The sequence below is a fragment of the Acinetobacter sp. TTH0-4 genome (assembly GCF_015602665.1).
Lineage (GTDB): Bacteria > Pseudomonadota > Gammaproteobacteria > Pseudomonadales > Moraxellaceae > Acinetobacter > Acinetobacter albensis.
Genome location: NZ_CP059079.1, coordinates 2766657 through 2824327 on the forward strand (window position 1 = coordinate 2766657; position 57671 = coordinate 2824327).

A 57671-nucleotide genomic window follows, 5' to 3' on the forward strand; every position below is an offset into this window, starting at 1 on the left:
AATAAGAACATCTTTCCATGATTTCCAATATTTTTTCTCAGGAGTATTTATTTGCTGCTGAATATAAGAAATCACATGTTCTGGCGCCACCAAAGGAATATTCATGCTTTTGGTAGAGGACAGATTATACACAGCATAATCAACCAACGTGACATATATCAAAGTTTCTAGATCTATTTTTTTATTTCTTCGAGAGCAGTTGAGTTTATCATTGGTTAATCCCCAGCCCGCATAAAAAGGCAAACCATAGCAATATACTTTAAGCCCCCTTAATAAAGCTTCAAACCCACTTAACGAAGTAATAGTATGAACCTCATCACAGATTTCAAAACATTCTAAAATCGAGGAATCTAATTCAATTTGATTTGCAAATTTTAAAACTAATTGCTCTTCAATTTTACCTGTTCTTAGTCCTGCATAAACATCAGGATGTGGTTTGTAAATAATATAAGCATCCGTGTTATTTGCTCTAACTTCTTTTATCAACTCCAGATTGGTTTTTATGCCTACCCCACCTAATTGAATCGACATATCATCCTCAACTTGACCAATGACCAGCAAAACTTTTTTATCTGTTTCGGGTCGACTCAACTTATCAACTTTACCTACATTGTATTTTGATATATTAAGCTCAACTAATGAATTACGTAGTTTCTGAGCACGTACATACTGTGAAGATGTTAATTCTGTCGTCTTTAATAAATTTTCTATTTTTGACGGCTTGGTTGCATCATAATAAATACCAATCTCATCGAACACGAGTGAACATGGCCGAATGAGAGAAGCGCCCAATCCAATGGAGCGAATAAAACCATCTTCGACTGTAATCACATTTTTATAGCCTTGGTCTTTTAATAATTTTGCCTTTTTCCCCCATGCCAATATATGGTCTGATTTTTGAGGTTTAAAAAATTTTTTAAATTTTAATTCTATTTTAGGAAAATTTAAGAAATCTCGAATGAAGTGTTTTTTCCATGGACTAAATCCATAGGCAATAATTGAATTAGAAAGTTTTTTTTGAAGCTCTACATTAGGAATTAAAACTTCTAGAATATCCTCCAGTTCACAACGCTTTTGAGTTACCGGTGAAACATAGCGCGAATATTTTAAATAAGCACATACAAAAAGATGTTCTAAAGATCGGTTAATACCCCTACGGCCGTCTAAAATATCAAGTGATGCATAATGATCATTTGTTAAGCCCCAGCCTGCATACCAAGGCACCCCAAAACAATGTACTTTTTTTCCACATATCAATGCCTCAAAGCCCAATTGAGAACTTACCACATAGACTTCCTGCATTAAGTTAATAATATCAAAAGGATGATAATTTTCTTTTAACACTTTGACATTAGAATGAGTTAAATCACTTGATAAAAAGTGCCCTTGTGATTTCCCTGCAATAACATCAGGATGAATCTTTACCCAGATTGTTGAAGATGGGTGATCTTTTATTGCCTGCTGAAGCATATTTCTGAAACTTTCAGTAGAGGCACCCGAGTATTTAATGGACTGATCACCCAAGGTTTGATCGACTACTAAAATATTTTTACAGGATTGAAATAAGTTCTCATCAATTTGAAGAATCTTTTGATTATATTTTGTAATGCTAAATGCTTTAATTTTATTAATATTCACTCGAGCACGTTCATTAAACTCTAGAGATTCTTGAGCTTGAATCAATTGCTCTAAATCAGATGTTTGGAAGGCATCGAAATAAATACCGTGAGTATCAACTACTAAAGATAAAGGTAAGAAACCATCTTTTCCTAAGCCTAGAGAACGTATAAAGCCATCTTCTAAACAATAAAGTGGAATATCAAATTTGCTAGATATATTTTGTGCTCTAAAAAAACTAGGCTTTCTCCCCCAGCCCATTGCACCCTCTTCTAATTCAAAGTTACGTAAATAAGAATAGAATAGTTTTTTTAATTTTTTAGAACCGAAATATCTCATACAATAATTTATAACATAAAAATTTAGAAACAAGCTGTAGAATACACAATTAGATAAAGTTATACATTTTTATATTTTGGTAGACTATTAGTATTTATGAAGAAATTACGTATATTAACTATATTGGATGAGTTCACACATACTAATCTAAAATTTGAAAAAGATATTGAATTAATTCAGAATAAACCCATTTGGTATCGAAAAAGTAATAAGATTGATTTTTTGTTGGTTGAATCTTCATGGCGCGGTAAGTATCAACTAAAAAGTAAACATGTATTCATTACCAAAACCCTTTGAAATCTGCCCAACCCAACGCTCTATTTGATCTGCCTTCATCACCTTAAAATCCCGCCAGTTATACTTCATCTGCTTCCAAACCATCTCAATTCTATTCAACTCAGGACTATACGCAGGTAGAAAATACAAAGTCGTTGAATACTCTTGTACAAGAAGCTTGCGCCAATCTACCATCTGTTTGCTGCGATGAATCGAGGCATTGTCAACAATCAACACCAAAGGAACTTGATAGCTGCGTTTCACCTGTGCTGCTACACCCATCAAATAGGCATAAAACCAGCGACTGTTAACGGATTCCTGTAGGCAACTGGTGATCAGATGACCCGTTGACAGTAGACAACCCATCACATTGACTCGCTTTAGTCTTACAGCATCAACCGCATGGACATCGCCTATCTTTGTCCATGCATAACGGTTGTCAGGCGTAGCCGAAAACCCTGTTTCGTCGACATAGCCCAATATAATTTCACCTCGTGCCGCTTGCTCACGTAATGCTTCAATCTGCTGTTGCGCTTGTCCAAATGCGATCGGGTCTCTTTTTTTTCAAGCTGTGACGGGTGCGTTTGAAGACCATGCCTGAATCTCGCAAAAACTTGCGAAGAGTTTCAACAGACACGGACACACCGTATTTTTCATGCAGTTTGACTCGGATTTGTTCTGCATTGAGTGGGCTTGTGTTGACCCACTCTAAGATTTGAGCCTGATAGTCTGCGGTCAGTGTATTGGGTCGGCCTGAGCGACGGCCTTCTTGAATCGATTCAAACCGATGTAGCTCCCAATGTCGGCGTTGTAGCCTTATGGTTTCTGGGATACGCTCTTGTAACCTAGCAACTTCGGCAACAGTTTTACCTTCGGAAAGCCAGAGAATGGTTTGGGCACGTTGTCTTTCACGCCAATGTGCTGCGTGCTTGGTCAGAAGAATCAGTTGTTCACGCTCTTCTAAGCTGAGTGGGACGGTAACAATCCGTGGCATGTGCAAACATCGTTTAACCAAAAATGTCTTTTCGCATGTTTAGTTATTTTTGTCAACTTAACCATGATCAATGGCGCCACAAAGTAGCAAATTATCCGCTACATTCTAAAAGAAGTATCAATGATTTACATAAGCTAGTTTCTTGGTGTAAAGACAAAAATATTCCTACTATTTTTTGGAACAAAGAAGATCCATATCATTATGATCAGTTTATAGATGCAGCTCAGCTATTTGACTTTATTCTGACCACAGATGAGTTAAGTATTCCTCGCTACTTAAAAGATGCACCTAGTGCAAAATGTCATAGCATGACATTTTTTATTCAGCCTCAGATTCATTATCGAAAAATCCATGCTCCCCTCAAACGCTCTCTTTTTATGGGAACGTATCAACACAATATGCATGAGGTACGTACCGCTTGGCAAAATCTTATTTTTGCAGCTGCAGCACCCTACGGTTTAGATCTTTACAACAGGCACCCTAATGAAAATAATTACAAATTTCCCAAATTCGATGGAGATGTAAAATATTTTCTCCCTATTCAATACAGCCAAGTTAATGATATATATAGAAACTATCAGCAAATTTTAAACGTAAACACAATTACAAATTCTCCCACCATGTTTTCTCGCCGCTTAATTGAAATTATGGCTTGTGGTAAATTAGCCATTAGCAATCCGAGCCTCTCGATTGAAACTCGTTTTAAAGACATGTGTATTGAACTAGATCAAGCTGATCATGCACAAGTGCTATTCGAACAATTGCAATCTGGCTATACTGCTCAACAGCAGGACATGGTGAATTATGCACATGACCATATACATCAAAATTATACTGCACGTCAGTGGTTAAAACAGATTCTTAAAATCTGCAATATTGATCATCCTTATCTTTATAGCTGAGAAATAAGCTTGTTAAATTTAGATTTATCTATTGTGATTCCAATTGATTTGCACCGTAGAACAAGAGATATTTATAATCGGATCAAAAATTATGTTCGTATCTTTTCTGGTTCAAAAATAAAAATTATTTTCGGTTGTAACAGTGAGCCGCGTTATTGGGTCAATAAGGTCAAGAATTTAATTGCACCACATACTAATTTTGAATTGTGTCTTGTTAATGCAGATGCAAGCTCTCTAGCTAAACTTAGAAATACTGCTTTAGACGCAGTAAAAACAGAATTTGTTTTATTTCTAGATATTGATATTTGGCCAGATCTAGACATTATTCATAAAACCTATCAGCAGGTTATAAATCATCCCAGTCAGTTAGGCATGTTTCCCTGTTTATATTTAAGTAAAAATGGCAGTAAAAAAATTGGGAAATGGTCAACATCAGATTTTATTCATGCTTATTATGATTTCCGTCGTGACCTGATTCAACATTTGGCTTTTCCTTCATCTATTGTTTTAACGGATATAGAGTCGGTTAAATATATAGCCGGTTTTGATGAGGCGTATGTGGGTCATGGCTATGAAGATTTTGATTTTATGCTGCGCTTATTTAAATATAAAAATTTAATCGAGTTCAGCCAAGATATTGTAGTGGATGAGCCTTATTTAGCACCCCTCATGAGTGTAGGGTTACGTGCCCTATTGGCAAAGCCTTTTCTACAGACATTGTTGAGTACACATTATTTTCTTCATCTGTTTCACAGCAAAGATCAAGCAGAAGACTATTATCAAAAGCATCATATTAACCAAGATATTTTCATGAAAAAATATCATTCTTGCATTGAGAATGATAAAAAATTAGACAAATTAGATGTATTGCAGACTTTCTTCAACTATCCAGCAGTGCAGAAAAACAGCCCCAAATACGCTGTACTTTGGGCTGAATTGAAGGGTCATCAATTTAGATAAATTTTGATAAGTGTTTAATATGCACTAATGTTAGCGTCTTAGAGCGATCAAAATTTATAAGCTACTAATTTTTTAAGTAATAGGTGAGATTTATAGCGCCATCTGGTAATACTAATGGATTCAATGTTAACTCCTTCAGGCAAATTTAAATTCATAGTAAATGAATTTTTTAGACCCTGAGCGCCTACGTATCTAAAAAAACCAATTTCAGGATCTAATGATTTAGACAACCCTTTTAGGCTTTCTATATCTTTATTCAGTTTAAAGCTAATGAGAGCAACTTTGAGTGGATCAATAATGTGTTCTACATCCCTCAATTCAAATTCAACCTGTATAAAAACCCATGAGCCAGTGACTTTTAATGGAATGGGATAGAGCTCTCGACTTGATAACACTTTATTCAGTATGATCTCCTCCTTTAATTTATTAAAAGGCCTAAAATTAATCATTGGAAATTTAGCAACAATGTCTTCAGTTATCTCTATGTTATTAAAATCATTAAAATTATTTAATATAATTCTCAATTGACGATCTGGATTATTAAATGAATTACTACTATCTTGATTAAAGTGTCTTACCCATAAATACATCACTTCTCTACTATCAATAATGGTGGGTGAATACTTATCAACTAATGCATGGTTAGCACTCTCAGGTAGAGATAGGTCACGATTGTTAATGACACCTATTTTCATAAGGCCAATATTAATTTTAGGTTTATAAGACTCTCTAAATTCAATAACATCGCTACCTTGCATCAAAGCCGTTATGCCATATCCAAAAGATAAATAATGATTTTGAAATTTTTTATTTAAATATTTAATGCTTTTATCAAAAAAATCGACTGCAAGTAAATCATCATCATCTAAATTAAACACGCCAATTATTTTTTTAACAGCATTCAGTGAGATATTACTTTTGATGAGATTAAATAAAGAGATATTACTATTTCCCTCGACATCAATTTCCTGAATTTTTAAGAAAGCATATTCGTGTGACAAATGATAAATTTTTTCTTTATAAATGGCTGGCAATTGATCTGAAATTTGTAATACATGGATATATTGATAATTTTTCTTCATCACCTTTAAACTAGGAAGAGAAATATTAAAAAAAATATCGATACGCTCATCTAAACGCATGGGGTCAAATAATTTATTTCTATATTCTTGGATTGATTCAAGATCTTTTGCATTTTTTGATAAATGCCATCCTGTTGAACTTGGCGTAAATAAACTAAAACGTGTTATTCCTACAAACATAAGGCTTCTCTTTAATATTGTTGCTAATTAAAAATATGATCAACAAACGAATACTATATAGAATTTCATGTGAAAATTTAATTATTGTTTAAAATAACTTTTTACATAATATGACTACAAAAGGTAAAAAATGAATTCTTATCAAAGGCATCAAATGAGTCACATTTTTTTAGATCGCGGATTAAAATACTGTACTTATGCAAAAATGGCTTTGTTGCGTAAACCTATCAATCAAAGCTTATTCAGCAATATAATTCTAAGATGAATAAGCTTACACCTAAAATTTATCACACAACTAATCGACCACCTTACAATCGCGCTTTGATTAATCGTGGAAAGTCAGCCTTTGGTTTGATTCTAAAACTCAATGGTATGCGAACCTAAAGGTAAACAAGGAAGAAAGCAAATATATTTCGATATAGCCATTCTGAACCGTACCGGGTTTGTCGGAGACCAACTTTCCTGAGAGAATGCCCCGATGAAAAAAGTAAAATATACCCCTGAAATCAGAGATAGAGCGGTTCAACTTGTGATTGAATCCGAAAAAGATTATCCATCGAATTGGGCTGCAATCACAGCAATTGCACCCAAGATAGGTTGTACTCCTGAAACACTACGTGTTTGGTATTTAAAACATCTCGATCAACAAAATCCAGTTAAAGTACAGCAACTTTCAGATCAAGAACGGATTAAACAACTCGAACGTGAAAATAAAGAACTGCAACGTGCTAACGAAATTCTACGTAAAGCAGCTGCTTTTTTCGCCCAGGCGGAGCTCGACCGCCCACACAAATAATGGTGGATTTTATCCATCATAATAAAGAGCTGTACGGAGTCGAGGCGATTTGTAGAATTTTACCTATCGCACCTTCAACCTATTACCGGACTTTAGATCTCTGTGAAAATCCAGAACATCGAGCGAAACGAGATCTACATGATGTGCATCATGCTGAGCAAATCAAACGAATTTGGAAAGAAAGTTCAGGTCGATATGGTGTACGTAAAGTCTGGCAAAAGTTGAAACGTGAAGGCTATATTATTGCGCGCTGTACAGTTGCTCGATTGATGAAAAAGCTAGGTATACAAGGTGTTTGGCGTGGTAAGAATAAACAAACCACCCGTAGCCGAGATGATCAAAAAAGAGCAGATGATTTAGTGAAACGGGATTTTAGTGCAGATCAGCCTGACCAGCTATGGGTCGCAGACTTTACGTATATTCAAACAAATTCAGGCTGGGTATATACCGCCTTTATTATTGATGTGTTCTCACGAGCAATTGTTGGATGGAAAGTATCTACACGGATGAATACAGATATGGTACTCGATGCACTTGAGCAAGCTTTACATGCTCGAGACATGCCAAAGAACGTGATTCACCATATGAGGAGCACTGCTCCGCAAGAGGCGTACAGTATCTTTCCATTCGCTATACCAATCGTTTAGAAGCAGCAAATTTACGAGCATCAGTCGGTACGACTGGTGATTCATACGATAATGCTTTGGCTGAAACAGTGAATGGCTTATACAAAACAGAGGTGATTAAATATTTAAAAGCAGATTGGCAAGGTTTAGCGGATGTACAACTTGCGACACTAAACTGGGTAGATTGGTTCAATAAAGAGCGTGTACATAGTGCACTAGGTTATGTGTCACCTTTTGATTTTGAAGCAATGTACTATGATAAAATTAATCCGTTAGGTCAGGTGGCCTAACTTAAATAAAAAGTCTCCGACAAACCCGGTACGGTTCATTCAATGTTGCTTGATGATCAAATCCTTATTTCGACTTTCTTTACACATGGTCACCGAGTAAAGCGATTAGGCAGGGCCATTTGGAAAAAATGGTCGGGTTATCATTATCGAAGTTTGGTTGAAACCAAAATGCACTGTATTAAATCATTAGGCGATAGTCTTACTTCAAGAAACTTTCAAAGTCAGGTCAATGAAATCCATTCTCGGATGCAGTATTAAATAAATTCACTGGACCAGATAAACCTCATACGAGAATAGCTTCAATCAAATTACGTAAATTTGATTTGTGGTGAATAGATAAATTACGCAGAATAACTTTCAACTTTTGCCAGTGTTAATCTGTCAGCATGGTACGAGGCATAGCAAATAGTAAAATTGGGTTTGGCGATTTGATTTTACGACTTCGCTATTTTTAAGCTAAAAGTGTCAACACACCCTAAAAAATTAGACGTGATGATCAATTTTTTTTGATTGAATAATATGAAATAAAGCCCAAAATACGTAACACCTTCGGACACATTAAAAACTTCAATTTAAGTCAATATTTTAGCTAAAAATATGTTGTACAAGATACTTATAGTAATCATCAATAAAATGAAAAGGAGAAACTCCCCATTGATGATCAGCTTTGATTAACAACAACTCAGATGGTATAGAGATAAATTGCTCAGGAGATAAATATTTTTCTAAATATATATACATATGATCGAGCTTTACATTTTCCTTTCTAATAACATCATCTGTATATGTCTCTATTTTCAGACCATTATCTAAATTATTGGACCAATATGCTCTCTGGATACGAACCTTGTCTAACATGTTCTTGGACTTTAAGCGTTCAAAAAATAAATCAATACCCTGAGTCCAAAATTTCATAAACTGTTCTGTATGGCTATTCAAAACAGAACCTGGTTTAAGATTAGTTTTTAAAAATTCATTAGATCGAGTGACACGATATTTAGTTTCAAAAATTGCGAGGTGGAATCTTTCGTCAATCAAATCCATCAATAAAACATCAAATTCTAAATTTTCTAAACTTTTTAATAGATTATGATTGAAATCATATTCAACAACACGTTTTTGAAAAGCTGAAGGAATAACACTTAAAGAATTAAAATAATTCTTAGGCAAAATATCAGAAGAAAGTACTGCAAATGAACTTCTAGCATATAGCCAACAAGATGATAATCATCATGTTTTAGAAAAGATAAAGCATCTCTTGATACGCAACTACCAGAAATCAAAATTTTGTTACTCATAAGTACCTTCTAACAATAAAAGTTCTCATAACATGGATAATATCTAATAAATTTTTATAAAAAATGAGCTTAAAAGCTATATCCTACCATTTATTCTCCAATTTTTAATCTTCAAATAATGTGGTTCAAAAACTGTCTTGACAGTCTCGTAAACGGATATATTTTGAATATGTCCTTTCACTAAAGGCATAGTCACACTATAAGCAAATCCCTTTTGATCACATACTTGGATAAAAGGTAAAAATGTTGTCGCACATAATTGGGGCGATCAATCGTATTCTGAGATAGAAATAGAACTGGCGATTTTGATACTGGTTTTCCTACAATAACCTTCGCTAAGTCCATATGAATATCATCGGGATCACTCAACAAATGGCCATAATACTTGTGATTAATGCCATCAGCATACATTGTACCAGATAACTTTAACTGCAAAATATGTGCATATATAGCAAATGCTTTTAGAGTGAATCCATGTAGGATAGCACCGTAGCCTCCCATGGAGGATCCCCAAAAATACAAACTACTAAATTTAAAATAGTCGCTTAACAGGGTGATAACATTCTGTAACAAATGATAGGTTTTATAGTCACCATTTTCACCTAACCACCATTAACCTAAATTCTCTGTACCAAACTCATTTAAAGGAATAATAACATTCCAATTTTCGTCATAAAACTTTGAGTAAGATTTATTAGAGCCATGTCCGTGTAAAATAATAAGTGTTCTGGCATTAAATCCATTAATTTTATCTTGATGATCAAGATACTTAACAGAAGAAACCATATATAAAATCCAATTAGCTAAAACTAAAGTTCATTATTAATGAGATACGAGAAGAACTAATTTCCAATAATCCGATTTCAACAATTTTAGTTGGAATCAAAGCATTATTACTATCAGACAACCAGCCTTTTACATCAGACTTATGGGCAGTATAAGTATCAATATGTAGTTCTTGATGAGTATCGATAGAAATGGTCAACGTTTTATTTTTACCTTTGACATAAATTGTGTTACTGACTACTTCTATTTCTTTGTCATGAGGGAAAAACAATCGGCTCGTACCATCAACTAAATTTTCACTTTGACTGGAACAGGTGTCTTTAATGATTATTTCCTGATTGATGACATGAATTTCACGCGATGTTATATAGCCTTCATACATCGCTGTAGTGCCAAGAACATGAAAGGTATCAGAATTCATGTCATTCATTTTTTGTAATTCGACGAGGTGTCGTCCAGATTTACTTCTTAACGCTTTCACATTATTGGGGCTGAATAAGTTATGTGATAAATGTGAACGAATATAGCGTCGATGAGGATTACGTTCATCGTACTTATAGATACCGCCATCTATTAGCCAATCTTCACCATAAGCATATAAGGTTATGGATAAATCATCGTCATGTCGATGATAATTACTATGAAAACTTGCTTTAAAAGTTAAGTAGACAGCATCTGTAAAATTATCTTTTTCCCAAGTACTCCGATAATAGGCATAACCCGTTTCAGGTAGCACTAGATAATTCATTGCCGGCTGATCACCTTTTTTACCTGCTGTGACAGCATATTTAAAATAAGGATAATTCTGACAATGATAACCATTAAATAGATCAAGTACTTTATACTTAGATGTATCACCTATCAGCGGCAAATAACCATCGGGCTTTATCGTAAATAATAAAGCCATCGTTGATCTATCCAACATTTCATTTAAATTATCCAACTTTCCACCAAAGTCTTGATGGTAATGCTTGGCCATTTCAAGCACCATTAAACATTGCTTAATACCAAAATTTAAATATGCTGGACTATTTTCTTTATGACCACCATCTGGACAAAAAGCATAGTTAATTTCATCTAATATTCGTTGTTGGGCTAATACTTTAATAGTTTCAAGTTCAGGTATTAAATATTCAAATTCCAAACATGCATAATATAAAAAGAGTGATTGATCAAAACCGTGGTTCGTAAATTTAGAATAAAACTCATCTTTACTTAAGAACACGATATGTTCATAAATTAAGTTAATTAGCAGTTTATATTGCACACTATCAACTAATAGCATCCCACTCTTAGATAACACTGAAAATGAAACAGCCAAATTTCTCAACCGTAATGCAGATGCATGATCATGCCAAAGCATTAAATCATTGTCAGAATCGCTAGATCGCTTATAATCATTCCAACAAGAAATATAATCAAACATATCCTTTAAAATGAGTTCATTTTTTTCATCATCTAGATGATAATAACTAAAAAGGTATTGAATATGGTCTAATTGGTGCAAATACCATCGCCACGTCCTATTTGAGAAAGGATCTAGTGAATAAATTGCTTTTGAAGAAACTGAGGACTTTGCAAAGGTTGGAAACTCTAAAATTTGTTCATTAAACAAACTGAAACCGCGACCAAAATTTAATTTATTTGAAAGTCTTCCGATCAAATGCTGATGATAGGTAGATTCAACAAATATAAAACCAAGACTAATCCTCTTATTTTTTACAACATTTTCAGTTTTATCTTTGACATAAATTTTAATATCCAAATGAGCACTTTTATCTAAATGAAAGTTAAAATCACCAGTATTGTTATAATTTGTTTTATGTATTACCTTATTTCCAACAAGAAAATAGCACGCAAAATATAAGGATTTATTGTTATAGGTGTTTGCAATTTTTATATTAATACGTCCATTATTGATAATCACCAATCCTGAGAAACCAAAATCCAACTGCTGTATTGAAAACTCTTTAAACATTTTAAATCCGAATAGTCTTTTCAAATATATAAATACTCCCAATTTCATAGAAGAAATATAGGAGTATTTAAATCAATTCACTAATAATCTAACTTGGCCCAGATATTAGTTCAGTAATTCCAACTCTTTACTCAAAGTTTGAGCATAACCACTTTGTTTTCTTACCCGAGCCGCAGCATTAGAGCTCAATTTTTTAAAAAGTTTAATCGAGTTGGAAATTTTTAATAAAGCATTTGCCATTCCAATTGCATCTTCAGACTCAACTAAAAGACCAGATTCTTCATCAACAAATTCTGGAATAGCTGCAACCTTGTTCGTGATCACAACCAATCCTGAACTCATAGCTTCATCTCTAGAAACACCTTGGCTATCAACTCTTGTTGGAACCAGAAAAACGCCATGCTCTTTATGTAATTCTGAAATTTCAGACTGGCTTAAGAAGCCTTGTCGTAAATTAATATTCTTAAATGCTCTTAAGGGCTGAACTGTTTCTTCAAATAACTCGCCATCACCACACAAGGTGAACTCAAATTTATTAAACTGAGGATTCTTTGATAAATCTAAAATAGCTTCCACAGTTAAGTCGTTCGCATAGCCCAAATTTGCATAGGGTCTAATCGACAACACTTTAAAACGTTGTTTAGATTCTTTAGGCACATAATTAAATAAGGTATTGTCAATGAAGTTGTGAATAACATGTGTCTGATGTTTAGGGAAATTAATACCTAAATCTTTTTCACATTCATTTAAAAAATAATTTGACACGAATATCAACTGAGTATTTTGACTTAACTCATTATTGACTAAATTATTCCAAAATACTTTACGTTGTAAACTTAATTTATGTTGTCGATTTGATTCCACTTCGCCTAAGCGTTGTTTCTCGTAACTTCTTCTTGACCAAGATCGAATTTCAGCACCATGTACCCAAATCAACACTTGTACGGTATCTTGATATTTCTTAACGACCTCCCATATCTTATTATCAATAAGATGTATACAAATCTTTTTATAGATTCCTGAAGCCAATAATTTATCCAGCATATCATGATTGTGTGTTAGTACATCCACACCCTCAAATTCTGAGAAACCAGAATTTTTGGCCTCAGTGCTTAACTTAAACATATCAACTAATGTATTCGCCTCTTTATACGTTTTCACTCGTGAATGTAAAAAGCCATATTTATATAAATCTGAATAAGATGGATACTGTTTTGCGACAACCAATACATCAGATTTTGGAATAAAATTATTAATCGGATTTTTAACAATACCTAAGCTTAACTTATCTATAGACGTTATCCCCTTACCTACAATTTTTAAACCAATACGCACATACTTACACTCCATAGGAATGGCTAAAGCATGCCCACCTACGATTGAGTTCATCGAGTGTGAAATTTTTTGATGCTGATCATCTTGGAATTCAAAAACAATTTTGACATCTTCAGCTGTGCTGTCTGCAAGTAATTCAAATTCACTGTTTAAAAATAAATTTAATTCCTCACGTGTATACACATGACTTAGATACATGTATGCATGCTTAGTTGGCGCCAACGTCGTTTTAATTAAAAATTGCTGACCATTACGGGCAAATTGAATTTGCTTAGATGAGCCTTTAACCAAATATTTCTCAAATACATCAGCATTGAGATAGACTAAACTCTCATCGTTCAATTTAACCTTTTTAGTCGCATGAACAATATAATCAATTTGCTTAAGATGAATTTCTCCCTCACCTTTTAATCTTAATGAAAGATTAAAATATTCAGTTTGAGCAGGAATATTTGTTCTATGCATTTTATTAATGGCAAAGATTTCTGATGCAATTTTTACTTGGTTATTATCGTAGAACTCAATTGCACCTTGGCTATTGAGATTACCCTCTACATCTAACAAGACACTGATTTCACCAGTTTTTTGCTCAATCTGTTTTAGTAGCGCAACATACTTATGTTCTGATTTTGCAAGTTTAGAACAAATCTTGAAACACTCATCAATACTTTCAATTTGTATGGTTTTATATGCAGTAGATACGTTATTTACTAAATACTCATATGCAAATGACTGAATTTGATCTGTATCAGGGCTCATTGCAGTAATACTTTCTGCATATGGGAGGAGTTTATCTAATAACTCAACCCCATTGTCTAGATGACTGAGACATGGATTAACTGTTGCAATCACATCACTTGCAGCTTGATGACCATGTTCAATAAAACTAAAACGGTCAATCGACATTGAATGACACTGGTATTCACAATCTTGCTGATCTAAATAATGAGATGTTAAGGCCATAATCTGATTCAAATCATGCAGAATGAAAATTGAACGATCTAGTTTAGCAACATCGACAAGTTGATACTCTTGTCCATCCTTTAACGTTAATTCATGATCAATACGATAATAAGCATCTTTAGTGACACAGTTAATCTCAGTATATTTTAGATATTTAAAACTGAGCATCATGTCGAATAAATAGTCTTGGGTATACACGTTCTCTGTAGCAAAAAATCCAATGTGCGTGATACCACATTTTTCGATATTTTTCTCTAGTTCTTGAAGATCACTCGTGATGAAAACCTTCGCCTTGTTCTCCAGTATTAACTGGTTAGGGTTATAAATAAACAGGTTTTTTTGCTCATATGATTGGATCTCATATGAAGAGATAATACTTTCAAATTCTTGTATTGTATTTACTCGTGCAATAACACCTAGATTAACTTTCTCGAGCGTATTATCAATATTCAACTTCTCTAAAATATAATTTAAACGATCTTCATACGTATGTTCAGATAAGACTTTTCGCAAACCTTGTAGTCTGAATTTATCTAACGTATCTTTATCATGTACAATTTTGCTGAGTTTATTTTGTAATTCTATTGGATTATCAGAACATAGCACGAGATCTCCAAAGAAGTTACGAACACCCCTTGAATAATTACTGAGGACAATCGTATTGGAAGCGAGCATTTCAAACACTCGTCTTGCAAACATAGACTGAGATTGCTTAATGGTATTCATATTGATACCGTAAATATAGCCTTTATAAGCCTTATCAATCTCATGCGGCTCGAGTCTACCTAAAATATACCTCTGATATTGCTCAGGAAAAGTATAATGCGGATGTGGCTTATTATAATTACGATCGTATATTTCTAGATCGCGAAATTTAGTTGCTACATCAGTTAAATTTACAAAATCGCGTTGTCTTTCTGGGTATTTTAAGTAAAACGAACCAGCAAAGTTAAATGCATCTTTGCGTTGGTATTTTTCAATGGGATTATGGGTCTTGGGCTGCGCAGCAAATGGCATTAGATACACTTTATCATGCCCAACATAGGCTTTATATCGACCAATACAATCAATATCTGTGGTAAATACGACATCAACTTGCTTGGCAACGTCAATAAACGTACCGAAATGCACTGGATCTTCTTTATTCCAAAACATTGTTTTAATCGAATTCATTTTACAGAATTTAATCAAACTTACCGTTTCGACAGAATTTTGACTGACTTTACTTTTCCATAAACTCTCTTTACCTTGCCAAGCAGACTCGATAAACAGTAGATCAGGTTTAAATGCATTGACTTCTTCTAACCAATTTTCTGGTGATAATTGGAGTAATGTCGCTTCAGGTGAGAAACAGAAAAAAGTAAATTCATCCATAATACATGCAATTTTTAAATCACTCGCATGTTTCGCCGTTCTTTTAAGTTCAGTATGAATTGCATGCTTGAATACTTGCTGTGCTGTCACTGTGGTGGCATTATCACGCGGCAAAGTAGTCGCATCAAATAAAACTTGTTTTCCACCATTTAATAAATTGTTATTTATTTCTCTAAAGGCACCTTCAACGTGTGATCCTTTTTCTTTTGTAATTAACTTTGCTGATAATGTATCCAAAATTGCAGCTGCTGCTGCCTTTAAATCTTTGTGCTGTAGCGCAGATTGAAAATCAAGTAAAACGGATGCTTTCTTTTGAAAATTTGTTAATTCATCTTTATCTTTTCTGGCAATGGCTTCCAAACACAACTTCAGGCTAATGGACGGAAAGTGTGCAATAGACTTTTTTCCAGTTAATATTTCAATTAAGTTTTTGCCTAACTGATATGCAATCGTCTGATGTTCTTTACACGAAAATTTTGAACTTATTTGTTGGCGAACTAGATTATTTTCTTTAAGCAAATCATTAATTTCTTTTTGCAATTCCATTAAATTGCTTTTTTCAACATACTCAGACTTAATTAGGTCTTGAATGCCATGAAGAAATTCCCGTTGCTCTTGTTCATCTAAGTTTTTCAGCTGCTCTAAAATTTTCTCGACACTCATTACTAGGCTCAATTCTATGGTAATAATAAAAAAGCTGAAAACACTACAAGATCAATAGTCATAGTGTTTCCATTATTCGTTAGATGTTTGAAACAAAATTTAAAACCTTAGTGGTTTCGCCAATATTTTTAATCTCTTTAAACTCTTTATGACCCACTAAAATAGCAACAACATCAGCTAATTTCAGTGCATCTTCAACTGCAGTTAGAACACCTGCCTTCTCAAGTTTTTTAGGAAGTACATCAACATTTGGCTCGACAAGCAACAAATCATATTGTGATTTATCCGCGATAAGCTTTGCAATTTCAATCGCTGGACTTTCACGTAAATCGTCAATATCTGGTTTAAAAGCCAAACCTAATAAGGCAACTTTTGGCTTACGCCCTAAGTCACCTAATTTCGTAACGTTTTGTTCAATTTTCTCTACAACCCATTTTGGTTTGTAGTCATTCACTTCACGTGCTGTAGCAACCATACGTGCAAGATCAGGTGTTTTATTCACGATAAACCACGGATCAACAGCGATACAATGACCGCCAACGCCTGCACCTGGACTCAAAATATTGACACGTGGGTGGCGATTTGCAAGTTCAATCAGTTCCCAAACATCAATGTCTAGGCGATCACCAATTAAAGAAAGTTCGTTTGCAAATGCAATATTTACATCACGAAAGGCATTTTCAGTTAATTTGGTCATTTCTGCCGTGCGTGCATTGGTAATCACCAATTCACCTTTCACAAAAATCGCATACACTTCTGCAGCTTTTTTAGCAGACTCAGGTGTAATTCCCCCAATGGTACGGTCATTTTCAACCAGTTCACGAATAACTTGGCCTGGAAGTACACGTTCAGGACAATATGCAACATATATATCACTAGCAACATCTGTAGTAGTTCGTGGAAATCTTAAATCTGGACGTAATTCAGATAACCATTCCACCATTTGCTCTGTCGCACCTACGGGTGAAGTGGATTCCAAAATCACCACATTGCCTTTTTCCAATACTGGTGCAATAGTTTTCACTGCTGCTTCAATATAGGAAAGATCTGGTGTGTAATCTTCACCTTTAAACGGCGTCGGTACTGCAATTAAAAATGCATCAGCAGGTTCCGCAATTAAAGAAGCTTTTAAATGACCCGATTCAACAACTTTTTTTACAATTTCTTCTAAACCGGGTTCTACAATATGAATTTTACCTTGGTTAATCGTTTCAATCGCGTGTTGATTAACATCTAATCCAATGACATGTGCACCATAATGAGCAAACATAGTTGCTGTTGGTAAACCGATATAGCCTAAACCACTAACAGATATTTTATTAATTGACATAAGAACTTACTTTTCACTCTGATATTTGAAACAAAATACTTTTATTAATCGACTAAAGATTCTTTAACTTTTGATTGTTCCAAAGTTACATTTAAGCCATAAGACTGTTTAATAATATTCACAATCCGTTGGCATGATTGACCATCACCATATGGATTATGGGCTTGGCTCATTTGATCATGTAATGATTCATTATCTAACAGTTCAGAAACATGATGAACAATAGACTCTTCTAAAGCGCCTATTAGCTTGACTGTACCCGCTTCAACCGCTTCAGGACGCTCTGTTGTATCACGCATTACCAATACGGGAATTCCTAGAGAAGGTGCTTCTTCCTGTATACCACCTGAGTCAGTTAAAATGAGATGACTATGCTGCATTAACCATATGAAAGGTAAATATTCCTGTGGTTCAATAAGTTTGATATTTTCAATACCATCCAAATAGTCATATACAGGTTTCATCACATTTGGATTCATATGTACAGGGTAAATAAACTCAATATCAGAGTATTTTAAAGCAAGCTTTTTTAATGCCTTACAGATATTTTCAAAACCTTCACCAAAGTTTTCACGACGATGTCCAGTAATTAATATCCATTTTTTCTTTAAATCTAACATACTAAATTTTTCTTGCATTTCTAAATTTAGATGTGCACTTTCATCTAGCTTATTTTTAATAAAGAATAATGCATCAATAACAGTATTGCCGGTAATATGAATTTTTTCTGACTGTTTATTTTCTTGTTGTAAATAGTGAGCAGCTGTTGCAGTTGGAGCAAAATGAAACTTCGTTAGTGTACCTGTTAACTGACGGTTAGCTTCTTCTGGCCAAGGTGAATATAAATTATAAGTTCGAAGACCAGCCTCTACATGCCCAATATCAATTTTTTGATAAAATGCTGCCAATGCAGCACTCAGTGTTGTACTTGTATCCCCATGTACTAACACCAAATTGGGTTTAAACTCTTGATATACTTCTGTCAAGCCTAACTGCATACGTGTCGTTAGCTCAATTAATGTTTGGTTAGGCTTCATGATATTTAAATCATAATCTGCCTTGATATTAAACAGAGTCATGACTGAGTCTAACATTTGACGGTGCTGGGCAGTCACACAAACACGAGCATCGATTAAATGATCTGCTTGTAATGCATGTACTAAAGGAGCCATTTTAATCGCTTCTGGACGTGTACCAAAAACTAATAAAACTTTTAACATAATTTATCTCATTTATTCTTAAAGAATTTCAAGTTTTAGTTAGGTTCTTACCTCCATTTTAATAATGTAGATAAGTTCATAAAATTGATCTTTTAAAGTCTTAAATTTCTTACTTACAAATCTAAAGCTACTTTAGCTGCGACAGCCAGTTGATATAAAATTTGGGTAATACCACGCGTTAACTCAATACTCTTGGTCTGCGCTTTCGGTAAAACTAAAATTTCATCCCCTTGCTGAATTTTTTGTCCTTTGCGTACCAGTTCGGCTTTACCATTTTGGCTCATTACAATGACTTTAGACTTGTTAGATTTTTGGCTAAATCCGCCCACTTTTTCTATATAGTCTTTCGCCGTCTGGTTTTTCTGGAATTCTACCCCGTTTGGAAAAGCGACTTCCCCATGAACCATCACCACCGAAGTTCGCTCAGGAATACGTAAAATATCCCCTTGTTCCAGAATTAAATCTGCAAAAGTATCCGGATTGAGTACCACTTGCCCTGTGGGTTTTACCTGTCTGGCCTTAGCAATAAACTGTTTAACCAGTTCAGCATCTTTAACGCGTAAATTTGCTTCTTCTTGCGTACTGGAACGGGCATTAAAAGTTGCTTCTTCCAATTTATTTAAAGAAATATCTAGCATTTCTTTTTGTCGTTTAGCGACTGATGGGCGGAATAACTGCAATGCCTCAACTTCAGCCAGACTATTTGGATTGAGCTGAGTTAATACGTCTGATAACTTTGCCCCGTAAGGCAACACTATGGCATGCGCACCATTATGTGCACCCTCCACGCGCACCTGTATCGTGCCTGCATAACGGTCTGCCGTGACCGTTAAAACGTCACCATCTTGAATATATACATTTTGCGCTTGTGCTAAAGGGTAATATTCACTTCTATATTCCGTACCTTGACGACGCATAATGCTGACATTGGTCGCCCCCGGCTTAAGTTTTGCTACCGACAAGGCCTGTGCAACAGTAACTTCAGGTCGGTCAAACTCAAAGTCATAAGCATTGTACACTTCACCAGAAATGTTAAAGGTGTGCGTTCTCGCTCCCACTACAATGACATCGCCATCACGAAATGAAAAAGGTCGAATTTTACCCTGAACCAAAAACTCATATAGGTCTAGGTTCTGTAGAAGTTTTCCATTCCGCATAATCTGAATATTAACGTAACTGCCCCGTTCCGGATCTACCCCACCAGCCCGGTCCAAATAGGCAAGTGCCGTATCATTGGCTAAACCACCATAATTACCCGGCTGATTGACAAAACCAGTGACCAGAACTTTAACCGGTTGAGCCTGCTCTAATGATGCATAGACTCCCACATTCGCCACATATACTCGGCGTACCTGCGACTCAATTAAAGACTGTAACTGTCCATTGCTGACCCCTGAAACTTTTACCGGGCCAATATTTGGAATAAAAATATTTCCCTGTGGATCAACTGTTTGACTACCAGCAAACTGATATGCGCCCCAAAAGCGCAAGTTGATATTGTCACCCGGGTTAATTTTATAACTATTATTAAATGTAGAACCTGCAGAGGTAGCAAATGCACCTTTAAACAGTTGTGAACCAAACATTTTATTATTGGTCTGATATTTCATTGAACTGCTGGGTGATAAATCCACAATCGATTGACTCGGCAATATCGATTGATCAGTACTTTGCGGCACATTTTGATTAGATGTAGCTATATTTCCTGCCAATTCCTGCGGCAACATGTTATTGCTATCAAATGCATGGCTTACCGAAGCACTCATCATAGGTATAATTGAAAGTAATAAATATTTTTTCACAACTTATTCCCTGTGCTCACGAACGATAGAATGAATTAACATGCCAATACCAAACAAAATATTGAGTAAAATAAATGAGGTAATACTGAGATAAATTTTGCGCGGATATAATGCATCTTGTGCTAAACGGGGTGTTGAAATGACCACCAATTTTTTTAACTTGCGAGAGGCTTCCAGTCTTGCCTTCTCAAGTGAAGTTAAAGACAATTTATACAGATCTGTTGCAAAACTCACTTGGGCTTTAAGCTCTTCGAAATCGGCAACGTTTTTGTTTAATTTCGCATTACTTGGTGAGGTCAATTTGGCACTTTCAGTTTCAATTTGCTTTTCAACAGATTCAATCTGACTTTGCAAAGCAATCACTTGAGGTGCTTCCTGTGTCAAATAAGTCAGTAAAGTTCTTTCTTCAGTTTTTAATTGAGCCAAATTGGCCTGTAAACCTGAAATCAAGGTAGCAACTGCTTTAGCTTGTAATTCAGGATCAAAAATTTCGTTTTTATTTTGATAATCGAGCAATGTATCCCGTGCCTGCTTTAACTGAATAGTTGAATCTATTAGTTGTTTTTCTGCAAACTTCTGTTGTTCCATGGCAATATTTTGAGAGATATCGTTAATAAACGCATCACTTTGTTTTAAAAGTGCCTGATTCAGTTTTAAAGAAAATTCTGGGCTAAAACCCTGAGAAGAAACCTGCAACATCATGGTTTTTTCGTCCAAATCGATTTTAACCACCTTGTTAAAATATTCGACCAGTTCTTCAATCGTTGCATCTTTATTTAAAGCAAATATAGGGTCTTTAGCGACATTAAATTCTTTACGAAGATTCAAACTATGATCTAGTTTTTCAACCATATCACGCGAAATAATATATTCTTTTAGAATATGTGAATCTTCCGTACTTGTATTGGGCACCCCCAATAAAGCAGTTAAACCATTAGTATCAGGAAGTGTCGAATCACTGACTTGTTTAACTAAAAGTACTGAAGATGATTCATATCGGTCTTTAGCAAATAATGTTAAATAGAGAATAATTACTAACAGTGGAATAAGTACAAAGCTGCTATATGCAATGAATAAGCGCTTGTTTATTTTACTTTGCATAAGCTTTATATACCTCTACTGCTTCTTGCACATCTTCAAAATACTCTGCTTTACCATCACGAACCAAGAAAGCAACATCGCAATTTTGTGTTAAATCTTTTAAATCATGTGAAACCATAATGAGGTTCGAACTTTTTTTTAACTCATTCAGGAGATTTTGACTTTTTTTACGAAATGATGCATCACCGACTGCACCTGCTTCATCTAATAAATAATAGTCAAAGTTAAAGGCCATACTTAGACCAAAACCTATTCGACTACGCATACCACTTGAATAGCTCTTTATTGGCATATCATAATATTTTCCAATTTCAGCAAACTCTTCAACGAAACGTACGACATAGTCTACTTGCTCTTCAGTATCAACATATAAACGTGCAACAAAGCGTACGTTTTGACGAGCAGTTAAACTGCCTTGAAAGCCACCCGACAATGCAACTGGCCAAGAAATTGATTTATTGGTAATCACTTGGCCTGTATCTGCAAAATCAATTCCACCAATAATTCTTAATAAGGTACTTTTACCGGCTCCATTCTTCCCCAGTAATGCAACACTTTTATTTTCAGGCAAGATGGCATTTAAATCTTTGAATACATAATGACGGCCTTTCGGTGTGACAAATGATTTGGTCAATTCTTTTAATTCAATCATTTGGACTTCACCATACGACGCTCAAAACGCTTATAAAGCACTAAACCTATAAACATGGTTCCAATAATCCAAAGAATGAAATAGGTTAAATTAATCCCCGATACCAATTCATAATTTGGAGCAACTGCATGTCTCATTAATTCAATAATATGAATTAAAGGATTCCACAATAAATACTCCCGATACTGTACCGGAACCATATGTATTGAATAAATAATACCGGAAAGAAGATAAAGAATTAAAAAGGCAACAGAAAGAAATTTACTTATTTCTTGAGAAAAATCTCCAATGACCATAAAGATCAAACTAAATGCCACCATAAAAACAAATAAAAGTCCCCAATAAAAAAGCAATTCGGGAATATGTTCAAAGCTAATCGCATAGCTAAGCCATAAAAAGACTAAAGAGAAGAATATATAGGCAATAAATTTAAGCAAAAATTCTAAAAAATTTCTTGCTAGTAACGCATCTATAGGCTTAACCGGGCGATAGCTAAATAAACCTTTATTCGCTTGAGTTGCATTTAGTGCTTGAGTTACACCTGAGCGAAACATAAAAAAAGGCAAAATGCCATTTAACAGGAAAATTTCATACTCTATTCCTGGCAATGTTCTTTGCATTATTGTACCGAACAAAAAGAGTAATATCCCAATCGTCAATAAAGGTTCTAAAAGAACCCATACATACCCTAACCGGTATTGGCCAAACCGAGTTTGTAACTCACGTAACAATAGTGCCCGAATTGCAGCACGCATTACACTTAGCCCGCCACGTGGCTTAAGTCGAGGTAACTTTTTAAGTTTTGATTGTGATGGCAAGTCCATATAGGCTTTTGTAAGTGAATTATATAGTTAAAGGTGGACGATATCATAGTCTTATCTTTAATCTTTAGAAAGCATATTATTAATCAGAATTAATGGATAAACCTATTTAATTAATTACTACATTTATTTTTAATAATATAATTACAAACTAATAAATAATTATAAAATTCAGATACTTTAATACCTTATACCAGTTAATCCAAATTTTTCATTTTAACAGTCAGGGAGGGTTAATATTTCATATTGTAATTAATTTGTTACACAAATATTTACAAATTGAATTTCCATCTTGCTACCCAAATTTAAGATACAACTCAAGTATAAAATCTGCTTAATTTACTGCTGTAATTTGTGCATGAACTTAATCAACCTAACTTAAAAAGTGTCTTGATATTAATTTATCACCTAGTAGTTCGATGCAGTACATCTTAGTTTCAACAAAAACTTCATCGATGATAACCCGACCATTTTTTCTATATTGTCCTGTCTAAATGCTTTACTGTTTTAAGCAATTCATGCGATCAAGGGATCTCACTCTATTTCCAACAAACTCGGTACGGTTCAATATCAGCCGTGAATTAAAAAGCAGATTAAAAGATCAAGGTATTTATGTGATTACCTATCATCGAAAGAACATGAAGTCTGTTCAATTACCCGCATCAGATGAATATCGCTTAAAACAATGCAATAAAATAGAAACGTTATTCAGCCTATTGAAAGGGCAATACAATTTAGTGACGAGTAAAGCGCGTACTATTACTGGCTTTTTAAGTGGGATCTATGCATCGTTATGTGCATATCAATTAAGCCATCGAAGGAAGCCAGCAATTCGGATTATGGAGTCATTGGCTTAAACAGGATCGAGATTACTAGTAAATTTATTCATGATATTTGGATAAAGCCAAAATATTTTTATGATTTAGTTAATGAAAATATTTACATTTAGCGGGTATATTACTCAATATTGTATAATTATAAGAAAAATAAAGTTTTTTGGAATCAAAAATTATTAATTGTGATTCCAATAGTTGCGATTCCATATCGTCTATTTAAATATGGAGCTGTAAATGTATTATATAAAAAGGGTATGTGGCCGACAAAGTTATGTTGATAAAGTTCACCTTTAATGAAAGCTGTTATTTTGGGTGTGAAATCGTAACTAAACTTCCCGCCTAAACTATGGTTATCCCTAATAGTTTGATTGCTGAAGTTGCTTATACGATCATCGATGTCATTACGCCATAAATATTGATATTGATAGGCAAGTTGACTTTCAAAATTTAGGTAACGCCAGTTCCATGAGCCTCCAACGCTTGCATAGTAACTATCATAGTTGAAATCTTTTTGAATATTCATTCCGTATTCATTAGCATTTCCAGAAACATTAAATTGAGTAATCAACATATTACCAATAGAACATGGGATAGCCAAATCTCCTGTAAACTGATTACTTGAATCAACAGTTATATCAATTAAGCAGTTATTGAATTTAGCTTTAATATCTAAATTTTTTACCTTGACTTGACTATATCCTAGAGAAGTAAATATATTAATTTGATTCATTTGGCTGATTTTATGTGAAAAAATGGAATCTATTTGAAATTTTAGATCCTGTGGCCCATGAATATTTATTTGTTCAAAAGTTCTTTCATTTAATTTTGTTCGTGTCAATTTACTTAATTCATCAGCTTCATTTTTTCCGATACTGGCTCTAAAGGATAGTTTGTTATTCTTATCAATTTCAAGACTCGGAGAATAATGAATACCTAATAGTAAGCTATTAATGATATTAGTACTTTGATAATAATTAATTTCTCTATACCAGTAAGCTCCCTCTAATTTCCATTCAGGATTAAATTGATATTCAGCTGCAAGATGTGCACCACGATAATCCCCTGTGTTATTATCTTTTAAACTGTTAGTTTTGCGTATATCAAAAATATCAATTTTTTCGTCTACGGCATCTAAGCCAAGTGTTAATTGAAAAGAGGATAAAGTATTTTTTGTAAAATCTTTAGCTTGTAGAAAGAGGTCTTCAGGTGCTGCATATACTGAAGATCCATATAATAATCCTAAATATAATAACAAGATGTTAAATTTCATAATATTTTATCACGAGAAGAATTTTATTATATAAATAATGGAATTTTTCTATTAATTATTTTTATATGATAAGTATCAACTAAAAAGTAAACATGTATTCATTACCAAAACCCTTTGAAATCTGCCCAACCCAACGCTCTATTTGATCTGCCTTCATCACCTTAAAATCCCGCCAGTTATACTTCATCTGCTTCCAAACCATCTCAATTCTATTCAACTCAGGACTATACGCAGGTAGAAAATACAAAGTCGTTGAATACTCTTGTACAAGAAGCTTGCGCCAATCTACCATCTGTTTGCTGCGATGAATCGAGGCATTGTCAACAATCAACACCAAAGGAACTTGATAGCTGCGTTTCACCTGTGCTGCTACACCCATCAAATAGGCATAAAACCAGCGACTGTTAACGGATTCCTGTAGGCAACTGGTGATCAGATGACCCGTTGACAGTAGACAACCCATCACATTGACTCGCTTTAGTCTTACAGCATCAACCGCATGGACATCGCCTATCTTTGTCCATGCATAACGGTTGTCAGGCGTAGCCGAAAACCCTGTTTCGTCGACATAGCCCAATATAATTTCACCTCGTGCCGCTTGCTCACGTAATGCTTCAATCTGCTGTTGCGCTTGTCCAAATGCGATCGGGTCTCTTTTTTTTCAAGCTGTGACGGGTGCGTTTGAAGACCATGCCTGAATCTCGCAAAAACTTGCGAAGAGTTTCAACAGACACGGACACACCGTATTTTTCATGCAGTTTGACTCGGATTTGTTCTGCATTGAGTGGGCTTGTGTTGACCCACTCTAAGATTTGAGCCTGATAGTCTGCGGTCAGTGTATTGGGTCGGCCTGAGCGACGGCCTTCTTGAATCGATTCAAACCGATGTAGCTCCCAATGTCGGCGTTGTAGCCTTATGGTTTCTGGGATACGCTCTTGTAACCTAGCAACTTCGGCAACAGTTTTACCTTCGGAAAGCCAGAGAATGGTTTGGGCACGTTGTCTTTCACGCCAATGTGCTGCGTGCTTGGTCAGAAGAATCAGTTGTTCACGCTCTTCTAAGCTGAGTGGGACGGTAACAATCCGTGGCATGTGCAAACATCGTTTAACCAAAAATGTCTTTTCGCATGTTTAGTTATTTTTGTCAACTTATACAAATAAAAAATTAAAATATAAACTTGATTATTGGTGAGTTATTTAAGTTTTATGAATATTCTTAATTTTTGCTTTTAAACATATTATTTTTATATCAGAAAAAATAAAAAAAATAAGCATTATTGTATATTTATACTAATTTAAAGTTAAAATTATAATAATTTAAAAATTAAAGTTTAGTTAATATAATACTTGAATATTTGTATGTTATTGTTATTTTAATCATTTTTGCATTTAGATTTGAGTGGTTTTTTGGTAATAGTATTTTATTTTTTTTAGTTAAATAACCCGAATCCTGCTTAAGCCAATTATTCCATTACTCGAATGGTTGGCTTGTTTTGATGACATAATTGGTAGGCGCATAAAGAAGCATAAACTCCCGCCAAGTATCCTTGAATGCTTCTCGCTTTACTCGTCACCAAATGATATTTCCCTTTTAACAGGCTAAATAAAGTCTCTATTTTATTACGCTGCTTTAAGTGATATTCATCTGCTGTTGAGAGTTGCACAGATTTCATATTCTTTCGGTGATAGGTAATTAAATCAGTATCTTGTACTTTTAATCTACTCTTTAATTCCTGACTGATATTGAACCGTACCGGGTTTGTCGGAGACCACTTTCCCTAAGAGAATGTCAAAATAAAGAACTGCAACGTGCTAACGAAATTCTACGTAAAGCAATAGCTTTTTCGCCCAGGCGGAGCTCGACCGCCCACACAAATAATGGTGGATTTCATCCATAACAATAAAGCGTTATACGGTGTTGATGCGATTTGTAGGATCTTACCAATCGCAGCTGCGACCTATTATCGAGCTTTAGATCTCGCTGAAAATCCAGAACATCGAGCGAAACGCGATTTACATGACTTACATCATGCTGAAAAAAATTAAACGAATTTGGAAAGAAAGTTCAGGTCGATATGGTGTTCGTAAAGTTTGGCAAAAGTTGAAATATGAAGGCTAGGTTATTGCACGTTGTACAGTTGCTCGATTGATGCAAAAGCTAGGCATACAAGGTGTTTGGCGTGGTAAGAATAAACAAACTACCCGTAGCCGAGATGATCAAAAACGAGCAGATGACTTAGTGAAACGTAATTTTAGTGCTGATCATCCAGATCAGCTATGGGTCGCTGACTTCACATATATTCAAACAAATTCAGGCTGGGTGTATACCGCATTTATTATTGATGTGTTCTCACGTGCGATTGTTGGCTGGAAAGTATCTACACGGATGAATACAGATATGGTTCTTGATGCACTTGAGCAAGCGTTACATGCTCGAAATATGCCAAAGAACGTGATTCACCATATGAGGAGCACTGCTCCGCAAGAGGCGTACAGTATCTTTATATTCGTTATACCAATCGTTTAGAAGCAGCAAATTTACGAGCTTCAGTCGGTACGACAGGCGATTCATATGATAATGCTTTAGCTGAAACGGTGAATGGGTTATACAAAACAGAGGTGATTGAATATTTAAAAGCAGATTGGCAAGGTTTAGCAGATGTACAACTTGCGACATTAAACTGGGTAGATGGGTTCAATAAAGAGCGTGTACATAGTGCACTAGGTTATGTGTCACCTTTTGATTTTGAAGGAATGTACTATGATAAGATTAACCCGTTAGGTCAGGTGGCCTAACTTAAATAAAAAAGTCTCCGACAAACCCGGTACGGTTCATTGCTATAAGTTGTGACCCAGTTCTTAAAAATATAAAAAATTACAATATATTGTATATGAATTGTAAATAGACACAAAAATGGTGTAGATCAATCTTGTTTAATATTTCGAAAAATTATAAGAATATTCACTTGATTATTTTTTAAACTTGCAGAGGACTATGGAAAAAGATTTTGATTTCAATGAAGAATTTGACACACCTAAAAAAATGTTGTGCAAAAATTTTAATAAAATCCAAATCAGTATACATCCTGATTTTTCTGGAATTTATCTTTGTTATCAAGAGGCTTTCAAATCCTTAAAAGCTGATCTATCAATATTTACTTCTCACCCTGAAATCCGCGTCTGGAAAGATCCAAATAGATCTGGCTATACCATCGCGAATGCCTGTAAGTGGCACTTATATTGGTCTCAGAATATACCGAAGAATATCGAACTGCTCATACATTCTTTTCCTCAAGATGAGGACAAAATTGAGTTATTAAAAAAAGAGGCAAGTTTGGAATTCATGAAATTTCTGTCCTCTTATCATCATGATCTGGATCGAATGAACCCTGCAAAAATGCAATCGCTGATCAATGCCCATATTTCATCTGAAGTTATCCTGTCTTTAAACAAAGAAAATTCTTTCAAACCTCACCGTACTATGAGCTTAGACCTGCTAGCAAAACTACTCTCATACACACGAAATCAGCTGAATTATCGCAATAAAGTTATAAACCGGAAAAGACAGAATGTGCTTGATCAACTGCAACAAACCAGTGGAATTGTGCAACAGCTTTTAAACAATGTGGACTTCGTTCTCACGCCCGATCAGCTATGGAAAGCATAATGTCAGAATCTAACCCAAGCCGTCAAAATCCTGCTGATATTCCGCGGGTATCATTAAAACAGACACTGGAAAAACTCTTTGCTGATGAACAACTCCAACGTACCCAACATATTCAATATGTTGCTGATTTACTGACTTCACACCCAAATGATCAATGTCTGGAAGGGCTGAATCTCGACCTATTAGATTTTGATCTAGAAACCAATTCTGTTGTTGCTAGACCCGCTGCCTTGGTCTCCTCTCGAAAACATACTGTTAGCGCAACACCAGTCACTTGGTATGTGAACTCAATTGCACAATTAGCAAAGTCAGAAGAAAATGCTTTAATCTGGAATATCCTGGTCTTAAAAGCAGCAGTTTACCTAATTGCGCTTCCAGACATTCATCCTGAACTTTTTAAAGAGGATCACACTGAACACTTCAACACTGTAAAACGTTTATTCCAACGCTTCCGTACAGCCAATCGGGTTTTGAACACTCATAAAACATATGAAAATACTCCTGAATATATGCTTCTTTGGAAAAAGTATCTTAAAGATTCCTCCCTTTCCTTAGTTGAATTTATTCGGTATTTGAATGAGGTTATTGATGAAGAACGTGATAAAGAGTCATCTAATGATTTTATGCAAAACCTGCTAAAAGTGATCCGCATCACCTTTAATTATGTTTTGGAAAATAAGGCAAAAATTGCCAAAGAGAGCATCGAGACTCAACTGCAACATGAATTTTTAGACGAAGATCAGCTGATTGTAGAAAGTTCAGAAATTAAAAAAGGGCAAAAATCTAAAGCTCTCAATATAGAAAAACAACTAGATGACCAAGATACACGTCAAATACTTGTAGACCCAACCATCGTTACCCCGATTGCTGCATATTCAGAATCCAGCCAGAGCTATGTGCTGCCTCTGGTTGCCAAGCATATTCAACGAAAAGAACATTTGCTGGCATACAGCAGTCTCTTTCCTAATACCGCAAGTACAAGTGCCCTAATTACTGAACTCTATAAAAATTACCTTGTTGAAATTAAAGAAGACTCTAAAGACAAGGATAAAGAAACCAAAAAAAAGAAGGCTTCCTTGATCCTGATGCTGTCATTTCTGACAGGAAATAAAATCCAGGAGTGGCTACGTCTACAAAGTAAACGTGCAAAAAATTTAAATGCTCGCCAACAGATCAAGCAAAGCAATGGGCAATATTTTCTGAGAAGTAAATTTTCAATTTTTGAAAATAAGGATTTTGCATATCCAGATGGCTTGCTCAACCAAACAGTCTATCTGGATATTCCAATTCCAAATTCATTTATTGCTTCGCTACGAGATGGTGACACCGTTACGGAAGAGGACCTCAAGCAACATTTGAAACAGCTGAGAGCCAAACTTTATATTCCAAAATTATCATTAATAAGAATTAGCTCTCTTTTACATCAGACTATTTTGCAACGCACTGGAAATAAACAGCTTGCCGACCTCCTCACTGGTATTGATGCAAATAAGTCTTCTTCTACTTCTTATTGCCATCAGAATATTCCGGCTTTACAGACCGAGTATGTCTCAATTTTAAAAGAGCTGTGTGAGTCGTTATCCGATGACTACCAGAGCATCGATTATAGTAAAGAAAAAAACTTTGGGAGCCGCAAAGCACCAACTTCAAATGTGATTCAAAATACCTTTGCCACACTCAAATCCAGAATAATTTCACAAAAAGAAGGTGACTGGATAGCAATTTTCAATCATTACAATCTGTGGATGTGGCATTTTTTATTGCTTTTTACTGCTGCGCGACCCGTCGCTGAGTTTCCTGGTTTTTTAAAAAGCTTTAACCTGAAAAGAAAAATTTTGATGGTTTCTGATAAAGAGGTGGGGGGGCGTCAAGGCTATGGACGTTTAATTCCACTGGGTCATTTTGTTGTACAAGAACTCCAGAAATTCATAGATTTTCTACATTATTTTAAAACTCAAATTGCTCCTAGTCAGCCAGAAATTCCAAATAATATTCAGCAGATTCTAGAGAGCAAGCTCCCACTGTTAAATATCTTTCAGGATGGTCAATGGTACCCCTTAAGGCCATCGATTATAAAAAAATTTAATCCTGAGTTAGGTTTGCACCATGAAAACTGGCACCGGCATACTGCCCGTGCGTTTCTCAGCCATAAAATTAGCGAAATTGAAATTTTAGCTTTATTCGGTCATGAACCGATGCAGCAAGAAGCTGCTCATCCTTATTCCAGCTTATCTATTTCACAATATTCAAGCATTGCTCATATTCTTGAACAAATGAAAGATCATTTTAATATTACCGGTATTGAACTCGATGTCCTCACTCAATAAACGTACTAAGCAAACTCGAACACTATATGCCGAAGTACGTAGAAAACAAGACCGACTTAATCAGGAAAAGCAGCTTCGAGCAGATGTAGAACAGGAGCTAATCCAATATTTCCAAGAACAAGATTTGGAACAAAAAGAGCATCTTGAATCCTTCTATCCAGCAATTTATGAGTTTATTAAACGCAAAGCTCCAAGCTTGGCATGGAAAAAATATGCGCATGAATTTTTTCGGTCATATATCAAGCAAATCAATTTAAATCGTCGTGAGACTTTGCCCCTACCTAATCTGACATTTGAGATGCAGCGTGATCAGCCGGTTTTTACCATGGACTGGATCGAGAAGGGACATCAGGTTGATGAAGTTCTTGATAAGCTTTGGGACTACTGGATTCTAGCGAAAGATAGCAAGACATTTTCTGATGATGAAATCATTGGAAATATTGTTATTTCTGCCCTGCTTTACTCAGGCTTAAATCAAAAATCCTCTTTAGAAGCTTTGCTTGAACACTTAAAAGATCCGGCAAAAATCAGAAAGATCGAAGATCTGAACATTATATTTTTAGAACCGCTCTCCCCCTCTTATGGAGATCTCTTTATTGATGAAAAAACCATCCGTAAATCGCGTAATTTTATTCCGGATCAAATTACACGCTTATGGTTAATTCATTTTAATAGCAGAAATATTCGTACAGTAAACCAGAATGTAGAAGACTATCTACAGCTTATTTTTAATAAGATTAAGTTACCATTTAATCTCAAAACTTATAAATTGTTACGCGACTACGCCAACTTTAACTGGATGCAACTCCCGAAAGTTGACCTTGATCCTGCACTTTCACAATGCCTCATTGAGAATACTGCAACCTGTGGCTTATCAGAAATAGAATTTGAAAGATTTCTTCATCCAAAATTTAAATATCAGCAGGACACTCTTACTGATTCAAATGTAGAAAAATCACCATCTACTGTGAGGGAATCCTACTCTAATGATGACATTCAGCAAGCCTTGGATGATGTTATAAAGATTCACAAAGACCTTTTACAACTGATTCGTACATCACAAACTGATCAAAGTATCGATGCATTAATCATTAAATATTGCATTGAAAATACTAATAAATTTAATGAGTATAGTAAACGTGTCGCCTTATGGCTCATCAGCCTTTATAAACCAGAATTAGAACAGATTCAGCCACTGGCTGAACTTTTTAATTTTTGCGTAAACCAATTTCAAAAATCGTTTCAGCAGAATAAGCGTTTAAAAGACGGTTCGATTTACACTTATTATTCGCGTATTGCCGAGCCGTGGTTAACTCACTCTTTACAATATCTAGATAGCGAAGATGATCTGAATACGAACCTAGCGAAGATCTACCCACAAATCATCACGAATACCCGACTCGCAGATGAAGCAGGCCAACCTGAGTTTAAAAAATCCAGTGGTCAGACCGTCAGGATGTTGAAACGCTTCCATAGCTTTCAACAAACAGTTTTTGAAGCTGAGTCTCTCGAATTAGAGTCAATTGCCATACAAAACAGACCGAGAGCACGTATCATTGGTCCCATGACTTATCAAGCTTTCATGAACAAGTTAGATACCTTATTTTCAGGTGCTAATAGTCAAGAAAACACTTATAAGACATTAAAAATCATCTATATCTTAGCTTACCGTACTGGTATGCGTATTAATGAAATTCTAGGCTTACGTGTGCGGGATATCGAGGGCTTGAGCTGTCTATCCGTATGGATTCAGCCCTACGGCTCAAAAAAGAAAGGAAACTTACATCAACTTAAAACAGATAGTGCTGAACGCAAAGTTCCTGTGTATTGCTTATTAAAAACCGATGAATATCAACTATTTCATAATCATGTAGTCGAGCAACGTCTACTCAATCAGGAAAACTTATACCTATTCAGCAACTGGAATGAAAATAGCAAGCTGAACAAACATACGGTGACAACACCTTTTAGAATGATTATGAACGAGCTTTTTAAAACTCATGACTATTCTTTTCACTCATTTCGACACACGGCTGCCAATCACTTATCCATTCTGCTCAACTGCGATTATGCTCCACTGGTCAAGAATCTTACGGATTATACTGCAGAAGAATATCAGTCCATTCGGACAGAGTTACTCCGTAATACGCATGGTCAAAATCATTGGTTTATGATTGCCCATTTACTGGGTCACATTGACCCTACGGAAACCTTTAAAAGCTATATTCATCTGAGCTACCTGATCGCTGGACATAAAATACTGCAATATCACCCAGACATTGATACTCAATTAGCAAAGAAAATGATGGGCTACCTGCCTTCTTTCAAATTTTTAAACACAGTAAAAGATTCTGCTCCATTCAATTTCGAAAAACATGCTGTCCATTTAAGTCAGCAGTTACTCAACGATCAAACTGACTGGTTAAAAAGTAACGTAGAAGATATTCTAGATGAGGTTTCATTTAACGCTCAGCCTCATGATTTTTTTAAATATTTTGCAGGAACAAAGGAATCCAAAGTTTCATTTGCATGGTTTTTTAAGTGCCTAAATTTACTGGAAATTCATCATGATCCAGATCGGGTATCACAAGAAATGAGTTTACCTGTCGAACTGGTTAACTACTGGTATGAAAATGCAAAACAACTGGGCCACCTCAAGTCTCAAAAAAATAACCCAAGGTTATTTGATCTCAACAACACAAATCATCTGGATAAACCTTTGAAACCCGCCATGATAGATACCGTTGAAGAACGCACAGCAAGCAACTATTTCTTTGAAAATATTCAAAATATCTTTGAAAAACAGCCAGATCAAATAAAAGCGGTGCTTGAGACATTTTTAAGTCGTGTTACGGTTTCTCACACCGGCATTCATTATCAATGGAATAAAATCGATCAATTGGAATCATTTTATTTCAAGGTAATAGACCTGTTTCCCCATCAGTTTTGGCATCTTCTTGGACAAAACTTAGTCAAATCATTACATAAAAAGAAACAACCTTTATTACTGAAGCTGGCTAAATCGAGCACAACAGAGCATCCTACGACTCAAGAAGATTATGTTCGTCTCCAGCTTTACTCAACAAAAGATGCCAAAGCACTGGCAGCGTTTAAATTCTGTTTACATTTAGCCTGTATCGGTAGACCTCGATCTCTTGAACTCCAAGTTGCAGGACTAGAAATCACTACATGCTGTTAAATAATTTAACCGTTGTTTCCTTATCTAAAGTCAAATTTAATATATCTTTAGTAAAAATTGGATGTCTGATCAACGATAATTAAATAGTATAAACTCTATGAATTAGCAGCGTCTGAAACAGGGATCAGTCATGCGTACAACATCAGAAAAAACTGCAAAACAGAAAATGATATTAGCTAAGGCAGTTTTAGCTGCTGCTGAGCGCCTTGGTCTTACACAAGATCAACTAGCCTTAATACTGAATATAGATTCAGTGAAAAAATTAACCTCTCTTGAATTAGATCCCACTTCAAAACAGGGAGAAATCGCCCTCACTTTAATCCGTATTACCACATCACTAGATGCTCTTACAGGTGGGGATACAGCCTGGATGCAGCATTTTATGAAATCACCCAATAAATTGATGAGTGGTATTCCAATAGAACAGATTCAGAACCCTCAAGGATTAGCCTCTGTTTTACAATTGGTGGAAGGTCTTCGGGCTAAACTTTAAGATAAGCAAAGTATTATAGAAAAATTTGAAAGTGATAGTCCTCTCCAATAATTCAAATGCGAGGTATAAGAATCCCCCTTCTTCTCAAGATGTATATGTCTGGCCTAATTCCGTCAATTAATTGCGAACTGCTGCTATATATTGGATTTTATTAACCTGATGCGAGGCAAATCCCCCTTATAAATTCAATAACTATTCAACAATCATTATAGAAGTTTGCTATATAGCAAACATTCACAATAATTAGTTAAAAGTTTGCTATATGGCTAACAAGTTTCGGGAGCGAAAAATTGATATGGCTACAAGAGGCGAAATAGGTAAAGAAATACGTTTGGCAAGAAAAGGATTAGGCTATACACAGAAAAGTCTTTCAGAAAAGACTAAAGTCAATAAAACAACAATTTCAGAGATAGAGAATGGCCGTTTTACAGGTTCATTTGACATATTTGAACGTGTGCTTGATGGCGTGGGTTTACAATTCGAAGTGAATAAAAAAAAGTTTAAATTGCCACAGTGGGATGAAATTGAAGAAATATTTTCAGAATATGATGAATGAAATTATTTACAGGCTCTTATCATTTGGTATTTACATCCAACAATGCAAAATCAACAACAACTTGAACACCCATTTCTCATACAAGTAGGGCTATTTTACAGATCGAAATGATAAATTCATAAATTGCTTTTCAAAAAAAAAGAAACTAATATGTTTCTTTTAGGAAATAAAAGCAATAAATATATCTACAATGAATAAGTCTTTACTTCAGCAAATCAAAAAAAGACGAACCCAATTGGGCTTAAAGCAAGTTGATATGCAATCACGTACAGGCATTTCAAGACAGCAGTACCAAAAACTGGAAAGTCAGGGCAACCCTCGATTAGAGACCTTAGAAATTATAGCGGCAGGATTAAATGCTCAACTGATGCTCATCCCTGATGATAAGGTTCATTTAATCAGACAATTATTGAATGATGAAATTAAAGTCACTATTGAAGATCAGGATGACTTAATGACTAACCCATGGAAGGGTCTTCTCGGAGGAGAGGAACCATGAATACTGTTGCCGTCCTGAAATTAACATTACATCACGCTGTCGTTGGATACTTGGCAGGATTTCAGAGCGGAAAAAGTATTCTGGTTTTTACGGATTCTTTCCGATTTGATCAGCAACGCCCGACCTTGAGCCTGCTTACTTCCCCCTTGTATCCTCAAGCAGATAAGATTTTAGAAAAGACCTATGTTACACATCAGCGCTTACACCCCTTGCTATCAAACTTGCTACCAGAAGGTGCATTACGCGAACTCATTGCACAAAGCCTCAAAGTACATATAGACAATGAATTTCAGTTATTGGCAGCTTTAGGTCATGATTTACCTGGAGCACTCATTGCGACTCCATTAGATCCAGAAGAAATTCCAGATGAAATAAAATTCAAACTGCAGATCTCGAATCCAGATCAAATTTTAAAGCAAGAGATTCGAACAGATAATAAGTTTTCCTTGGCCGGCGTCCAAATGAAGTTTTCCATGAAAGCCAAAGATGGGCGTTTTACACTAGCACAGGCAACGGAAACGACTCTACTCGGGGACTGGATTATCAAAACTCCTTATACCAGACATGCTTTTGTTCCGCTAAATGAATATTCTATGATGACCCTTGCCAAAACGGTCGGAATAGATGTCCCTGAGATTCGCTTGGTGGATATGGCACTCTTACAAGACCTTCCACCATTAAATTTACCCCAAGAGCAATATGCTTTTGCAATTAAGAGATTCGACAGACAGAGTACTGCTAACACTACAGAGCTTATTCATATTGAAGATTTTGCTCAAATCTTTGGTGCATACCCACATCAGAAATACAGCACCACAAATTATGAACAGATAGGCAAGATCATTTACCAGTATTCAGATAACAAAATTTTTGATATTCAGCAATTTGCCAGCCGTTTACTCATAAATATTTTACTCGCCAATGGAGATGCGCACTTAAAAAACTGGAGTATGATTTATTACGATAAAAGTGCACCAAGATTATCACCCGCATACGATATATTAATGACCAGTGTATATATTGAAAATGAGCGTCATTTCGCATTAAATCTTGCCAAAAATAAAGATTGGTATTTAGCTGAGATGAAGCATTTTAAGCAATGGGCAGAAAAAGTCGGCGTTCCATGGCGTATCATCGAGAAGCAACTTCACGATATTATGGATAATGCTCGATCATTATGGCCAGCGCTATTACTAGACTTACCTATGATTTCCGCTCATAAAGAAAAATTAAGAGAACATTGGAAAAAATTGCATCCAGACTTTCAGATACTTACAGGTGATTAGGGCAACCAGTAACCAAACTAAAATTTCTCAAACAAGTTCATCACATCATTTTCCGTCAGTTTCGCTTCGCCCTCATGATCGGCGCTTAGAATAGACTGTGCCAGTTCTGCTTTATTTTGCTGCAAGGCAATAATTTTTTCTTCTATACTTTGATTGGTAATCAGCTTGTACACAAATACTGGCTTGTCCTGTCCAATCCTCCATGCACGATCTGAAGCCTGATCTTCAGCAGCAGGGTTCCACCATGGATCATAGTGAATGACCGTATCCGCTGCTGTCAAATTCAAGCCTACGCCTCCAGCTTTAAGGCTGATTAAAAACACAGGCACTTGTCCAGACTGAAATTTAGTAATGACTTCATCTCTTTTTTTGGTCTTTCCAGTCAGTTTGACATAGCCAATTTCCGAGTGATTGAGTCGCTGCTCAATCAATTCCAACATTGAAGTAAACTGAGAAAAGATGAGAACTTTTCGTCCCTCTTCCACCATCGGGACGACCATATCCATCAACTGTTCAAGTTTGGCAGAATGTGCCTGCCCGGTTTTAACCGAATCCAGTTTCAGCAAACTAGGATGGCAGCACACCTGACGTAGTTTCAACAAGGCATCTAAAATTTGAATTTGACTACGTTTAAAGCCTTTTTCTGCCACAATTTTCTGAATGTTTTCCTGCATCGTGGCGCGAACAGCCTCGTATAGCTTGGATTGCTGTTCATTCATGTCAATATTGACTTCAATCGTGGTTTTTTCAGGCAATTCTTTGGCGACGTCAGTTTTCAAGCGACGTAAAATGAAGGGCTTAATCCGGTTCACCAGCTTTTGCCTTAACTCCTGATCACCGCGTTTTTCAATCGGATAGCGGTATTTTTTATTAAAGATTTCTTGTGAATATAAAAATCCTGGCATCAGAAAATAAAATAGTGCCCACAGCTCACCCAAATGATTTTCCATCGGGGTACCGGTTAGACACAGACGATGTCGCGCTTTTAATTGCCGTACTACCTGTGCAGCTTTGGCACGCGGATTTTTGATATTCTGTGCTTCATCCAAAATGAGTTGATGATATTCATATTGCTTCAGTTGTTCTTCATCTCTCGCCAGGAGCGGATAGGTGGTTAAAACAATGTCATATTGCGGAATCTGTTCAAAATACTGATGGCGGTCCGGCCCTTGTAGCAGCAGTACCTTGAGATCGGGGGTAAACTTCTGCGCTTCTTTGAGCCAGTTATGCATCAGCGATGTAGGTGCAACAATTAAGGCGGGGCTGTCCTGCAAATGTCCAGCCTGCTTTTCCATGAGCAAATGCGCTAAAGTTTGTGCTGTTTTGCCCAGGCCCATATCATCCGCAAGAATCCCGCCATGCTGGGTTTCCCTTAAAAACTGTAACCAGCCTAAGCCCTGCTGCTGGTATGGACGCAATTCCCCCTGAAAACCTTTTGGTGTCGGCAGTTGTTGCTGATAGCCTTGTTTGAATTTCTGTGCAAATTGCTGCAGCCGGTCACTGACCTGCCATGCCATCCCAAGATGATGCTGTACCTCCAGTAACTGACTCGCATCATAGCGATCGATACTGCGCTCTTCTTGCTGTAAAATGCTCCGCAGATGCAACAATACCGGCTTAATGTCCCTGGCGGATAGAGCCAAATCGGGTTGATCCACTGCAGTTTTCAGGGTAAAAATTTGACTGTCATTCAGATAACTAAAAGTCCGCGGATCAAGTAAATCAGGCTGCTGTTGTACCAAAACGGCAATGGCATCGAGCAGGTCATAGCAATTGCCTGCACTGTCCTGAACGGTCGCCCCGATATTGAACCAGTCCTGCTGGCTTTCAGATTCAGTGATGGAAATATTTAAATTTTCTACATATTGCAGCTTAAATGGGCTGTGTTCCAGATGCTCTATCTGCCACCCCATCAATTCAATTTGATTGATGGGCATGAGTTGCCTGATCCAGTCTCCATAGAAAGCCCAGACCATAGAGTCGAGACGTTGTTTATCCAGTTTTAATTGCTGGTCATTGCTCAGATCTTTCACCCACTCCAGTGATTTGACCAACAGCTGTAAACGCTGGATTGCCTGTTGTTCCTGAACAAAATCCCGAAGCTGTCGCACCATTTTGCCATGCTGCTCACCGATAAAACTGTCACCTGATGTACCCGCTTTTATTCGCCCGCCTGCATAGGAGAATTCAATTTCAGCACAAACAGACTCCTCCAATTTCCAATCAAATTTATCTAAAACACCAAAGCGTAAAATTGGCTGGGGGCTACCGGCAAGGACCTCAACACTCTGAATAGACTCAGACTGAGGCAGATTCTGCACATTTGAATATTGATGAGTAATATGTTCAAACTCAGACAATAGCGCGGATGGAAGATCAGGCATCTGCAAAAAATGGTAGAGCAGATTTGCCGTATATTCACCATATAATTGACCCACCGTGTTCTGTCGAATATCGACATAACACGGTGGCTGGCTAGCGAGAATTTGAATATGCGGATTTGATTTTAAATCGAGTCGAATATCGCCATTGACCAATTCAATGTTTAAATGCTCCGTCTGTTTTTTGACACCTTGTTCCCATATAAATTCGATGTTGTACCCTTGCTCTGACCATTTAAGTGCAGCATGGCTCTTTTTTTGCCAATAAACATCGCCACTTTGAATAAAACTTTTGAAGTGCTCCAATAAAATCCCGGATATATCAAGATTGCTCTGATAAAAGCGTTCGTCACTGTTTATTTTGGCGTAATAATAAACCTGATTAAATAATTGTCGTTTTTGTTCAGGTAAAGTCAGATGCTTTCTGGTTATATTTTCATATTGCGTATAATCACTTTCACCGGCAATCGAACCATTTTTATTGCGTCTGGCCTTCTGCACAACAAGGGTCAATTTTTTTGAGCTGATAGACTGATTTAACAGGTAAATTAAATAAGTGTTTGTTTGGGAAGGTTGCTCAGGGTCCGTCTGTTCTAACTGCCGTTTAAAGTCATGCAACCAGCGTTGCGCCTGATCATATTCCTGTTGGCGGTTTGCTATTGACCGTGTTGATTGAGATTCAGCAGAACGCTGCTGAAATTCTTGGCGATATTCTTGAAAGAATAACCGTGCTAAAGCAGCAGCATGTTTACAGTTATATCCAACTGGACAAGTGCAGTCATCATCGATTAAACGGTCTTTTTTAAGATTATAGGTAATCGCGGTATCGTAATAATCTGTCCCTTCAATTTGAGCATACATCGTGACATCATCATTTTCCTCAAAGAACTCAATTGTTTCCCTATCAATGTGTTTAGCATAGCTCAGACTGCGCTGAAGAGTTGCAGTACTAAAGCGAGATAGAAAATTGATCAATGAGGACATGATTACCAGACACTAAAAATGTTTATACAATTATAACGGACAAAGCTGTCATTTTAGAATAGTAGCCGAACTGCTCAACCTGAGCACAAATTCGACTCATTCAATAGGAATATTGTGAGTAAAGACAATCAAATCAGAAAAGTTAAACAGATCATTGAGGTCGAAAATATCCTGATAGAAAGTTCTCATTTCTTCACGACAGTTAACTTTAAACCAAATGGGGTTAAAAGTTTTAGCATTGTTTCTACGGTTGGATTTGCATCTGATCGCTCTAGCTTCTGTAAAGTTTGAAGCGAAATTTTAGTGATCTTGGACATTTCATTTAACGTCAGATGCAACTCTGTTCTAATGAATTTTGCAATGACATGTATCGGCCAATCAGGATTCAGTTGAATCTGTTCTAAGACATATTGTCTTTTTTTAATTTGCTCTATTTGAGAGAGTGGAATAAAACGTTTATCCATAACAAATCTCCTTTAATTGTGCGCAAATCCCTTCAATGCGATATGCACAATTTTCTAGAATTTCATCATCTATCCCAATAGATTTCATCTTGATCAAAAGCCCTTGATACAAAGGTAATTGTTCAGAAAATAGAGATTTTATTTGTTCTAAAGTTAAAGAACTGCATTCTACAATTTGATGAGCAATTGAAGCCCAGTTGTTATCGTCTTTTTCCCATCGAGTAGATCTCGCGATTCCATCAGGATGTAACCACATGGGGGCAAAATCAAATAAAGGCGTTAATCGAATATTGCCATTGTTAAGCCTTTGAAATGCCGTATTACGGGTATGATTATCTTTATTTCCTAAAGCGATATTGGCTAAATCTCTTTTTACATATTCAAGAATTTCTGTTTCTGGATCTGTACAACAATTCATGATAATTTTGCAGACTTCGTTATGAGACATTTTTACTCCGAAGCCCGCTTTTCCACTAAAAGAAGCTAAACTTTCTTGGGCTATTCTTTCAACACGGTTATCAACCACTTGCCGATCAAAACGTGGAATAAATAAAGTTCTTCCATGTAATTCTAGAGGTCTAAACACTCGCAATCCTAAATATGCTGCTATTTGCATATATAAGGGTTCTTGATTCAAAATTTTGTTTAGACGTTGATCCGTTCCTCGGCTAAATTTAACCAACCAGTGCTGTTTAGCCATTTCATCAGGTAACGTATGATCAAGATAAAATAACTCATCATGACCTTGTGTGAGTAATAGTTTTGGCCACTCACCTTGAACACCCGATGATCCAGAGATAAATAGTCCAAAAGATGATAATGACTCAAGAAACTCTTCACTACGTTCGATAATTTCCTGTATTGAAAATCCTTGTACTAACTGATCTGACTGTTGAGTTAAAAGCCATTCATGAGCTTCTTTTATTCTTAAGTTACCAATAGGGTTGCTCGCTCCTACTTTAAGCAATGACCAATCTGCCGACTCTTCTTCATACTCAGGGCGACCAAGTTTTTTTAATAGTTCTTTTCGACCATATCCTTGAGGTAATAGATCAATTAGAAAAGCTGGCCACGTAGGCTCAATATTGCTTTCTAAATTAATCGGATAATGGTTTGAAACAGCATGACCATCTCGTAACCCCATATGTTCAATTGCATAATCCATTGAATAATATGTTCCGCAGCTAGCTTTCCAACCTTTAGCTTTTTCACCTATTACTTCAATAGTGGCACAATCGATCCATTGATTATTCAGAAATATTTGGACAGAGCAAAAATCATTCATAATTCTATTTAAATAGTAAAGTATAGGCAGTTTTGCCTATTATATACTTATTATAGTAGTAAAGTATTATTTTTATCCAAGTGAGTTTTCAAAATTATGCTTCATCCATAATCCATTCTTTAAAAAGAGCATCCTCGATTTCATAAGTACCATTTTCTGGTTTAAAAATAATTTGTTTTTTTGATAAAGAACGTAGGGCCGATTGAATACTTGATACCGCAATGTTATCTACACCAATGGAATCAGCCAGATGTTGTCTAAATTGACTACTATAAAGTTCAACTTGTGATTCCGCTATGGCTTTTAAAATTAGCTGTTCTAATAACTTAAACTCTCCCCATAATCCCGAAAAGTCATGATGCCCCATTGTATCGGCTATAAGCTGTTCCTTGGCAAAATCTATAGCCAGCATTGGGTTTAAGGCTAAACGCTCCACTAATGATCTTGCTAGTTGAGGACTTTGCTTCATATCTAAAAAAGCGTGCCATAAAATTTCTTTATTCAAACTACGTCCTGTTGTCTGATTAAATACATCTGCCAGATAATCTGTAAATGCTTTTGTTAGATTTGGAAAAGGTAAATTCTGTCCATAATGAAAAAATGGAGCACTACTCACAGAAAACATTTGTCTCAGGCCTTCTCGACTTGAACCAGTAAAAATTACCTTTATTGTTTCTTTATGCATATCTAAAGCGGTACGTAAACTGGCAATCGTGGTTTTATATTTTGAACTAGCTAAAGCCTGAATCTCATCAAGTAACAGTAAAATAGGTTTCCCCTGCTGAGCCAGTTTAGTAATGCTAGACAAAATACTGGAATTCACTTGTCCTTGTAGAAGTGTCACTTCAGCTTTTACCTCTGCCACCTCTGTACTTAAAGAACCAATATTTTTAATCCAATGTGTGGCTTTCCCCATTAAGCCATTTTGTTTTGAAAACTCATCAAGAGCTTTTACAAACTGCCCTTCACTATGCAGGCCTGCATCTAAAAAACTGAAATAAAAAACGCGCCATCCAAGCTGTTCTGCTAGGGGCGTAATATCTTTTCGTAAAAATTCAGTTTTTCCCATCCGGCGTGGGGCAAAAAAAGTCAGAGAACTAGCTAGTCCAGTCTCAAACATGCCTAAAATTTGTTTCGCCAGTTCGGTACGTGGAAAGTGCCAAGGGTCATTGGAGATGGTCATCATTTTAATTACTCGGCAATGATTTATTTATTACCATAGATTGTATTAGATTCCATTAGATTGTAAATGTCTAATTAGATTTCTTTAATCTAATAGGATCTAATCAGGCCAATAAAGCACCTTATTTGCAAACAAAGTTAGATGCTAAACAACAGCCTCAACTTTTCAAATTAGCAAAAGCATCAACAGATAAACATCCACCAACTCAAGAGGAGTTTCCTCGTCTACAACTCTACTCAGTAAAAGATGGTCATGCTCTTGCTGCATTTAAATTTTGTCTGCATCTAGCCTGTATTGGCCGACCACAAGCTCTTGAACTTAATCCACAAAAATGGGAGCCTTAAGTGAACTGCAAGACATTGTATTTCCTTGTCAGACATAGTGATCAGCCTCTCGATTCATATCTAGTCCATAATATTGATGTGCATCATAGACCAGACATTTTAATTGGTGAGAATACAGACACTTTAAATGGTTTCTAACAAAATTAATTCCGAATAATGCCCATTATGTTAGATAGCTAATCTAAGAAATTCAGAAATTTTATATTTTGATTCTTTTTTAACCTAAAAAAGATGTTTTTTAGGGAATAGTTAACTTTGAATTCTAGATATATTTATATCACTAAGTTGATCAAATCAAAGGAAAAAACTATGGGTAAGCTAGTAAATGGACCAAGTACAACAAGTAATCCATCTGGTGGTGGTCGTGGTAATAATCCACCGAAAGGTAAGTAATTTTTAATTACTCAAGACTTGCTCAGCCACTAGGTGGTTGAGCAAGTTTTTGTAAATCAGTCGGCCATTGGTTTAGTAAGGCATTAGAAATTTTATTTTTATAAAAATTAGAAAAAAACTCCCAAAACTCATAGTAAATCGCATGCATATAGGCGGTATCTTGAGGTCTAGACTCATAATCATTTTGGAAAAATCTATAGATAATCCACAGTAAGAATAAAGTGTTATTGGCCTTATACTCAGTTTCTATATTTAGCAAAATATTTATTGTTTCTCGGGTAGTCCTTTTGCAATTAGTAGTTTGAATATGATTACGATCAACTGTGTCTGAAAGTAGCCAATGGAAGTCTGTATAGCTAATAGGAAAGCCTTCATTGGCCTTTTTGATAAAGTTTTCTTTTTTATCAGTGTAATTCAATAAATAGTTTGAAAAGTTTAAACCATGGTAAGTAGAGGGCTTTTCATCATCTAGCTTTAAAGCAGCAAATGTTGCCATTAGAGTCAATAAGCTACGACTGGGATTAGTCCATATAGCCTTATGTTTACTAATTTTAGTAAACTTACCATCCTTCCACTGAAAGGTTTTTGGGTTCAGTTTTTTTTGGAAGAACCAGCCTAAACATATTGGTTCAATATCATTAAAAAGAGAACGGTGAGTCAATATATCTAAATGAGAAAGAAGGGAGTAAAGGCTTAAACCAAACATACTTTGTGAAAGAATCTCTGAATTATTATGGCTAATAGCTTCGTTCCAAAAATCGTCTAAAGTTTGATCTTGAATTTTTAAAAATCCAAAATTAGCCAAAAACATTTTCAATTTATTAAAGTTCTGCTGATTCAAATCATTATTAAGAGCATCAACTAATTGGATATGATCCCAAAATAAAGAAAATTCAATATCTCTAGGGAGACGGATTACTGTAAAAAAGTTACTAAAATTTGCATCTTTATTAAAAAAATTATCCAAGTCACTATTCAATAATTTGTAATTATTATTCAAAAACTTATCTATTGTTTTTAATACAAGATTCTTTTGATTTTGATTCAAGTCATTAAAATCGGTATTACCTAGATGTACCAGTTTTTTACTTTCATTTTTTATGAGAGCTGCCTGATGTTTATCTATATTAAGTAGGATCTGGTCTAGGAACCTTTGGGTCAGCGTCATTTAACGTCTCTAAATCTATTAGCTTATTTAATTTCGCTAAAATCAACATAATACACGTTATGCGTAATTTTTTTCATTAAAAATCAATTGTATAATTATATAACAAAAAGCCCAATTACACCAGATTGAGCTTTTTGTATGAATTATTGTTGTGGCATCAATAACTACTTGGACAGTAATGGCATGATATATACCAACGGTGCATATCATGCTGGGAGAATAAAAATGGAAATTACTAAAGTTTTTCAAGCAGGTCGAAGTCAGGCTGTTAGATTGCCCAAAGCATTTCGCTTTAATGGCAACGAAGTTGCTATTAAACATTTTGGTCGTGGTGTCTTGTTACTACCTATCGATAATCCCTGGGACATTATGTTCGAGGCAATTAACGAGTTTGAAGTAGGATTTCAACTGGAACGTGCTGATCAAGGTGAGCAATTGCGTGAGGACTGAATAGCTACCAGTTTTGTAGATATCTTTTAGTTAGTCCAATAATTATCAGAAATTAATAACTATTCAGCTCAGGCATGAGAACAGATCATCACTACAAAATATAAATTTATTTAAGATTGATAACCACATCATACACAGCATGAAGAACGGGGCTGCAGTGTCCACTACCTTATGAAAACAATCTGATTTCAAGTCAATATGTAATTTTTTGTAAAAAACCAGTACGGTCGAGCCTCTTCGAGCCGTTGATAGATTTATTTCTTGTTTTACCAATATAAGTTATTGATATTTATATATTTACTTGATTAAAACTATTCTTCTTGTTATCCTGTTTTTACTTTAAGAACAGGATATAAAAATGTCTGAACTAAATTCAGGTGATTTATTCTTTGAAGAATTACATGACCAAGCTAACCTCGTTCCTGAAACACAGCAAAACACAATTGATCATAAAATCGTAATTGATGAACATATTAAAAGAACAAGCTATGTGATCATTCAGCACTTAAGGAATGTTGTCTCTTTTCAAGATAAGGTAAAGATGCCCTGGGGATATCACTCCAGATTTATTGAGCGTTTGTTACATCCTGAAGATAAGCTGATTTATAAAGGAAAATCCCAGGCGCTATTCAATGACATGAACTTGGCTCGGAGAAAAGAACATATCGTTCCCATGAACTACTTAATGTATGAATTATGGAGGTTGATAGAAGAAGATAACCATACAGATCAGGAACTAAGTAGTCTTCTACAAAGTCATCTGGGGATCGCTTATATTACTCAAGATGAAGCTAAACGACTTGACGGGAAAGAAACAGGTCTAAAATGTGCCATGCCTACAGGATGGCATTTAGGAGTAGATGATCCATTAGATCGATTGAAAGCTATTGGAATTGTTTTATTTAATGATAATGGTCAGGAAGTAAAAACATTAATAAATGTATAAGTAATTGAAATTTTTTTAAATAATACTGTATTAAATGACCTAAACTGAAAAATAGATATGCTTCTATCTATATTAAAAAGGACATTTTTTAACCTTTAAAGATTCTGACCGTTAATACTATGAAAATGAAAAAAGTCAGCCTTTTGCATGGCGACATCACCACTCTACCGGTAGATGCTTTGGTTAATTCTGCCAATAAATCTCTGCTAGGTGGTGGTGGGCTTGACTATGTCATTCATAAAAAAGCAGGCGTTTTGATGAAAAATGCCTGTATCGAGCTTAACAAAGCAAAAGGTGGGTGCAAAACTGGTTCTGCAGAGGTGACTATTGCTGGCGATCTACCAGCAAAATTTGTCATTCATGCAGTAGGTCCTCGATGGTTAGACGAAACTAAGGATGAACCTCAATTGCTCTGCGATACCTATAGTAATGCACTACTTAGAGCTGAAAAAATCACAGCAAAAACCGTTTCTTTTCCAAACATTTCCACAGGAATTTATTCTTTTCCACCGCAACTTGCTGCTGAAATTGCGATAGGAACTGTTTTATCAACCTTGATGACATATAGAACAGTAGAACATGTTTTCTTCGTTTCTAAGGAAAGAGAACATTATGAAACGTACAGGAATATACTGCTGCAACTAGAAGATCCCCATATCGATATTTTGCTTTAAACAATCAAGGCAACTTTAGAGTTTTTACCGTATTCAATACTATCTGCTTTCATTTTAATTGGCTAATGACCAAAGCTCATTAACGCTAGTTCTAATAATTTAGTCTATGAATTTTAAATATCGGTAAACAGCCTGCCGGCTGATACCAAACGCTTTTGCCAGATCAGCTTTGGATGAATACTTCCCTTCTTTCCAGGCTTGTTGTAACGCTTTGGCCTGATCAGTGGACTGCCACCACTCTCCTAGACAAATTTCGTCTATTCTTGGACTGCCACCACTTTCCTTACCAAATAGATTGATCCAATATGAAAACATCAAAGACCCCTTACACGGCAAAAAGCTTGCTGATATTTTGGATGAGTTGCTAGATTACTATAGTGGCTTTGAAGGCTTGAATCGTAAAATTGAAATTAGATGCTTTTGGCATAGACCCAAGTTTTAAATCATCATTACGATTCTTGCGTACCACACCATAAGCACGTGAAAAAGTAGAAAGCTTATATTTGTACGTCTTACGCCAAAAGGCAAAACAGAAACCGTAGACCCAGGCACCCCCTCTCTCATCATAAAATTATACCAGTCAGTAAAATACCTTTAGATTAAGCATTTCTATGTTGGTTATTATTGTTGATTACCATATTGCAATTAGTGACCAAAAATCAAAGTACCCTACCCTACCTTAAATTACACCACACAAAATAAAAACCCTATATAACTGTTATATATAGGGTTTATTAAAATACAAATTATGTTATTTAGTGTATTTTATGTCGGTGACTCTTGCCAAGGTTGGGGTCGAGAGTTCGAGTCTCTTTTCCCGCTCCAAATTTAAAAAAGCTCCCATCTTTCGATGAGAGCTTTTTTCTTATTGTTTTTTTAAACACTTTTATCATTTGAATCCAAATTTTAAGTCATTCTATTATTTCTCATCTTAATATAATTTAGCGTTGTGACCAGAGTGTGACCAAAATCTGTCTATAGCTGATTTAAGATTATAAAAATAAATATCCAACTTATTAATTGTTAGAGAAAAGAGATCAATAAAATACTGTTAAAAAAGGAAATATATTCACGGACTAGATACAAAACAATGCAATGGCCTCAATTTAGTCGATGTTAAACTCTCTTTATCCCTATTTTGAGTGCTCAAAATCAAAGAGCCATTTTAAATAAAATAACTTAAAAAGATAACGAGGTCATAAATGTCTAAACACTATGATTATATTGCCATTGGTGGTGGTAGCGGTGGAATTGCATCAGTAAATCGTGCTGCATCTTATGGAAAAAAATGTGCCTTGATTGAAGTCGCGGATTTAGGAGGCACTTGCGTTAATGTCGGTTGCGTACCTAAAAAAGTCATGTGGTACTCCGCTCAAATTGCAGATGCGATTCAGAAATATGGCCCGAGTTATGGATTTAATACTGAACTTAAAAAATTTGATTGGGAAAAACTGGTAGAAAATAGACAAGCCTACATCAAAAGAATTCACGCATCGTATCAATCGGGTCTCAGTAAAAACAATGTGGATGTGATCCATGGTTTCGCAACATTCGTTGATGATAAAACCATTGAAGTTAATGGTGAAACCTATACAGCAAACCATATTTTGATTGCCACAGGAACTCAACCCTCTCGCCCAGATATTGAAGGGGCTGAATTCGGCATTGATTCAAATGGTTTCTTTGAGTTACAAGCCTTACCAAAACGTACGGCGATTATTGGTTCAGGTTATATTGCTGTTGAATTAGCAGGTGTTTTAAATTCTTTAGGTTCTGAAGTTCATCTCTGTATACGTAAAAACTTACCCTTACGCAGTCTAGATCAGTTTTTAAGTGAAACCTTATTAGACAGCATGCGCAACGATGACATTCAAGTTCACACCCAAGCAACGCCTGCTAAAGTCTCCAAACTTGAAGATGGTTCTCTCCTTTTACATCTAGAAGATGGTACACAGCATAGTATTGACTGCCTCATTTGGGCGGTTGGACGAAACCCCAATACCAAAGCACTGAAACTCGAAAATACCTCTATTCAATTAGATGACTCCAACTACATTCAAGTTGATCAGTTCCAAAACACATCCGCACCCCATATTTATGCAGTCGGCGATATTACGGGTAAAGTTGAATTAACACCTGTGGCTGTCGCTGCGGGTCGTAAACTCTCAGAACGTTTGTTTAATGGCAAATCTGGCGAATATTTAGATTATGACAATATACCCACGGTCGTTTTTAGCCATCCACCGATTGGCACGGTGGGTTTAACCGAGGAGCAGGCTGTTTCAAAATTTGGACAAGACCAGATTAAAATATATAGCTCATCTTTTACATCCATGTATACGGCAGTAACCGAGCATCGACAAGCTTCAAAAATGAAATTAATTTGCTCTGGAGCTGAAGAAAAAATAGTGGGTATACATGGTATTGGTTATGGGATGGATGAAATTTTACAAGGTTTTGCTGTCGCACTCAAAATGGGGGCCACCAAAAAAGATTTTGATGATACGGTGGCTATCCACCCGACTTCAGCCGAAGAATTCGTCACCATGCGTTAGTTTTTGAGTTAAAAAGAAAGCATAAAAATCCCGACATCCATCCTGTTGGGATTTTTATTTTGGGATCTATCAAAAGCGCTGACAGGATTTTATAAAATCAGGTTCTTATTTTCAAGTTAAAAATTCATTCAGAACCATCAGGACACAACGCACAAACAGCGCCTTTCAATCCAAAGTTTATCGGGTGCTCTCTAAAGCTAGGATAAGAGTGATTAGAAATAAAGATTGATCAATATTTTCAATATCACAATCTGATTTTGATTACGTTCGATTCAATTCACTACACAATAGAACAGGATTAAGTTGAGTCAACAAAACCCTTTCTCTGTATTTTTGATCAGTAAAGATCAATTCACCTTATCGTTCAGCCTATAAGATGATCACTTTATTTCAACGTAGATTTATAATGTGACAGTGTCGCAACGGCAATTGCTGAGATAATAACCGCAGGCAAACTTGCGACCAAAATTCCTGTAGTTCCCACGCCTAAAGCCAAGATTTTTCCTGTTAATAATGGCCCAGTCATTGCGCCTAACCGACCTAAGGAAATCGCACTGCCTACACCCGTGACTTTACCTGTACCTGAGTAGAAAATTGGTGAGATCCCGTACAGAATAGATTGTCCTCCTGTAGAAAAGATGCCACCCATCACGCCAGCTATAATTAACATCGGAATATACGTGGTGGTGAACAATAAACTTAACGCAATAAATAGACAACTATAAATAATTGCGGCCAATTGCCAAAGTTTTAAACGATCCAGTAAGTAGCCCAATCCTAAAGTACCAATGACTGCACCGACTTGAAAGACCAACATAACCATAAACGCTTGTTGTTTTTCTAAGCCTTGCTCCATCAATAAATTAGGTAACCAACTAATCAAAATATAGTTAATCATTAAGGTAAAGAAAAAACCCGTCCAAAGCGGCAAAGTCTTTTTATATTGTTGATCTTTAAACAATACCTGTGCCATGTTAGGCACAGTTTCTGTTGCTGTATGGTTCAAAGTCACTGCTTTCGGCTTATCTTTAAGAATAATGGCCATGAATGGAATTAATAACAACGGCGTTAATCCGCCAATTAAAAATAAAGTTTGCCATTTAATCTCGGGTAATAAGATGGCAAGACTGGTAACAAAAATTGCGCCTACAGGTAATCCGCAATACTGAACCGTACCAGGTTTGTCGGAGAGTCAATATTCTGAGATGAGAAGCATTGCTTCGCAAGACGTAGCGAAGCGTAGTGTCCCGATGACAAAATTAAAATATACCCCTGAAATCAGAGAAAGAGCGGTTCAATTACTAATTGAATCTGAAAAAGATTATCCATCGAATTGGGCTGCGATCACCGCTATTGCGCCTAAGATAGGTTGTACTCCTGAAACACTACGTTCCTGGCATCAGAAGTATTTGAATCAACAGAATCCAATCAAAGTACAGCAGCTTTCAGACCAAGAACGCATTAAACAACTTGAACGCGAAAATAAAGAACTGCAACGAGCCAATGAAATTCTACGCAAAGCAGCCGCTTTTTTCGCCCAGGCGGAGCTCGACCGCCCACACAAATAATGGTGGATTTTATCCATAATAATAAAGAGCTGTACGGAGTCGAGGCGATTTGTAGAATTTTACCGATCGCACCTTCAACCTATTACCGGACTTTAGATCTCGCGGACAATCCAGAACATCGAGCGAAACGAGATTTACATGACTTGCATCATGCTGAACAAATTAAACGAATTTGGAAGGAAAGTTCAGGTCGATATGGTGTACGTAAAGTTTGGCAAAAACTGAAACGTGAAGGCTATATTATTGCGCGCTGTACAGTTGCTCGATTGATGCAAAAACTAGGTATACAAGGTGTTTGGCGTGGTAAGAATAAACAAACCACCCGTAGCCGAGATGATCAAAAACGAGCAGATGACTTGGTGAAACGCAATTTTAGTGCTGATCGACCTGACCCTTGCGAAGCAGTGCTTCTCAGGTCAGTGACTTTACGTATATTCAAACAAATTCAGGCTGGGTCTATACCGCCTTTATTATTGATGTGTTCTCACGAGCCATTGTTGGATGGAAAGTATCTACACGAATGAATACAGATATGGTGCTCGATGCATTAGAGCAAGCATTGCATGATCGAGGCATGCCAAAGAACGTGATTCATCATAGTGACAGAGGCGTGCAATATCTTTCCATTCGTTATACCAATCGTTTAGAAGCAGCAAATTTACGAGCATCAGTCGGTACGACCGGTGATTCATACGATAATGCTTTGGCTGAAACGATGAATGGCTTATACAAAACAGAGGTGATTGAATATCTAAAAGCAGATTGGCAAGGTTTAGCGGATGTACAACTTGCGACATTAAATTGGGTAGATTGGTTCAACAAAAAGCGTGTACACAGTGCACTGGGTTATGTATCGCCTTTTGAGTTTGAAGCAATGTACTATGATAAGATTAACCCGTTAGGTCAGGTGGCCTAACTTAAATAAAAAAGTCTCCGACAAACCCGGTACGGTTCACTGTTTGGTTCGTAAAGTCCTTGATGAAGGTGTGGATGTCGCCTATTCCTACCGTATGCAGGCAGATCATGGTGTAACTCAACCCTTACATTTTCTATGTGATGGTAAACTTGATCCTTATCCCACCATTCCTATTTTTATTAATGGTGCAGCAGCACCCATGCCAACCACGAAAAGAACGATCGCACTTGGTCGTGCAGTTGGACAATTTATTCAATCATTAAATCTTGAAAATGAACGGGTATTAATTTTAGGAACAGGTGGACTTTCACATGATCCACCTACGCCTCAAATGGGTTCTGTTCCTGTTGAAGTTGAAGAGTTTTTAATTTGTGGTCGTAACCCAACATTCGAGTCACGCGCTGCTCGTCAGGCTAAAATTATTTCTGTAGGTCAACGCTTGGCAGCCGGTGATCAAAGCATTTCTATTCCACTTAATCCAGAATGGGATCTGGCCTTACTGGAAAAATTTAAAAATGCTGATTTTTCGGCACTTGAAGCGATGACCGAAGAGGATATTCGCCATGAAGGTGGACGCGGTGGTCAAGAAGTTCGTTCGTGGATGGCTGCATTTTCAGCATTCTCAGAACTCGGTGAATACGAGATGAAAGTACATTGTTATGAAGCAATCAGTGAGTGGATTGCTGGTTTTGGGATCGTATCTGCTGAACTCAAAACACAGTCTTAGAAATCGTTTGATGATCTGGGTTTTAACAACAAGCAAAAATAGGAATCATCTATTTTGAGTATAGTTAAGACCTTCATCATACTGACTGAATTTTAAAAAATACAGGCAAGCGCAGTAGAAGTTGCATAATTCAGTTTTGGCTTAATATATTAAGCCGCACCACCTCTAACTTATTTTAATCGCTTGCATTTATTTTCCACCCGAGTCCTCATTTTATATTTGAGTTTTTGAAATATTTACTTTTTATGTGGGTTGTTTAATTTTATTTTTGCCCTTCTCAAAATTTTAATCTTAAATGAAATGAGACAAAGCCTATTTTTGCTTCAACTCAAATCTAAGCTGAACATTCAACACCTTTAAATAGCTGATCAGGTTTTTGTTTAGTTCAGCACAAAATGCTCAGGTCATGTTTACAGAGAGTAAAAGTTTAACTTCTTTCCTAGCTCTCATTTAAAAAACCCTGATCTTCGAATCAGAGTTTTTATTATTGATTTTAAAATCTATTTTTTAGCAATTGATCCATCTCATGACACGCTATTTTTTACTTTATTTTGAGTATTGGGTAAAAATACAGTAAAAATTCCGAGTAAAGGTAAATAAGAACACAGTCCAAATACCCACTCTATGCCGTTTTTATCCGCTAAGTACCCTAAGCCTGCTGCAGCTATTCCGCTTACCCCAAACATTAAACCAAACATTAGACCCGCGACCATCCCTACACGGCCAGGCACTGCTTCTTGTGCATAAACCACCATTGCAGAAAATGCAGAAGACATGATTAAGCCCGACATAATGGCCAAAACACAAGTCCAGAACAAGTTTGCATACGGCATTAACATCGCGAACGGTGCCATGCCTAAAAATGAAATCCAAATAACCGCTTTGCGTCCTATACGATCCCCAATCGGGCCACCAAAAAATGTCCCAAATGCAACAGCGGCTAAAAAAGCAAATAAATATAATTGTGCGCTTTGAAGTGAAAGGTGAAATTTTTCAATTAAATAAAAAGTATAATAATTACTGATACTTGCAATGTAAGTAAACTTAGCCAACATCAAAATAGAAATAATACTGAGTGCGCGTACTAAGGTATTGCCGTGTAATTTAAAGCTTGTGCTGGATGACGTTTTACTGATTTGAGTTTTAGCATACTGGATGGTCCATTGACTGACTTTGAATAAAACCCAAATCGCAATTAAAGCAAATAAAATTAACCATGCTGCCGATGCTTGACCATTGGGAACAATAATAATGGCTGCCAATAAGGGGCCTATTGCCGACCCTGTATTGCCTCCCACTTGGAAAGTCGATTGTGCTGTACCAAACTTTCCTCCCGATGCCATTCGGGCAACTCGTGAGGCTTCGGGATGAAAAGTCGATGAGCCTACACCAATCAAAGAGGCTGCAACCAACAACATATAGAAACTACTCGAAAAGGCGAGCATCACAATACCCAGCAACGTCACCACCATGCCGAGTGGCAATAAATAGGGTTTAGGATATTTGTCGGTATATAAGCCAATCCAAGGTTGCAACAAAGAGGCAGTAATCTGATAAACCAATGAAATTAGACCAATTTGTGTGAAACTTAATGAAAAATTATCTTTTAACAGTGGATAAATCGCGGGCAATGCCGCTTGAATTAAATCATTCAGTAAATGTGCCAAAGCCACAGCAAAAATAATCTGCGGTATCATTTTCGGCACCCGATCAGGAACATTTATTTCAGGCTGTTTCTTTATCTGAGAAGAGGACTGCATGTAAGGCCTTATTGCTTTAAAACATTCATGGCACTTATTATAGATTGTCATATTTACATGTATATTAGACCTCTTTCATAAATCAAAAAATGATCTTCTTTTTGGTTGATATTTGCACTCCGGATTTCTTAGCATTCGTGCATAATCTGCGGATGAAATACATCGATTCAAACAAGCTTTCTGATCCTCAGTTCAAGCGATACACTGGCATCTCATGGTCAACCTTCTATTTAATGGTTGAGCAATTGAAGAAACTTGTTCCTACTAAAGGCAGACCGCCCAAGTTAAGCCTGGAAGACCAGATTCTGCTCTGTCTAAGCTATTGGCGGGAATACCGAACCTTATTTCACGTTGCAACGAGTTACGGGGTTTCAGAGCCCACAGCCTCAAGAATTGTCCGTCATGTTGAAGACTGCCTGATTCAGTCCAATCTTTTTAATTTACCCAAAGATTTACCCGAGGGCGAAGGCATAGACTGGAATGTTGTGATCGTGGATGCCACAGAAATCCCAATACAAAGGCCTAAAAAAACAGAAGAAAAGCTATAGCGGCAAGAAAAAGACCCATACCTTCAAAGTACAGGCCATGATTCACTACAAGACTCAGCAAATACTGAGTTTATGTACCAGTCGCGGTGCTGTACATGATTTCGAGCTATTTAAAAGAAACATAAAGCTGATTCCTTCAGAAGCCTTTGTTCTTGCAGATAAAGGCTATCAGGGTATTTATGCTCTGCATCCGAATAGTCTGTTACCTTTAAAAGCCAAAAGACGTTGTAAATTGGATCCTGAACTAAAAATCTATAATCAGGAAATCAATAAAAGAAGAATAGGAATTGAGCATGTATTTGGCAGGCTTAAAACCTTCAAAATCTTTGCTGAGCGTTATCGAAATAGAGGTAAAAGACTCGGTTTGAGATTCAATTTAATTGCTGGAATCTATAACTTGGAGCTGAGTAAAAAATGATTTATGAAAGAGGTCTATTCCAAAAATTATCGCATAAGTGACAATTTTACTCACGGACATAAGATGACTATTAATCCCAAAGCAATAAGTCCACTGATTATCTCAATGGGATCAAAGTACAATTATGGTAGTGTTATTGCGCCACATTCCCATAATCGTGCGCAATTATTGTATGCCTCTCAAGGCTCAATTCGTGTTCATACTGCAGACCATGTATGGCTTGTTCCAACCCAATGTGCCTTATGGATTCCAGCCTTTGTCGAACATAGTGTCATTTCATTAAGTGACGTGCGCTTAAGTACGGCTCTGGTTGAGCAAACGGCTGCACAAATATTAGGCACACAATGTTTTTTGCTGAGCATGACCAATCTTCTGCGAGAATTAGTGCTTAGACTAAATCAACTTGACCTCATACAACACCATGCAACGCCGTATGGCGAAGATTTACACAAAGCTTTACAACTGCTTATTTTTGAGGAAATTAAACAAGCTTCTACTTTTCCTGTAGACATTCCATGGCCTCGAGATAAACGCTTAGTTTTAATCTGTGAACAGTTAATCCATCATCCAAATCAGGTAAAAGACTTAAACACATGGTCCGATACCATTGGAACGAGTTCAAGAACCTTGATTCGATTATTTAGAAAAGAAACTGGATTGTCTTATCGCGGGTGGATTCAGCATATGCATATTGTTTTCGCCTTGAGCCAGTTAGCAGAAGGCGAAGCTGTTTCACGTATTGCCACATCATTAGGTTATGCCAGTCCAAGTGCTTTTAGCGCTATGTTTAAACGCCATTTGGGCTATTCTCCGCAAAATTTTAAATAGGCATTTAAACAACTTTTATTACTCACCTGTATGCTAATCTAGTGGTGTTGTACTCCACATATTCATACCTGTTCACACACTTGATTTTATACCGTCAAAAATATGTATTAAAAATTCTTTCAAAAACAATCCGATTAAACACTTATCAGTTTCAGCTATCTACAATCGCCCTACGTTTTAAAATAAGCATAAAAAGAAACAGGAGATAAAAATGTCTACTCGATTTTTACGGTGTATGGCAAGCTCTGCCCTCATATTGACTTTAACGGGATGTGCACAATCTTCTCAACATTCTATTTTAGACAGCTATGGCGCAAATCCCAATCTGCCTGAACCCAAAGCGAATTTATTTCCCACTGTTAATATCGCACCTGCCAAAGGTTGGCCTGAGGGAATGATGCCCACTGCTGCTGCGCATTTAAAAGTACAAGCATTTGCAGCAGATCTTCAACATCCACGCTGGCTATATGTATTGCCGAATGGGGATGTTTTGGTCGCCGAAACCGATGCACCACCAAAACCTGATGACACCAAAGGAATTAAAGGCAAAATCATGAAACTG

Annotated in this window: 40 protein-coding genes, 15 pseudogenes and 3 other annotated features (2 of these 58 cut by a window edge); of the genes and pseudogenes, 26 read left to right on the forward strand and 29 right to left on the reverse strand. The window is 36.1% G+C overall.

Annotation, left to right across the window (positions count from 1 at the left end; translation table 11 throughout):
* The 3 genes from H0S58_RS12950 to H0S58_RS12960 form a co-directional block, all read right to left on the reverse strand.
* Positions 1–1956, reverse strand: partial view of a capsular polysaccharide biosynthesis protein gene (locus tag H0S58_RS12950; protein WP_195726709.1) — the 5' portion only. The gene continues 27 nt to the left of window position 1, outside the view; the window shows 1956 of its 1983 coding nt (coding positions 1–1956); the start codon lies at positions 1954–1956; its stop codon lies off the left edge, out of view.
* Between the two features lie 258 nt (positions 1957–2214).
* Positions 2215–2781, reverse strand: a complete 567-nt coding sequence (locus H0S58_RS12955; RefSeq protein ID WP_178928740.1) for an IS630 family transposase — start codon at positions 2779–2781, stop codon at positions 2215–2217.
* Entirely contained in the window at positions 2750–3226 is a 477-nt protein-coding gene (locus tag H0S58_RS12960) for a helix-turn-helix domain-containing protein (protein WP_195726571.1), read from the reverse strand. The genes H0S58_RS12955 and H0S58_RS12960 overlap by 32 nt, the downstream gene beginning before the upstream one ends.
* A gap of 35 nt (positions 3227–3261) precedes the next feature.
* On the opposite strand from H0S58_RS12960, the gene H0S58_RS12965 reads away from it, so the two are divergent.
* Positions 3262–4128 carry a glycosyltransferase gene (locus tag H0S58_RS12965; RefSeq protein ID WP_195726710.1) on the forward strand — a complete coding sequence of 289 codons (867 nt, stop codon included), beginning with the start codon at positions 3262–3264 and terminating at the stop codon, positions 4126–4128.
* A 9-nt stretch (positions 4129–4137) separates the two neighbouring features.
* Positions 4138–5088 carry a hypothetical protein gene (locus H0S58_RS12970; protein ID WP_195726711.1) on the forward strand — a complete coding sequence of 317 codons (951 nt, stop codon included), beginning with the start codon at positions 4138–4140 and terminating at the stop codon, positions 5086–5088.
* A 47-nt stretch (positions 5089–5135) separates the two neighbouring features.
* Here H0S58_RS12970 and H0S58_RS12975 read toward each other — a convergent pair whose 3' ends face one another.
* Entirely contained in the window at positions 5136–6350 is a 1215-nt protein-coding gene (locus tag H0S58_RS12975; RefSeq protein ID WP_195726712.1) for a glycosyltransferase, read from the reverse strand.
* A 261-nt stretch (positions 6351–6611) separates the two neighbouring features.
* On the opposite strand from H0S58_RS12975, the pseudogene H0S58_RS12980 reads away from it, so the two are divergent.
* From H0S58_RS12980 to H0S58_RS12990, 3 pseudogenes are all read left to right on the forward strand, one after another.
* Positions 6612–6777 (forward strand): annotated as a pseudogene (locus H0S58_RS12980) (IS5/IS1182 family transposase); the annotation flags it as partial.
* A gap of 51 nt (positions 6778–6828) precedes the next feature.
* A pseudogene (locus tag H0S58_RS12985) lies at positions 6829–8062 on the forward strand (IS3 family transposase).
* Positions 7104–7220 (forward strand) — a sequence feature (AL1L pseudoknot). (Overlaps the previous pseudogene by 117 nt.)
* 96 nt (positions 8063–8158) lie before the next feature.
* Positions 8159–8394 (forward strand): annotated as a pseudogene (locus H0S58_RS12990) (hypothetical protein); the annotation flags it as partial.
* Here H0S58_RS12990 and H0S58_RS12995 read toward each other — a convergent pair.
* From H0S58_RS12995 to H0S58_RS13055, 13 genes and pseudogenes are all read right to left on the reverse strand, one after another.
* Positions 8352–8462: pseudogene (locus H0S58_RS12995) on the reverse strand (IS5/IS1182 family transposase); the annotation flags it as partial. The pseudogenes H0S58_RS12990 and H0S58_RS12995 overlap by 43 nt on opposite strands.
* Before the next feature lie 185 nt (positions 8463–8647).
* A pseudogene (locus H0S58_RS13000) lies at positions 8648–9259 on the reverse strand (DUF6270 domain-containing protein); the annotation flags it as partial.
* Between the two features lie 293 nt (positions 9260–9552).
* On the reverse strand, positions 9553–9861 hold the full coding sequence (locus H0S58_RS13005) for a hypothetical protein (protein ID WP_195726714.1): 309 nt from the start codon (positions 9859–9861) through the stop codon (positions 9553–9555).
* Between the two features lie 111 nt (positions 9862–9972).
* Positions 9973–10146: a hypothetical protein gene (locus tag H0S58_RS13010; protein ID WP_195726715.1), complete on the reverse strand. Its 174-nt coding sequence runs from the start codon at positions 10144–10146 to the stop codon at positions 9973–9975.
* A gap of 13 nt (positions 10147–10159) precedes the next feature.
* Positions 10160–12124, reverse strand: coding sequence for a heparinase II/III family protein (locus H0S58_RS13015; protein ID WP_195726716.1), 1965 nt, complete (start codon positions 12122–12124; stop codon positions 10160–10162).
* Between the two features lie 105 nt (positions 12125–12229).
* A complete protein-coding gene (locus tag H0S58_RS13020) occupies positions 12230–16459 on the reverse strand; it encodes a glycosyltransferase (protein ID WP_195726717.1) in 4230 nt (1409 codons plus the stop codon).
* Between the two features lie 79 nt (positions 16460–16538).
* Positions 16539–17789: a UDP-N-acetyl-D-mannosamine dehydrogenase gene (wecC, locus tag H0S58_RS13025; RefSeq protein WP_195726718.1), complete on the reverse strand. Its 1251-nt coding sequence runs from the start codon at positions 17787–17789 to the stop codon at positions 16539–16541.
* A 44-nt stretch (positions 17790–17833) separates the two neighbouring features.
* Positions 17834–19009 (reverse strand): non-hydrolyzing UDP-N-acetylglucosamine 2-epimerase, encoded by a 1176-nt coding sequence (gene wecB, locus H0S58_RS13030; protein ID WP_195726719.1) that lies wholly within the window; start codon positions 19007–19009, stop codon positions 17834–17836.
* A gap of 113 nt (positions 19010–19122) precedes the next feature.
* On the reverse strand, positions 19123–20811 hold the full coding sequence (locus H0S58_RS13035; RefSeq protein ID WP_195726720.1) for a polysaccharide biosynthesis/export family protein: 1689 nt from the start codon (positions 20809–20811) through the stop codon (positions 19123–19125).
* Between the two features lie 3 nt (positions 20812–20814).
* Positions 20815–21912, reverse strand: a complete 1098-nt coding sequence (locus tag H0S58_RS13040; protein ID WP_195726721.1) for a capsule biosynthesis protein — start codon at positions 21910–21912, stop codon at positions 20815–20817.
* The gene (locus tag H0S58_RS13045; RefSeq protein WP_152873938.1) at positions 21902–22564 is read right to left on the reverse strand and encodes an ABC transporter ATP-binding protein; all 663 of its coding nucleotides are present in this window, start codon (positions 22562–22564) and stop codon (positions 21902–21904) included. Before H0S58_RS13045 ends, H0S58_RS13040 begins: the two co-directional genes overlap by 11 nt.
* A complete protein-coding gene (locus H0S58_RS13050) occupies positions 22561–23388 on the reverse strand; it encodes an ABC transporter permease (RefSeq protein ID WP_227592244.1) in 828 nt (275 codons plus the stop codon). The genes H0S58_RS13045 and H0S58_RS13050 overlap by 4 nt, the downstream gene beginning before the upstream one ends.
* Before the next feature lie 373 nt (positions 23389–23761).
* Positions 23762–23906 (reverse strand): annotated as a pseudogene (locus H0S58_RS13055) (IS5/IS1182 family transposase); the annotation flags it as partial.
* Positions 23907–23954: 48 nt separating this feature from the next.
* On the opposite strand from H0S58_RS13055, the pseudogene H0S58_RS13060 reads away from it, so the two are divergent.
* Positions 23955–24242: pseudogene (locus tag H0S58_RS13060) on the forward strand (transposase); the annotation flags it as partial.
* Between the two features lie 145 nt (positions 24243–24387).
* On the opposite strand, the gene H0S58_RS13065 reads toward H0S58_RS13060, so the two are convergent.
* The 4 genes and pseudogenes from H0S58_RS13065 to H0S58_RS13080 form a co-directional block, all read right to left on the reverse strand.
* Positions 24388–25491 carry an autotransporter outer membrane beta-barrel domain-containing protein gene (locus tag H0S58_RS13065; protein ID WP_195726722.1) on the reverse strand — a complete coding sequence of 368 codons (1104 nt, stop codon included), beginning with the start codon at positions 25489–25491 and terminating at the stop codon, positions 24388–24390.
* Between the two features lie 79 nt (positions 25492–25570).
* Entirely contained in the window at positions 25571–26137 is a 567-nt protein-coding gene (locus H0S58_RS13070) for an IS630 family transposase (RefSeq protein ID WP_178928740.1), read from the reverse strand.
* Positions 26106–26582, reverse strand: a complete 477-nt coding sequence (locus tag H0S58_RS13075) for a helix-turn-helix domain-containing protein (RefSeq protein ID WP_195726571.1) — start codon at positions 26580–26582, stop codon at positions 26106–26108. The genes H0S58_RS13070 and H0S58_RS13075 overlap by 32 nt, the downstream gene beginning before the upstream one ends.
* 371 nt (positions 26583–26953) lie before the next feature.
* Positions 26954–27232, reverse strand: a pseudogene (locus H0S58_RS13080) (transposase); the annotation flags it as partial.
* 42 nt (positions 27233–27274) lie between these two features.
* Between H0S58_RS13080 and H0S58_RS13085 the strand changes: the two are divergent.
* From H0S58_RS13085 to H0S58_RS13120, 8 genes and pseudogenes are all read left to right on the forward strand, one after another.
* Positions 27275–28286: pseudogene (locus H0S58_RS13085) on the forward strand (IS3 family transposase); the annotation flags it as partial.
* Positions 27328–27443, forward strand: a sequence feature (AL1L pseudoknot). (Overlaps the previous pseudogene by 116 nt.)
* Positions 28287–28485: 199 nt before the next feature.
* Positions 28486–29157: a hypothetical protein gene (locus tag H0S58_RS13090; RefSeq protein ID WP_195726723.1), complete on the forward strand. Its 672-nt coding sequence runs from the start codon at positions 28486–28488 to the stop codon at positions 29155–29157.
* Positions 29157–31484, forward strand: a complete 2328-nt coding sequence (locus H0S58_RS13095; protein ID WP_195726724.1) for a hypothetical protein — start codon at positions 29157–29159, stop codon at positions 31482–31484. Before H0S58_RS13090 ends, H0S58_RS13095 begins: the two co-directional genes overlap by 1 nt.
* On the forward strand, positions 31468–34683 hold the full coding sequence (locus tag H0S58_RS13100) for a tyrosine-type recombinase/integrase (protein WP_195726725.1): 3216 nt from the start codon (positions 31468–31470) through the stop codon (positions 34681–34683). The genes H0S58_RS13095 and H0S58_RS13100 overlap by 17 nt, the downstream gene beginning before the upstream one ends.
* A 130-nt stretch (positions 34684–34813) precedes the next feature.
* Positions 34814–35176 (forward strand): MbcA/ParS/Xre antitoxin family protein, encoded by a 363-nt coding sequence (locus H0S58_RS13105; RefSeq protein ID WP_004907123.1) that lies wholly within the window; start codon positions 34814–34816, stop codon positions 35174–35176.
* Between the two features lie 295 nt (positions 35177–35471).
* The gene (locus H0S58_RS13110; protein WP_004907126.1) at positions 35472–35732 is read left to right on the forward strand and encodes a helix-turn-helix domain-containing protein; all 261 of its coding nucleotides are present in this window, start codon (positions 35472–35474) and stop codon (positions 35730–35732) included.
* A 190-nt stretch (positions 35733–35922) separates the two neighbouring features.
* Positions 35923–36231: a helix-turn-helix transcriptional regulator gene (locus H0S58_RS13115; RefSeq protein WP_004282130.1), complete on the forward strand. Its 309-nt coding sequence runs from the start codon at positions 35923–35925 to the stop codon at positions 36229–36231.
* Positions 36228–37517: a type II toxin-antitoxin system HipA family toxin gene (locus tag H0S58_RS13120; protein WP_195726726.1), complete on the forward strand. Its 1290-nt coding sequence runs from the start codon at positions 36228–36230 to the stop codon at positions 37515–37517. The genes H0S58_RS13115 and H0S58_RS13120 overlap by 4 nt, the downstream gene beginning before the upstream one ends.
* Positions 37518–37534: 17 nt before the next feature.
* Here H0S58_RS13120 and H0S58_RS13125 read toward each other — a convergent pair whose 3' ends face one another.
* The 4 genes from H0S58_RS13125 to H0S58_RS13140 form a co-directional block, all read right to left on the reverse strand.
* A complete protein-coding gene (locus H0S58_RS13125; RefSeq protein WP_195726727.1) occupies positions 37535–40882 on the reverse strand; it encodes a DEAD/DEAH box helicase in 3348 nt (1115 codons plus the stop codon).
* A 185-nt stretch (positions 40883–41067) separates the two neighbouring features.
* Positions 41068–41346, reverse strand: a complete 279-nt coding sequence (locus H0S58_RS13130) for a helix-turn-helix domain-containing protein (RefSeq protein ID WP_151838134.1) — start codon at positions 41344–41346, stop codon at positions 41068–41070.
* Entirely contained in the window at positions 41339–42631 is a 1293-nt protein-coding gene (locus H0S58_RS13135; RefSeq protein WP_176536896.1) for a type II toxin-antitoxin system HipA family toxin, read from the reverse strand. Before H0S58_RS13135 ends, H0S58_RS13130 begins: the two co-directional genes overlap by 8 nt.
* A 94-nt stretch (positions 42632–42725) precedes the next feature.
* Complete coding sequence (locus tag H0S58_RS13140; protein ID WP_195726728.1) at positions 42726–43817, reverse strand: ATP-binding protein; 1092 nt, start codon at positions 43815–43817, stop codon at positions 42726–42728.
* Between the two features lie 122 nt (positions 43818–43939).
* Between H0S58_RS13140 and H0S58_RS13145 the strand changes: the two are divergent.
* Positions 43940–44158, forward strand: a pseudogene (locus tag H0S58_RS13145) (hypothetical protein); the annotation flags it as partial.
* Positions 44159–44573: 415 nt separating this feature from the next.
* On the opposite strand, the gene H0S58_RS13835 reads toward H0S58_RS13145, so the two are convergent.
* Positions 44574–45719 (reverse strand): hypothetical protein, encoded by a 1146-nt coding sequence (locus tag H0S58_RS13835; RefSeq protein ID WP_227592246.1) that lies wholly within the window; start codon positions 45717–45719, stop codon positions 44574–44576.
* Positions 45720–45944: 225 nt separating this feature from the next.
* Here H0S58_RS13835 and H0S58_RS13155 point away from each other — a divergent pair, with 225 nt between their 5' ends.
* The 3 genes from H0S58_RS13155 (at position 45945) to H0S58_RS13165 (ending at position 47789) form a co-directional block, all read left to right on the forward strand.
* A complete protein-coding gene (locus H0S58_RS13155) occupies positions 45945–46169 on the forward strand; it encodes an antitoxin (RefSeq protein ID WP_004668032.1) in 225 nt (74 codons plus the stop codon).
* A 358-nt stretch (positions 46170–46527) separates the two neighbouring features.
* A complete protein-coding gene (locus H0S58_RS13160; RefSeq protein ID WP_004668031.1) occupies positions 46528–47115 on the forward strand; it encodes a hypothetical protein in 588 nt (195 codons plus the stop codon).
* Between the two features lie 125 nt (positions 47116–47240).
* A complete protein-coding gene (locus H0S58_RS13165; RefSeq protein ID WP_195727624.1) occupies positions 47241–47789 on the forward strand; it encodes a macro domain-containing protein in 549 nt (182 codons plus the stop codon).
* Between the two features lie 99 nt (positions 47790–47888).
* Here H0S58_RS13165 and H0S58_RS13840 read toward each other — a convergent pair.
* Positions 47889–48011 (reverse strand): annotated as a pseudogene (locus tag H0S58_RS13840) (helix-turn-helix domain-containing protein); the annotation flags it as partial.
* A 91-nt stretch (positions 48012–48102) separates the two neighbouring features.
* Between H0S58_RS13840 and H0S58_RS13175 the strand changes: the two are divergent.
* Both H0S58_RS13175 and gorA read left to right on the forward strand, forming a co-directional pair.
* Positions 48103–48331 (forward strand): annotated as a pseudogene (locus H0S58_RS13175) (VF530 family DNA-binding protein).
* 660 nt (positions 48332–48991) lie between these two features.
* The gene (gene gorA, locus H0S58_RS13180) at positions 48992–50344 is read left to right on the forward strand and encodes a glutathione-disulfide reductase (protein WP_195726729.1); all 1353 of its coding nucleotides are present in this window, start codon (positions 48992–48994) and stop codon (positions 50342–50344) included.
* 385 nt (positions 50345–50729) lie between these two features.
* Here the strand turns inward: gorA and H0S58_RS13185 are convergent.
* Positions 50730–51512 (reverse strand): annotated as a pseudogene (locus H0S58_RS13185) (MFS transporter); the annotation flags it as partial.
* 82 nt (positions 51513–51594) lie between these two features.
* Between H0S58_RS13185 and H0S58_RS13190 the strand changes: the two are divergent.
* Positions 51595–52828, forward strand: a pseudogene (locus H0S58_RS13190) (IS3 family transposase).
* Positions 51870–51986, forward strand: a sequence feature (AL1L pseudoknot). Its footprint overlaps the pseudogene before it by 117 nt.
* 43 nt (positions 52829–52871) lie before the next feature.
* Positions 52872–53555, forward strand: a pseudogene (locus H0S58_RS13195) (3-carboxyethylcatechol 2,3-dioxygenase); the annotation flags it as partial.
* Between the two features lie 524 nt (positions 53556–54079).
* Here H0S58_RS13195 and H0S58_RS13200 read toward each other — a convergent pair.
* Entirely contained in the window at positions 54080–55315 is a 1236-nt protein-coding gene (locus H0S58_RS13200; protein ID WP_053579082.1) for an MFS transporter, read from the reverse strand.
* A gap of 89 nt (positions 55316–55404) precedes the next feature.
* Here H0S58_RS13200 and H0S58_RS13995 point away from each other — a divergent pair, with 89 nt between their 5' ends.
* The 4 genes from H0S58_RS13995 to H0S58_RS13215 form a co-directional block, all read left to right on the forward strand.
* Complete coding sequence (locus H0S58_RS13995) at positions 55405–55863, forward strand: transposase family protein (RefSeq protein WP_265088218.1); 459 nt, start codon at positions 55405–55407, stop codon at positions 55861–55863.
* The gene (locus H0S58_RS14000) at positions 55811–56281 is read left to right on the forward strand and encodes a transposase family protein (protein ID WP_265088219.1); all 471 of its coding nucleotides are present in this window, start codon (positions 55811–55813) and stop codon (positions 56279–56281) included. Before H0S58_RS13995 ends, H0S58_RS14000 begins: the two co-directional genes overlap by 53 nt.
* 63 nt (positions 56282–56344) lie before the next feature.
* Entirely contained in the window at positions 56345–57109 is a 765-nt protein-coding gene (locus H0S58_RS13210) for an AraC family transcriptional regulator (protein WP_053579085.1), read from the forward strand.
* 211 nt (positions 57110–57320) lie between these two features.
* A protein-coding gene (locus H0S58_RS13215) for a PQQ-dependent sugar dehydrogenase (RefSeq protein WP_053579086.1) crosses the window boundary here: on the forward strand, positions 57321–57671 show its beginning. Its footprint extends 1002 nt past the window's final position; 351 of the gene's 1353 nt are visible here — the first part of the coding sequence; the start codon lies at positions 57321–57323; its stop codon lies beyond the right edge, outside the window.

Excerpts from the sequence above, each read along its gene's own strand:
- H0S58_RS13165 (WP_195727624.1), top strand. The coding sequence starts at position 47,241 with ATGAAAAAAGTCAGCCTTTTGCATGGCGACATCACCACTCTACCGGTA.
- H0S58_RS13075 (WP_195726571.1), bottom strand. The coding sequence starts at position 26,582 with ATGCCACGGATTGTTACCGTCCCACTCAGCTTAGAAGAGCGTGAACAA.
- H0S58_RS13020 (WP_195726717.1), bottom strand. The coding sequence starts at position 16,459 with ATGAGTGTCGAGAAAATTTTAGAGCAGCTGAAAAACTTAGATGAACAA.
- H0S58_RS13005 (WP_195726714.1), bottom strand. The coding sequence starts at position 9,861 with ATGGGAGGCTACGGTGCTATCCTACATGGATTCACTCTAAAAGCATTT.
- wecB (WP_195726719.1), bottom strand. The coding sequence starts at position 19,009 with ATGTTAAAAGTTTTATTAGTTTTTGGTACACGTCCAGAAGCGATTAAA.
- H0S58_RS13200 (WP_053579082.1), bottom strand. The coding sequence starts at position 55,315 with ATGCAGTCCTCTTCTCAGATAAAGAAACAGCCTGAAATAAATGTTCCT.
- H0S58_RS13105 (WP_004907123.1), top strand. The coding sequence starts at position 34,814 with ATGCGTACAACATCAGAAAAAACTGCAAAACAGAAAATGATATTAGCT.
- H0S58_RS13210 (WP_053579085.1), top strand. The coding sequence starts at position 56,345 with ATGACTATTAATCCCAAAGCAATAAGTCCACTGATTATCTCAATGGGA.
- H0S58_RS13155 (WP_004668032.1), top strand. The coding sequence starts at position 45,945 with ATGGAAATTACTAAAGTTTTTCAAGCAGGTCGAAGTCAGGCTGTTAGA.
- H0S58_RS13095 (WP_195726724.1), top strand. The coding sequence starts at position 29,157 with ATGTCAGAATCTAACCCAAGCCGTCAAAATCCTGCTGATATTCCGCGG.
- wecC (WP_195726718.1), bottom strand. The coding sequence starts at position 17,789 with ATGTCAATTAATAAAATATCTGTTAGTGGTTTAGGCTATATCGGTTTA.
- H0S58_RS13065 (WP_195726722.1), bottom strand. The coding sequence starts at position 25,491 with ATGAAATTTAACATCTTGTTATTATATTTAGGATTATTATATGGATCT.
- H0S58_RS13040 (WP_195726721.1), bottom strand. The coding sequence starts at position 21,912 with ATGCAAAGTAAAATAAACAAGCGCTTATTCATTGCATATAGCAGCTTT.
- H0S58_RS13835 (WP_227592246.1), bottom strand. The coding sequence starts at position 45,719 with ATGACGCTGACCCAAAGGTTCCTAGACCAGATCCTACTTAATATAGAT.
- H0S58_RS13130 (WP_151838134.1), bottom strand. The coding sequence starts at position 41,346 with ATGGATAAACGTTTTATTCCACTCTCTCAAATAGAGCAAATTAAAAAA.
- H0S58_RS13125 (WP_195726727.1), bottom strand. The coding sequence starts at position 40,882 with ATGTCCTCATTGATCAATTTTCTATCTCGCTTTAGTACTGCAACTCTT.
- H0S58_RS14000 (WP_265088219.1), top strand. The coding sequence starts at position 55,811 with ATGCCACAGAAATCCCAATACAAAGGCCTAAAAAAACAGAAGAAAAGC.
- H0S58_RS13140 (WP_195726728.1), bottom strand. The coding sequence starts at position 43,817 with ATGATGACCATCTCCAATGACCCTTGGCACTTTCCACGTACCGAACTG.
- H0S58_RS13010 (WP_195726715.1), bottom strand. The coding sequence starts at position 10,146 with ATGGTTTCTTCTGTTAAGTATCTTGATCATCAAGATAAAATTAATGGA.
- H0S58_RS12975 (WP_195726712.1), bottom strand. The coding sequence starts at position 6,350 with ATGTTTGTAGGAATAACACGTTTTAGTTTATTTACGCCAAGTTCAACA.
- H0S58_RS13995 (WP_265088218.1), top strand. The coding sequence starts at position 55,405 with ATGATCTTCTTTTTGGTTGATATTTGCACTCCGGATTTCTTAGCATTC.
- H0S58_RS13135 (WP_176536896.1), bottom strand. The coding sequence starts at position 42,631 with ATGAATGATTTTTGCTCTGTCCAAATATTTCTGAATAATCAATGGATC.
- H0S58_RS13100 (WP_195726725.1), top strand. The coding sequence starts at position 31,468 with ATGTCCTCACTCAATAAACGTACTAAGCAAACTCGAACACTATATGCC.
- H0S58_RS13110 (WP_004907126.1), top strand. The coding sequence starts at position 35,472 with ATGGCTACAAGAGGCGAAATAGGTAAAGAAATACGTTTGGCAAGAAAA.
- H0S58_RS13050 (WP_227592244.1), bottom strand. The coding sequence starts at position 23,388 with ATGGACTTGCCATCACAATCAAAACTTAAAAAGTTACCTCGACTTAAG.
- H0S58_RS13015 (WP_195726716.1), bottom strand. The coding sequence starts at position 12,124 with ATGTTTAAAGAGTTTTCAATACAGCAGTTGGATTTTGGTTTCTCAGGA.
- H0S58_RS13120 (WP_195726726.1), top strand. The coding sequence starts at position 36,228 with ATGAATACTGTTGCCGTCCTGAAATTAACATTACATCACGCTGTCGTT.
- H0S58_RS13160 (WP_004668031.1), top strand. The coding sequence starts at position 46,528 with ATGTCTGAACTAAATTCAGGTGATTTATTCTTTGAAGAATTACATGAC.
- gorA (WP_195726729.1), top strand. The coding sequence starts at position 48,992 with ATGTCTAAACACTATGATTATATTGCCATTGGTGGTGGTAGCGGTGGA.
- H0S58_RS13045 (WP_152873938.1), bottom strand. The coding sequence starts at position 22,564 with ATGATTGAATTAAAAGAATTGACCAAATCATTTGTCACACCGAAAGGC.
- H0S58_RS13090 (WP_195726723.1), top strand. The coding sequence starts at position 28,486 with ATGGAAAAAGATTTTGATTTCAATGAAGAATTTGACACACCTAAAAAA.
- H0S58_RS12965 (WP_195726710.1), top strand. The coding sequence starts at position 3,262 with ATGTTTAGTTATTTTTGTCAACTTAACCATGATCAATGGCGCCACAAA.
- H0S58_RS12960 (WP_195726571.1), bottom strand. The coding sequence starts at position 3,226 with ATGCCACGGATTGTTACCGTCCCACTCAGCTTAGAAGAGCGTGAACAA.
- H0S58_RS13115 (WP_004282130.1), top strand. The coding sequence starts at position 35,923 with ATGAATAAGTCTTTACTTCAGCAAATCAAAAAAAGACGAACCCAATTG.